Source organism: Amphibacillus marinus, assembly GCF_900110345.1.
Taxonomy (GTDB): Bacteria; Bacillota; Bacilli; order Bacillales; family Amphibacillaceae; genus Amphibacillus_D; species Amphibacillus_D marinus.
In genome coordinates, this window is record NZ_FODJ01000005.1 from 173,015 (window position 1) to 227,437 (window position 54,423).

Sequence of the window (54,423 nt, forward strand, 5' to 3'; positions counted from 1 at the left end):
AGATAGATTTAGGGAGGATGGAGAGAATGTATTGTAAAACATGTGGGGAAAAGAATGGTGAGAATGATGGGTATTGTAAGAAATGTGGTGCGCCTTTAAATAAAGAAATAAAGAAAGAAGGAGCAACTTCAACATCCCAAGCTAACAAGAAACCAATGACTAAAGCGACTAAAATCAAGTTAGGTGTAGGGTTTGGTTTAATTATCTGTTTAATCGTCACCTATCAGTTGTTAAATCGCTACTATTCATTTGAAGCACAGGTCAATCGTCATATTGAGACGATTCAGGAGGCCGATGCTACTAAGCTATCAAGCCAGCTTGTTACATATGATTCAAATTTTGAAATTTCAGAGACAAGTATTCAACCTCTGATTAGTTACCTTAATGAAACACCTACATATATGCGCGAGGTTTCCGATCGCTTACGGAATGAGGCAACTGCTTTTGACTTTAGCTATGAGCTCTATATCGAACAATCAGGCAAGCACCTAGGTATGTTTGATCGCTACCAGCTCGTGATTGAGCCTGTCTATATTGAGGTTGAAACAACGATAGATGGAGCTGAGATATCAGTAAATGGTGGCGATCCAGAAAGCTACCAATCATCGCAGGTGTTAGTTATCGGACCGGTTTCACCAGGTTTACATGCTTTCACTGCAAGCTTTAATGCCGAGACTGCTCAGCTCCAATACGAGGAGAACGCTGTGGTACTTGGTGGTTATGGAAGTGATTATGTCTATTTACCACTTCACGCTGTCACGATTGAAATTGCAACTGACATAGCTGACACAGCTGTTTATATTAATGATAATGAAATTGCCCAGCTAGAGGGAGAGACCGGAACATTCGGTCCAATTGCTTGGGAGGAAGATAGCTATCTAACGTTGAAGAAAGCGTATGATTCGGGCGCATTAGAATCACAAGAGGTTTATTTAGCTGAATACGATAATTATTACTATATTAGTATGAATCAGGTAGAGCAATATGAAGTTGATAGCTTTTTACAAGCCCTTTATTATGATATTGAGGCATTAAATGCGTCTCTAAATGATCAAAATCGCCAACGAATTGCGAACTATTTAGTAGAAGGTGAAGAAAATAGTCTATTCACTACATTTACAAACGCTGCTGAAACGTATGTTAATGATGATGACGTATCAGATACAAGGTATCGATCAGATCTTACCGATTTTGAAGTAATTGATTTACATACCTATGCAGTTACTTATACGTTAGAAGTCGAAGTTTTCCATTCATGGGATTCTGATAAGGACGATCTTTATCATTATTTAACCTTTGAAGGAATTGTTGTTTACGATGACGCGCGTCAAGAATTACAATTACATTCCGTTGAGGTTGTTACAGATTAGCGTGTGACTGATAAGCCTATGTTTATTTTTGTTAATCAATCTTTCTGGTGCTTAAATAAGCTGTATGAGCCTGGTGTATTTAACCAATTGGAAATTATGTTATAATACCACTAGTTAAATTTTAAAGAGAATTAGGTGGTTTATTATGACTATTTTCACAAGAACAGCCATTAATGAAGCCTTCTCCACAACAATTTATAAACGCGGCTTAACCTATTATCGCCAAGATCGGGTTGTCGACCTTCAACATAAAGTATTAGAAAAGCAATGGTCTGCATATGTGCTAGGCTCAAAAGAGTACCATGTCGAAATTGACGGCAAGAAGCCGCTGGAAAATCATTTCTGTGATTGCCCAGCCTTTGCTCAGTATGATGAGTGCAAGCATATCGTCGCTGTGTTACTCGAAATTTGTGATGAATTGGATGAAATGAAGCGGGAAGAGGACGAATGGTTTAATGAGGGACGGTCTGTTGATTTTTTTGAAAATCCCGTTGATCGAACCGAACAACTGATTGATCTGTTTGCTGAAGTACCAGCAACGCTGCCGCAACAAACAATCGCACAGCCTAATAGGCAATGGCTTACGGTAGAATATACACTTCAAACAAATATTCAAGCTGACTATCTTAACTTGTTGGCGATTGAGCTAAAAGTTGGGGTTGAGCGAACTTATGTCGTGAAGAATATTTATGATTTTCTTACTGCTTGTCTTGAACAGCGCTCATTTTACTTTACGAGCAAATTCACTTATGAGCCAATGCTTCATCAGTTTAAGGCTGAGGATGAGCAAATTATTACTCAGTTGATTAACGCGCTTCAGCAAGAGCGTTTTTACGCGCAAGCTGGTCACTCGCTCTCTGGCTATCACCGTGGTGTGGTACTGTCATCAACTGTCGCTGATACCATCTTGCCGCAATTGGCAAAGCTTCGTTGTTCGGTCACTGACCGCAGCTATTCAGCCAATGTTCAGTTGAAATGGCTAGAGGAGGCATCACCTTACCAATTTGACTTAACAAAAGGCCAGTTGCACTACGAAATTGATTTGCAAGCATTGATTGCGTATCCTTATTTTGAAAACTACGGCTATGTAGTTGCTAACACAACAATTTATAAGTTAACTCATGCTCAACAGCCACATGCTAGAGAGCTTGTACGCTTTGCTAGCCAGCTATATTCTCCTATCCTCGAGGTTAAGCAAGAACAAATGAATCGCTTTCTTTCTCATGTCATGCCGAGGCTTGAGAAGGTTGGGGGAGTAACGGTAGCCCCCAGTATTGCGCGTAACATTGTTAGTCAGAAGCGGGAATCAAATGTTTATCTCGACTATCTTGATCAGCAGCTTGTTGCCCGAATTGAGCATTGCTACGGGGAACAGGTTTTTAATGCGATGGATAAGCAGGTTCAATTATCCGATCATAGATTTTTAATTCGTGATGTGGACAATGAAGCGATGATTATGAGCGTGTTTGAACAAGCAGCTTTTCATTATAATGGTGCGAGTCTGTATCTGGAGGATGAAGAAGAGATGTTCTCCTTTTTCTATCAAAGCCTGCCATTAATTGAGGGAGTGGCAACTGTTTTTATGACTGATGCGGCTAAAGGATTGATTATTGAAGAGCGTCACTATCCGACCATTGCTACAGATTATAATGCGTCGAACCAGTTACTGGATGTTAGTTTTGACTTTTCAATGATTGCCGATGAAGAAATTACCGATCTGCTCAGGTCCCTGACAGAAAAGCGTCGCTATCATCGCCTTAACAGTGGCGCATTTGTTCCGCTTGAGCAAGTTGCCTACTCAGCTATTGGTGAGCTGATTGAGACCTTTGACTTTAGTGAGGAAGCGATTAAGCAGGGTAAGCTCTCATTACCTGCTTATCGGAGTGTTCAACTTGATGAAATTGCTAATAGCTCTGAAAAAGTGAAATATAATCAAGGATTTCGCAAGCTGCTTCAGGAATTAAGAAATCCGACCGCACAGTCCTATGCGCTTCCTCACGGTTTACAAGCTGACCTACGTGACTATCAATATGACGGCTTTCAATGGTTTAGCAGCTTGAGTAGCTATTGTTTCGGTGGTATTCTGGCTGATGATATGGGGCTGGGCAAGACTGTTCAAGCCATTACCTATATTTTATCTGAATGGGAGCAGGGTAATCATGTATTGGCGCACCCCGCGTTAATTGTTGCGCCAGCCTCACTTGTCTACAATTGGTTGCGTGAGCTGGAACGATTTGCCCCCAGTCTTAATGTTGGTTTACTATATGGTGGGAAAGCTGAACGTGAGCATGCGGTAACGATGCTTACTCAGAAGGACGTCTGGATTACCTCGTACCCACTTGTCCGGCAAGACAGTGCGTTGTATCAGGATCAGACGTTTTCAATCCTGATTTTAGATGAGGCACAGGCACTTAAAAACGATACAACGAAGATCACCAAAGCTGTTACGCGGTTGCAGGCGGCACGACGCTTTGCTTTGAGTGGGACACCAATTGAGAATGCTTTGACTGAGCTCTGGTCCTTATTTCAAGTCATTATGCCTGGTTTGTTTCCAGCTAAGCGGACATTTAAAGGGCTATCGCATGAGCAGATCGCAAAAATGAGTCGACCGTTCATTTTACGGCGCCTTAAGCAAGACGTATTAAAGGAACTACCAGATCGAGTCGATACTGTTCAGCATTCTGAATTAACGAAGGAACAGAAGCAAGTTTACCTTGCCTATCTTGCCCGGATTCAAGAAGAGGCAGCTTCAGCATTATCAACAGACGGCTTTCAAAAAAGTCGGATGAAGATCTTAGCGGGATTAACAAGGCTACGACAAATATGCTGTCATCCATCGTTATTTATTGAAAACTATGCAGGAACATCAGGGAAGCTTGACCATCTTATGGAAATGATCGAAAATGCGCTAGAAAATAACCAACGGCTGTTAATTTTTTCGCAGTTTTCAAGTATGTTAAAGATTATTCAAACGGCTCTTGCACAAAAAGGATTAACCGCCTTTTATCTCGATGGTCAAACACCGAGTCAGGAGCGGGTGAATATGGCTGACCGTTTTAATCAAGGTGAGCATGATCTGTTCTTAATTTCATTAAAAGCCGGCGGAACAGGCTTAAACCTAACGGGGGCAGACATGGTTATTCTCTATGACCTGTGGTGGAATCCCGCTGTTGAAGAGCAAGCTGCTGGGCGAGCACATCGAATGGGTCAGAAAAAGGTTGTTCAGGTTCATCGCTTAATTGCGGAAGGCACAATTGAAGAGAAGATTCATCAATTACAAGAACGAAAGCGTGAGCTGATCCAAACCATTATTCAACCAGGTGAAACAAATGTCTCGAGTTTAAGTGAGCAGGACATTCGTGAGTTACTAAGTTTGAGTTGACAGTGCTGGGGCAACACTTAATAGCTCGGAATTGTAGTGTCTGGATACCTTCAAGAGAGAAATAGGATATAAGCTAACCCTTTGTGACAGCATAAAGCGGCAATTGCTAACCGTGACCAAAGTTAACTAACAATTGCCGCTTTACTTCGTTTATTTTACCCCTACTGAATAGGCACTTTTTAATAAGCAAAAGGGGCGTATCGCTACTGATGATGCATGCATCTGTCGTTATTCTCTTCTTCTAATGTCATTCATTCTTTTTTTCACTTCGTGGCTTTGAATGAAAAAGGCATCCTTTAGTGAGATAACAAATCTTTTTCCCTTTATTTTTTTTGTTTCTAAGATGTGTCGGCTGGGTATTTTCAGATAGTATTGGCTTGTTAAACTGTACAGAAGGGCAACTTCCTCTTTAAAGTCCTCATCATCGTATACATGAACAATTAGTAAATTACACAGTTGCTTGAGCATGGAGATCCTCCTTTAATACGGCTTACCTTTATTCTATCATTTCAGCTCGGACTATTGTTAATAGAATGGCAGATAACCTTTTTTAAGAGAATGTGCTCATTAATCATTTACCAGTTGCCTTCAAGGCGATCTTGAATGATTGATTCAAAAAATGCTTCATATGCGTCCACATTTAACGCGCGATACTCAGTCTCAAATTCGTTCCAAGCGGCTTCGAAATTAGCTTGATCACCGAGAATAATGCGCGGATAATGGCGCTTTAGCACCTCGTCAGCATTTGTGGAAAACATGTCGACATCGGAGCCAGGGACAACGCTAGCGCTCCAAGCTGGAAACCATGGCCGTTCCTCCGGTAGACTGAATAAGTCTGAAAATGTTTCTAAGCCATAAGCGTCAAGGAGCTCTTGGTCCTCATCTGTATATGATTCTCTCGCTACTTCTTGTTGACGAGCTGGATCAACTGCGTTGCCATCAGCGAAAGTGCCATTTAGGCGTGGCCAATTCCATGCAAATGTATTCATACCGAAATCATCTAGGAATGATTGGGAACGTAATTGTTCAATCTGTTCAGCTGTGCGATAGTAGCGGCCCTCATCATTGACTTGATAATGCTCACCCTCAATCCCCCACATAATTAATTTCTGATTATCTTCTTGAATGAGATAGTCCCAATATTGAATAATGCGTTCAGGGTTAGCCGCATTAATCGTTATCCCCGCGCCACGATTCTGGACAAAGGCAGGGGGATCAAGGTACTGATCCTGCATCTCTTCATCAAAAACGATTGGAAATGCCATGAATTCTGCTTCTGGCTTACCCGTATCGCGAAGGGTATTCATGGCATCCCTTATCCCCCAACTGTAATCAAAAAAGCCAAGGACACGGCCTGATGAGAGCTTAGCAGCATAATCATCACGATTCATAACAAACATCTCTTGATCTAAATACCCCGCTTCATTAAGTTCGTTTAGAGCCTGTAAATAGCGTTTAGCATATTCAGAATCTGCATAGACACGCGCTTCGTGGGTATTCATGTCGACCATTACCCCACCATCATTTGGGAATCCGGCTAGGTGATTAGGCGCGTTTGATATTCGGAAAAAGCTGGTGTCATAGCCCATTCCGGTGAATGGAATCGTCGTCATCCCATCAATTTCGGGGTTTTCATCAGCATAAGCGGTAATGAGATTAAAATACTCCTCTAGTGTTTTAATCTCTGGATAATCATTTGCTTCTAGCACGCTACGTCTAATCCAAAACGCGCCTTCTTCTATATTAGCAGGTGGTTGGTAATCATTTATTGTCGCTCCAAAGGGAATGTAATAAATATTACCATCGGGATAAGTGAAGCGATCAATGTAGTCAGCATACATGTCAAGAATATTTTGACCATACTCTTCAAGTAAATCATTGAGCGGGATAAATGCGCCAGCGTCAACAAGCATATCCTCCGTTCCAGCGCCAACAATGACATCAGGGTAAATCCCACCTGCTATCATAACACCGATTCGTTCATTTAGATCACCAACAATGTGTTCAACTTGAAAGTTCACCCCAGTTTCCTCTTCAAATTGCTTGCCAATCTCGGTTTCATTCGTATTCATGTCCTTACCACGACCGCCAATAAAGTATTCATAGGTGACAGACTCAGTCCCACTTTCGTTTGTGACCGTATCAGTCTCCCTATTGCTACAAGCAATTAGAATCACGAGAAACAGAAGTAAAAGTGCCAGTTGAAGAGATTTTCTTATCTTTATCATCGTCGCTACCTCCTTTTTTTGGCCTTCATCACGTTGATGAAAACACTTACATTTTAAAGGAATGAAGTAAGATTTAAACCAAAAAACTATATAATAACCTTAAATAACTAAAGATGTAATAGTTTTCTAATTAAATAGTCCTAATTTAAATGAGCATTACCAAACGTCGACACCACTCCTTCTAACTTCACGTAGAGAATAGCGTTGTTTTTTTAAAGGTCGAATAAGAAGCTTTGAGTATTAACCTGAGCATTTTTTTAAAAAAATAATGTTGGTCGCAGCTAACCGTATTACCATAATCAATCTTTGTACCTTGCTTGTTGATCATCACGATTAGCTAAGCAAGCTCAATTATTTATTTTATCATTGCTGTAATAATGTTAAATGTAATATGCTTACCATTCCTCTACGGACATTTCTCTTCACTGGTGAATACTCTCGGCAATGGAGTCTGGGGCTAGACGGAGTGGTGCGAGTGGGGAGAAGCTTCCAAACACAGCTACTTCAATGTACAATTACATGATAAGCAGCTTCGTTATGCTTGCTGTGGGTATTATTTTATTAGTTGTTAATAAAAAACGGCGCATGGTTAAAAACTAAAACAGAATAGCTAGTGAGCTAGCCGCCAAATATAGTCTAAAGACACATATTTGGCGGCTTTAATTTACCTTTATCTGGTGACAAACATCCAGTATTATCGTAGTATAGAAATAGGAAAAAGAATTTAATAACAATAGTGAGGGTGTTATAATGATTTGTCAAAACTGTGGCGAACAAACTGTTCAGCATTCGACCACATGTGCAGTCTGTAGCCAGCCATTGGCTAACAAAGAAGATGAGCTAATCGAATGCTCACAAGATCAACAGTTATTTTCAAAGCGGCAAAAAATTAAGCTAGCCATTACATTAGGGACTATTTTATGTTTAGCTGCCCTTTACTTTGGATTAGCTCATTACTATCGCATCGATGCCCAAGTTGATCGATACATGCAGTTACTGGAAAGAGGAGATGCTGAGGAACTGGCAGATGTACTCGATACAGTTAATCCAGATTTTACAATTAATAAGGCGAACATTTCTCCGCTTCTTCAGCTTGCTGAGGAAGCTCATTACATTAATGAGCTAGCTGCCCGGTTGAAGCATGGCAAGGATGGCTTTGATCAGCAATATGAGCTTTATTTATTACAATCAGGGCGTTTCTTTGGCTTGTTTAATCGTTATCAGCTAATGGTTACGCCAATTTATCTTGAGGTGAACTCTGATGCCAATGGTGCCTTTCTATTTGTAAATGGGGAATCGTATAATCAGTATCAAACAGAGCACCAGATAAGTATCGGCCCAGTCGCACCTGGTGTGCATCTTTTTGAGGTGCAAATGGATCAGTCTGGTGCTTTTTATAATCAAGAGCAGCTTACTTTGCTTGGTCAAGGCGGCCAGCTTGTCCATGTCTTTGTACCAATAGATGGAATCATGATTAGGGTTCGTTCAAATGTTGAATCCGCTGAGGTGTACCTTAACGATGACCATATTGGTCAATTAACAGATTACGAAGGTGAGTTTGGCCCTTTTGATTATCAGGAAGGGAGTGAACTATCGTTACGAAAAGTGTTTCCTTCAGGTAGTCATGTATCTGATGTTGTTCCCGTTAGTGAGGGAAGCATGGACTATATGTTTGATCTGGCCCAAGTCTTTGATAGCGACATTGAGCATTTTGTGCAAGCCTTCTATTTTAATCTCGAAGCATTTAGCCGAGAACCTAGTGAAGCAAATGCTGCCCAGATTGAAGCGGCATTATTTAATGGGAAAGATAATTCGCTCTATCAGGAACTTTACGAGCAAGCCGCCAGCAGTGATCCCAACCTTAAAGGCTTGTATTTGCGTTCAAACGTTGAGATGATCGAATGGGTTGATGTGAATACCTATCAAGTTGATTACCAGTTAACACGTGAAGAAATATTTGACCATAATTCTGGTAAATCCGATATAGTTGATGTCATGACTGTAAGCGGATTAATTAATTACAATCCTGATACGGAGCAAATTAAATTACAAGCAATCAAGGAAATAGGGGATTAGTAGTACTTAATCGTTAGCTAACCTTATTGACCAACTCTAAGTTATGCAAATAATCACTAACTATTACTATAAAAAAACATCCGGTAAATGTGCTATAATGCTTTGAAAGCGCGCCCATTTAAAAAACGTGAAATTTAAAATGAAAAGGGGATTCTCCGTAATGTCAACACAGTCAGCAATGAATCACTATTTAAACCCAGTTATAAAAGGCTTTTATCCAGATCCAAGTGTGTGTAAGGTTGGTGATGATTTTTTTCTTGTATGTAGTTCTTTTCAATACTTCCCAGGTGTCCCTATTTTCCATAGCCAGGATCTTGTTAATTGGACGCAAATTGGGCACTGTATAACACGAGAAAGTCAAATTGATCTAAACAAAATCGAGAGTTCAGGGGGGATTTTTGCCCCGACAATTCGCTATAATGATGGAAAATTTTATATGGTAACAACAAATGCCACAACGCAACAGAATTTTTATCTATGGACCGATGATATTTACGGTGACTGGTCTGAGCCTATTATTGTTGATCAAGGGGGAATTGACCCTGATTTATTTTTTGAAAATGGTCAATCATTTTTTATCAGTAATGGTCAAGATGATCATGGCGTTGGCGGTGTTGTGCAATGCGAGATTAATATTACGAACGGTCAGAAATTGTCTGAAAGCAAAATCATTTGGCAAGGAACAGGTGGCCGGTATCTAGAAGCGCCACATTTATACAAGATAAATGATTGGTACTACTTGATGGCAGCTGAGGGTGGCACTGAATATGGTCATATGGTTACCTATGCTAGAAGTCAATCTCCGCATGGCCCATTTGAAAGTTATGCCTTAAACCCTGTGTTAACCAATCGTAATCTAGGTGGTTATGAGGTACAAGGTGTTGGTCATGGTGATTTAATTGAGGATAACAATGGTAATTGGTGGATGCTTCATCTTGGCTTCCGTCAAATTCATCGCTGGTTTACTTACCATCACCTTGGTCGAGAAGTATTTTTAACGCCGGTTACATTTGACCAAGACGGTTGGTTTACTGCTGGTCATAATGGCACAACCTTAGCTAGCTTTGAAACAAATAGAATTCCGCAAGATGTTAAACAAACAGAGAAGAAGATTTTTACTTTTGAAAACACAGCATGGGCTATTGATTGGTGTTATTTACGTCATCCTGATTTAGAAAATTATTATTTGGAAGCGGACCAATTACATCTTAATGGCTCTAATGTTACGCTTGATCATGCTGAATCCCCAACATTTATTGCATTAAGACAAAAGGACTTTGCGATGGAAACCTCCTTTGATCTTAAATTAAAGAGTGGATCGGCAGGCATCACGCTATATATGGATGAAAATCATCACTATGATTTATATCTGCAAAAAAATGGGGAACATCTTGAAGGGAAGTTAAAACTAAATATTGGGGATATTAAATCTGTTGTGAATACAATTAATTTAAGTCAAACCGATCAAGCAAGGTTAATGATTAAGTCGGATAGTATCAATTATAGCTTCTTCATAGAGACGGGTGCCGGACAGATAGAGCTTGGTCAAGCTCAAACAAAATATCTATCATCTGAAGTGGCTGGTGGATTTACCGGTGTTCTTATAGGGTTATATGCGGTTGGATCTGATCATAGTGTAGATCAAAAATACGCTGCCGAATTTACTAACTTTACTTGTGCATATCATTAATTCGCAATAGACTGTAAATTTTTTTAGGCTCGTCATTATGAAAGGAATGAATGCATCATGCGCCATGTACTAGCTTTTGATATTGGAGGAACGTTTATTAAAAGAGCAATTGTCTCCGAGGGTGGGGAAATAAAGCACTTGGAAAAAGTCACGACACCTACTGCGTTAGCTGAGTTATATTCTGTCATTCAGGCAACGACTAGTCAAATTGATAGTGAAATAATCGGGATCGCACTTAGCGCCCCTGGAGCTGTTCAGGATAATGGTGTAATTGCAGGAGTTAGTGCTTTGCCCTATATTCATGGGCCTAATATAAAGAAGGACATTGCTAACTTAACGGGATTACCCGTTGCGCTTGAGAATGATGCTAATTGTGCTGCTTTGGCTGAAGGCTGGGTAGGGCAAGCAACTGATGTGCAAGATTTTGTCACGTTTGTCATTGGGACGGGCATTGGCGGGGCAATTGTTAAAGCCGGACAAATCCACAAAGGGGCTCACGGTCAAGGTGGGGAATGGGGCCAGATGATTGTGAATGAGGATGGCAAGTTACAAGCATATAGTCGCGTCGCTTCGACGGCTGCCTTAGTTAGACAAGTTAGAAAAGCCCATGACTTAGGTGCTTTAACAGGCGAAGCAGTGTTCCAATTGGCTGAGGAAGGCGACAGTGCAGCGCTGGAGGCAATTGAACGCTTCTATGCTAACCTAGCCATGGGAATATGTAATATCCAATCCGCTTATGATCCGGAGCTTGTGCTCATTGGTGGTGGGATAAGCACGAGAAGCGGTTTAGTTGAACAAATTAATCAGGCCATTAGGAAACTCGTTGACCAAATAGATGAGCTAACTGTTTATCCAGAAATTCGCTTATGTCAGTTTCAGGCAGATGCCAATTTGATTGGTGCAGCGAATCATTTCTTTAAAGTTTGTAGCTAATTAATGAAGTGTTCTAAGCCATCGGTTTAAACAACCGTGCGTTTTTATTAAAAGCGCACGGTTGTTTTCTGTTTAGAAAAAGCTTTCCAATTAATTTAGCTAGTTATTAATAATCAATGTAACGGTTAGCTTAGCACACTCAACCGTCGCACCGTGTTACGAATGACCGAGGTAAAGGTTGTTGTATCCTTAGGTAAAAGTCAGTCAACACGCTAATCTTAAAAAGTTTTTTAAAATGTTCATGTTTGGAATCCGTAAAAGCAGTTATGAAATTCATTTAATTCAGTAATTGGCGTTTTTTAATGTAAAGCAATATTCCAGCTCCAATTAATAAGATAGTGACTCCTGCTATAGCATAATTAAACATCGATGTCGCTGTATTAGGTAGTGAAATACCAGCATGCTGATTTCCAGTTCCGCCTGGCGTACTTTGTTCCGGTGCAGGAGTTGGTGTGACGCTATCTTCTTGCTCATCTTGATCCAGATCGTCATCCTCAGTCAAGAAGATATTAGGATTAAAAACGGTGAAGATACTGAAATGGTCGGTACTAGCTGTAATGTAATTACCATCCACTTCACCACCAACCTTGTCCCAGCTGTCATTGTCGCTGTTCCAATAGTATACTGCTAAATGCTCATCCGGTGTTGCTTCACCTGTATAAGTAAATTGGAGCTCAATCGGTTCGGCAAATGATCGAATAATTTCGCCATCAACTGTAATCGTCAGTTGATAGATTGCACTTTCTGCTGCTTGTTCGTTTGGTAAAGCTTGATCGACCAATAATTCAAAGTCAATCTGAGCAGCACCAGCTAAGTTTGCGGCTGGTATTCGAATGGTTAGGTTGGGCAGTTCAATGATAATTGTCGCGGCCTTTTCGTTTAAAGCTGCTACTTGGTCAGCCGTTAATGATACCCTTGTGACAGCTAAATCAGTTAAATCTAGTACAAAGCTGCTATTGCTAGCGGTTTCATTTACAAAGTCATCGCTAACATAAACAGTAGCACCATCTACGGTAATCTGCTCGACCGTCTCAGGTTCTTCCTCTTCTTCTTCCTCCTCTTCAGGCTGCTCAGGTTCATGAGAATCATTTTCGACTGCATAACCCGTTATGTTACTGCCATCGCGGATAAGTTCGTACTCTAGCACTTCACCACTCCAGAAGTGAAGGCGAAGGGTGACTGGAACGCCTGACTCGATTTCATTAAACAAGTAGCTGTCCCCAGTTGACCCATCGTAAGGGAAGGTAATCCGGTTCTGACCATAGTCTGGTGAGAAGACGCGACCAAATTCTTTAAAGGTCGTCCAATCATTAGGACCGGCTGCTGTTCCATCATCGTATACAGCTTCAAGCGTGGCAAGTTGATCGCCATTAAAATTAATTGGAATGAAAAAGTCGTGATAATGTCCCGTATTGTCTTGCGTGACTGGTGTATCAAAGACAATTAGGTTTACTTTCCAGTTAGGCCCTTGATTAAAATGTAGTTCCACAGTTGCACTTACACCAGCTTGGTCAAGGTCAACGACTTGTTCTAAAAAGCTGGCACTAAAGAGGACCGCGTCAGAACTAACGGTATAGTCTGTTCCATCAACGAGAGTGGTGCCGTTGTAACTAATCTCCTCTAGAGCAAGTCCATGAAGATTGAGGGCAAGCTCACGGTCTGCTATCGTTTCACTTTGTCTAAAATAGATAAAATCCCGTTCAGCTGTTGCCGAGCGTCCGTCAAATCCGGCCCGCATAATATTATAAAAGTCTTGATCATACCAAGTGTAGTTGAGACGGTTAAAATGCTGTCCGTTATCCCAAAGCATATGAACAAGGTCATTTTCTTGCATGTAGTGAATCGCGTACTCGAAGAATTTTAGCTTTTCACCCTGCTGAACAGTATCAACATGCGTATCGAAGCCAAGCAAACCAAATTCGCCCACAACAACAGGGATGCCGTTTTCGGTAAAGGCACTGTGCACACGGCCAAGCTGCTCATGCATGTGGTCAATTGATTCTTGATCAAATTCAGTTACGCCCGCGATATTGACACTAAATGGCCAGTAGCTGTAATAGTGTACAGTCGCAATTAAATAAGGGTCATCAATCTTGTCAATCCATGCAACTAACGGCTCAACATCTTCTTGATCAGAGCTGGTATCCATTGTTGGAATAATTAATGGTCGAATCGCGTTAGTACCACCAGAATCTCTTACGATGTCATAGAAGCGATCGTTTAATAGATCAAGTAGCTCTTGCGCATGCTCCTCATCAGTATTAAAACGAGGCTCATTAATACTCTCGAACATGACATCAATCGAATGGTCTGCAAAGTGTGCGGTTAGCTGCTCCCAGATTGCTTCAAAGCGAGCAAGTGCCTCAGCCTGATCGGTAACCATTTGGTTTTCTAACCAGACCCAAGAGTCATGATGAATATTAATCATCACCTTCATATCCGCTTCAAGCGCCCAATCGACTGCTTGTGTATAACGGGCTAAAAAGTCGGCATCAATTGTATAGTCTGGTGCTCCATCCATCCGCTGGTCAAAGGTGATTGGCAGGCGAATGCTGTTGTAACCAGCAGCGGCAATGGATTGGATTAATTCTCTGGTAACACGTGGATTACCCCAACCGGTTTCATCTGCTCCAAGCGCATCGAAGGTATTACCCAGATTCCAGCCTGGTTGCATCGCATCTGCATAATCCTCAATATCATAAACCTCCTCTGCGACAGTAGTAAAGCTAGGTAAAAGAACAAAAAATGCTAGAATGGTTACTAAAGTAAATTTGATCTTCATAAATGCGTCTCCTTTTTACTTGGTTTAATTAACTAATGAACCTCCTTTCACAATATTTGCAACAAAATTGCAAACGCTTACAAAAAGGTTATCATATGTAGAAAGTAGATTATACCGAACTAATTAGTGGTAAAATCACTCCAAGACTAGAGGGGGGCAAAAGGCATATTTTTATCACTTGGATTAGCTAAGAAAATTGAGTTGAAAGTATGGTATACATTCGTTTTTTAACCAATTATTTTAAAGATAGATCTCAGATCCTGTGAGAAATAGCTTATAAAATTGTGAAACTTCTACAGGTAATCTTTTTAAAAAAATAATTATTAATCAGTGGATAGTCACACATTTATCCTATTTATCGAGGTGAAAAGCAAAATGGAGATGGGGTATTGAGTTAGTCCTTGCTTGAAAGAACTAAAATTATTCTAGAAGACATAGAAAAAAAAGCCGGGTCAATCTGTTGCCGATACAACCGTAGATGGAGTTTTAAAATAATTGCATTGGTATATGGTGTGAAGCAATAACAAATTAGCATTTGTCGCTAATCTTCTTCAATTTCATTTTTAACAAAAAACCAAAACCGTGCGAGTCGTTCGGTATTTGCTTTAGGAGATTTGCAAAGCTCGCGTAATAACCCTGTTTCCTTTAGCGCTTCTATTGCAGCAAGCTCATCCTGATACAATGCTATTCCTTCTGAAACCTGAGAGTTCCTTACTTGCTTGCTTGAATTATGGCCAAGTAGGTAATCAATTGAAACATCAAAAATATTAGCGAGTTTAACAATGGTTTCTAAGGCGGGTTCGTTCCTTCCTTGTTCATAGTATCCGTAGGCACTTGTAGTAATATTTAGTTTCTTTGCAATGAAGTCTTGCTTATAGCCATGCTGTTCTCTCAATAATTTTAGCCGTTCTTGAAATAATTTCATTAATATTCCTCCTATCTTGGCTGAATTATACAGGGTAGAAATTAGATATTCACAACATCCAATTAAATGTTGTTTTATTGTTTACAAACAATCTTTTGTTGTTTATAATAACCAATGTAAGCGTTTAATAGACATTTACGGATGTGCTGGTATTGAAGGGTTTTTAAACTCTTTTCACTAGAGTCATAGCCTTTACTTTGTTTGTTTATTAAACGAACTAATTAGAAAAGGAGTTTATTTTATGAAGCTAAAGCTATTGGGATTTATTGTGGTTATTTCACTTGTTTTAACGGCGTGTGGACAGGCTGCCGAAGGGGAAGATACCGAAGCTGGTAATACTGACATTACGATTGGACTGTCGGTTGCTGATCTGACACTTGAGCGTTGGCAACATGATCGCGATATTTTTGTTGAACGGGCTGAGGAGCTAGGAGCTGAAGTTATTGTGCAATCAGCCGATGGTCAAGATGAGCGGCAGCTGTCGCAAATTCAAAATATGCTTTCACAAGGGGTGGATGTGCTTGTTATTATTGCTAATAACTCTGATGCATTAAGCCCAGTCATTGAGCAAGCACAAGAAGAAGGGGTTCCTGTTGTTGCGTATGATCGCTTAATTAACAATGCGCACGTTGATGCTTATGTCTCATTTGATAATGTTCGGGTCGGGGAGATGCAGGCCGAATATTTAATAGAGGCAGTCCCAACTGGTCGTTATTTCTTGTTAGGCGGTGCGCCAACCGATAATAATGCGCACATGTTTAGGGAAGGACAGATGAATATCTTAACGCCATTAATTGATCGCGGTGACATTGAAGTTGTTGGTGACCAGTGGGCCGATGGTTGGTCAGCCGAAAATGCGTTGAGTATAATTGAAAACGCTTTAACGGCTACCGGTAATACAATTGATGTGATCGTGGCGACAAATGATAGCACTGCGGGTGGAGCAATTCAGGCATTATCTGCCCAGAATTTAGCTGGAGAGGTTGCTATTTCTGGGCAGGATGCAGATCTAGCCGCTGTGCAACGCATAGCTGAGGGAACGCAATCAATGACCATTTATAAACCAATTAGCGATATTGCGACTCGAAATGCCGAGGTCGCAGTTAAAGTGGCTACTGGAGAGACACTTGAGGCTGATGAGACTGTCGACAATGGTACGGTGGATGTTCCGTTTATTAAATTAGATCCAATTAGCGTTACCATTGATAATTTGGTTGAAACGCTAATTGTTGATGGCTTCCACAGTTTCGCTGACGTGTTCCGTAATGTGCCAGAAGCTGATCGACCAGATCAGCCGTAACACATTTTGTTCAAAAAAACGTTGATGCGGGCTGTGCCCGTGATCAACGAGGGGGGATAAGTACGATGACTGATTTTGTCTTGGAAATGAAGGATATTACAAAAACCTTTCCCGGTGTCAAGGCCCTTGATCAGGTCAGTTTCTCCGTCAAGACAGGAGAAATTCATGCTCTTTGTGGCGAAAATGGGGCTGGCAAGTCAACCTTGATGAAGGTGTTAAGCGGTGTCTATCCAGATGACAGCTTTGCTGGAGCTATTTTTATTAACGGTGAGCAAATGGCTTTTAAGTCAATTAAAGCATCCCAAGAGGCGGGAATTGCTATTATTTATCAAGAACTTGCCCTTGTGCCGGAGATGACTGTTGCTGAGAATCTGTTTCTAAGTAGTGACCAGATGAAGCAACCATTCATTAATTGGCAGATGCTTTATGCCGATGCACAGTATTGGCTGAAACAAGTGGGCTTGGCGATTGATCCAGAGCGGCGGTTAGCTGATTTAACGGTTGGCAAGCAACAGCTTGTCGAAATTGCTAAGGCACTAACGCGAAATGCGCGTATTGTCATTTTGGATGAGCCTACTGCTGCTTTAACGGAAAGCGATGTGGCAGTTTTAATGAAGCTATTAAAGGCGTTAAAGCATAAAGGTGTAACGTGTATCTACATTTCGCACAAGCTTAATGAGGTTATGGAAATTGCTGATACAGTGACTGTGTTAAGAGATGGTCAAACGGTAAGCACCGATCCGATCACCGTGCTAACTGAGGAGCGAATTGTGACCAAGATGGTCGGAAGAGAGCTTTCAGAGTTATTTCCTTATCAAAAACGTAAGCTGGGAAAGGAAATTCTGTCTGTTAACCAGTTTCAATTTAAACGAAAGTTTGATCAAGAGGTGCTGGTCGAACAAGCTAGCTTTTCCCTTCGATCAGGTGAAATTCTAGGTGTTTCAGGCCTGATGGGGGCTGGTCGAACAGAATTATTCACCAGTTTGTTTGGTGGCTATGAAGGGCACTATTCCGGTCAGATCATGATCGATGGCAGGGAAGTGATAATTAGAAAACCTGCCGATGCAATTAAGTCCGGTATAGCATATGTTTCTGAAGATCGAAAAAAATACGGACTTATTTTAGAAATGGATATCGCTAAAAATGCTACGTTAGCAGCGTTAAAAAAAGTCATGTCAAATCAGTTGATTAATAAAGCTTTAGAAGTGAAAAAGTCTGAAGAACTTACTCGGAAGATGAAAGTAAAGGCACACTCTCTTGAAGCGCAGGTGGGGACATTAAGTGGAGGGAATCAACAAAAGGTCGTGCTAAGTAAATGGTTGTTTACTACCCCTAAAGTCCTCATTCTAGATGAACCAACAAGAGGAATAGATGTAGGAGCGAAATATGAAATTTACAAGATTATTAATCAATTAGCGGAGAATGGTGTAGCGATTGTTATTATCTCATCTGAATTACCGGAAGTTCTCGGGCTATCTGATCGTATTCTCGTGATGAGTGAAAGAGGGATAACAGCGTCATTATCGCGAGCAGAAGCAAATCAAGAAGTGATTATGAAATACGCGACCTTGAGGAGGGCTAAAAAATGAGCAAATTAATTAAACGTGAGCTTAAAGACAAATTAAGCTTAACGATTAATGTTCAATCCTATACATTAATTATTGCCTTAATTGCAATAGCGCTGATCTTTACTATTTTCACAAATGGTGAATTTCTCTCACCGAGAAATATTTCTAATCTTTTTAATCAGATGGCTGTTATTTCTATTTTAGCAATTGGTATGACCTTAATTATTGTAACAGGACATATCGACCTTTCTGTTGGTTCACTAGCTGGTTTAACAGGTGGTGTAGCAGCCATTCTGCAGGTTTGGTACGGCTGGCATACCGTTCTGGTTGTGATTGTAGCGGTTTTACTTGGTGCCCTACTCGGTTTGTGGCAAGGCTGGTGGGTTGCCTATCGGGCTGTGCCTGCGTTTATCGTTACTTTAGGTGGCCAGCTCGTTTTTCGTGGTATGTTAATTGGCATTAGTCAAGGTCGGACAATTGCACCGCTTGATTATAGCTTCCGGTCTATTTCAAATAGTTACCTGCCATTTGGAATTGGCTATAGTATCGTCATTATGGGCACGCTTTTAATCATACTAGCAGCATGGCGAAATCGGGTGAAGCGAGCGGAGCTTGATTTGGAGCTTAACCATGCAATTATCGATTATGGAAAAGCCAGTTTTACTGCCTTATCTATGTTTACCATCACATTTTTATTAAATCTTTACTACGGTGTGCCATTACCGTTGCTGATCGTTACCTTTTTCGGGACCGTTTTTATTTTTATATCAAACAAGACAGCCTTTGGACGTTATATCTATGCAATTGGTGGTAATAAGGAAGCTGCTGCCTTATCGGGTATTAATATTAAAAAGCATTCGTTGCTCGTCTTTGTGTTAATGGGGGCATTAGCTGGTCTTGCTGGTATCATGCTAACCAGTCGGTTAAATGCAGCGACTGTAAGTGCTGGTGATATGTATGAGCTAGATGCTATTGCTGCTTGCGTGATCGGCGGTGCCAGCTTAACTGGCGGGAAGGGTAAAATTGTTGGTGCAATTATTGGGGCGTTAATTATGGCAAGTATTGATAACGGCATGAGCATGATGAACATCCAAACATTTTGGCAGTATATTGTTAAAGGTCTTATCTTAATTATAGCGGTATGGATCGATATTGCTAATCGAAAGGAAGTCGTGTAGGAATTTAGCAATAGGTCTTTAATAAAAAAGATTTGACAGCAGAAAATAGATATTGTATACTTTCTACGAAAACGCTTAATAAATAATACAGGGTGTTACTGAAGAAGGCATAACCTGGGTTTTGGTTCGTTGTTATTTAGTTTAAAACAATGGGCTTGACCCGGGTTTTTTATACATTTTTTTAGTCAAAGGGGGTGAATGGATGAAGCTTAAGAAAGCCTTGAATAACAATGTTGTGCTAGCGACAACTGACCAGCATGAAGAGGTAGTCGCGTTTGGTCCCGGCATTTCGTTCGGCTTGAAGCCCGGTGCGGTTATTGATCAAAACAAGATTAACAAGATCTTTACGCTTGCTACTAAAGATTTCTCGTTAAAGCTAGCTGACTTACTTAGTGAAATACCGATTGAATATGTCGAAATTGCTGAGGATATCATTGATTATGCTCGTAACACACTAAGTGCTTCAATAAGTGATTATGCAATTCTTACCTTAACGGATCACTTGTATTTTGCGGTTACTCGGTATCAAAGGGGCGAGGAAATTCGTAACGTCCTGCTCTGGGAAGCGAAAAAATTTTACCGGGAAGAGTTTAAGGTTGGTTTGAAAGCGCTAGAATTAATTAAGGACAAGCTAAATGTTAGGTTTAATGAGGATGAGGCTGGCTTTATTGCCATGCATATTATTAATACCCAAACTGAAGGAAATGAGATTGATAAAACGGTTAAAATAACCAACATTGTTCAGGATATTTTAGGAATTATTAAATACCATTTTAACCTTGTTTACGATGAAGATTCCTGGAATTACGGTCGTTTGGTTACGCACTTGAAATTCTTTGCGCAGCGAATTGTTGCAAATGATCATTTGGCAAATAATGAAGATGATCTCTATCCAAGGGTTCAAAGCAAGTATCCTGCTGCGTTTGCCTGTGCGCAAAAGATTAAGACCTATGTTGAAAATGGGTACCAGAAGGAGATCTCCGAATCTGAAATTGTCTACTTGGTGCTTCATATTGCACGATTAACCATTCGCAATGACAGCTAACTTAATAACGAACAGGGTGTTACTGAAGAAGGCATAACCTGATTGCACAACAATTTTTGTGGCCACAATTAGTGGGTCTATTGTTGACAATTGGGTTATGCCTTTTTCTGTGCTAAAGGGTATAAAAATAACCAAATTATTTAATGGGTTCAATTAAAGGCATGTCTTTTGACTAGCCGAGTTGTTCTAAAAAAATGGGGAGTGAAAATAATGAGTAAAGAAGCTTTAGCAAAAGATATTGTTGCAGCAGTTGGAGGAGAAGACAATGTTGCCAGCCTTTATCACTGTATGACAAGGCTACGTTTTAAACTAAACAGTGGTAGTAAATTCGATAAGGCAAAAATAGAAGCATTAGATGGTGTTGTTTCTGCAGTCGTTAGTAATGGTCAGTATCAGGTAGTGATTGGCAATGCAGTAAGTACTGTTTATGATGCTATAATGGAGAATCACGATATTAAAGGAGAATCAGCGTACGTAGAGCAGGATGATTCTGGTAAGTCAAACAACGTTATCGCGAAATTGTTTAATGTGATGTCGGGCATCATTACGCCGGTGGTACCAACGTTAGCTGGATCGGGTATGTTAAAAGCACTATTGGTTATTTTAACCACTTATTTTGGATTATCAGCTGAAAGTAGCACTTATCTCATTTTAAATGCAGCATCAAACGCGGTGTTCTATTTCTTTCCTTTAGCCTTAGCGGTGTCAGCTGCTAAAGTTTACCGCGTCAATACCTTTGTCGCGCTTGCGATTATGGGAGCATTGATGGAGCCGAATTTCACTGGCTTAATTAATGAGATTGGTGATGTAGTAAGCTTTGCAGGCATACCTGTTGTCTTAATGCGCTACAATGGCCAAATCATTCCAGCTATTTTAGCAATCTGGATGTTCTCTTATATTGAAAAGTTCTTGAAAAAATATATTCCATCTGTTATTCAAATGTTTGCCGTACCAATGATTTCGTTACTTGTGATGGTACCATTAACTGCAATTCTAATTGGACCATTCGGTGTGTATGTAGGGAATGGCATTGCCAGCTTTATTGACTTTATGAGTAACACAAGTGGCTTATTGACGGGAGCTCTTATCGGTGGGGGCTGGACGTTCTTGGTAATGTTCGGTGTCCATTGGGGAATTGTACCGGCTATGCTACAGAACTTAAGTAACACTGGCTTTGACACGATTCGACCACCAGTAGCAAATGCAACCTTTGCTCAGGCAGGTGTTGCAATGGGTGTTTTCCTAAAAGCCAAGGATAAAAAGCTTAAGTCATTAGCGTTATCGTCAATGTTACCTGCGCTTTTAGCAGGCATTACCGAGCCGATAGTTTACGGGCTATCTGTTAAATACAAGCGCCCAATGATTGCTGCCTTAATCGGTGGAACGGTGGGTGGTGCCTTTGCCGGTGCTATGAACACAACCGTTATGGCGTATGTATTCCCGGCATTAACTACCTTACCAGCGTTTATGACGGATACGTTTGCTTACTATATTATTAGTATTACCATTGCCTTTGTGTTAACGACGATCTTAACTTATGTTTTTGGTTTTGACGAAGGTGATAGCGCAGAAAAAGACACAACGGCACAAGCGCCTGTTAAAGGTGAGCGGGTAACCATTCACTCACCATTAAAGGGACAGACATTACCGTTGGCAAAAGTAAATGATCATGCCTTTTCAACAGAAGCCATGGGTAAAGGGATTGCAATTGTTCCAGAGGATGGCAAGGTTTATGCACCATTTAACGGCACTATCGCGACACTTTTTCCGACTAATCATGCCATTGGTATTATTTCAGATGAAGGTGTTGAATTGTTAATTCACATTGGCATTGATACTGTAAAGTTAAATGGCGAGCACTTTACAGCACACATTGAGCAAGGACAAAAGGTGAAGCAAGGTCAGTTGATCTTAGAGGTCGACATTGCAGCTGTTAAACAAGCAGGCTACGAGACAACAACGCCAGTTATTATTACAAATACCAAAGACTTTACTGATATCATTGAAACGGACCAAGCAAACGTAGCGAAGTCTGATGTTATTTTAACCTCTGTTACATTGTAATAGTGAAATTGTGGTGCATGTTAATTGAATTAGCATGCGCCATGCATCAAGTTATTTAAAAAAAGATAAAGGGGAAATACAAATGGAACATTTAAATAAAAAAGGTTTTCCAAAGGATTTCCTTTGGGGAGCAGCTTCAGCAGCATATCAAGTCGAAGGCGCATGGGATGCTGAGGGTAAAGGACGATCAGTTTGGGATAACTTTGTTAGAATAGAAGGGACGACATTTAAAGGATCTAATGGTGACGTAGCTGTTGACCATTATCATCGTTATCAGGAAGATGTGCGGTTAATGGCTGAGCAAGGCCTGAAGACTTATCGTTTTTCAATTGCCTGGAGTCGTATCTATCCAACGGGCAATGGAGCAGTTAACGAAGCAGGCTTGGCCTTTTACGATCGGTTAATTGATGAGTTGCTAAAGTATGATATTGAGCCAATGATTACCCTGTATCATTGGGATATTCCACAGGCTTTAATGGATGCTTATGGCGGCTGGGAATCCAGACAAATAATTGATGACTTTAATCGTTATGCCATAACCTTGTATAAACGTTATGGTGACCGTGTGAAATATTGGATTTCGTTAAACGAACAAAACTATTTTGTTAGTTACGGCTATGAAACAGCATTACACCCACCGGGTATTAAGGATAAAAAACGGATGTATCACGCTAATCATATTGCTAACTTAGCAAACGCTAAAGTGATTCAATCATTTAGAGAGTATGTGCCTAATGGCAAGATTGGCCCGAGCTTTGCTTATAAACCATATTATCCAAAAAATTCTGATCCAGAGAGTATCTTAGCCTTTGAGAATAGTGAGGATTTAATGAATTATTTCTGGATGGATGTCTACGCATGGGGCAAGTATCCAATTACAGCTTGGCGCTATCTTGAAGAGCATGGTTTGGCACCAACAATTGAAACGGGTGATTTTGAATTGCTCGCTGCTGCTAAGCCAGATTTTATCGGGGTAAATTATTATCGAACAACTACGGTGGAACATAACCCATTTGAAAATGGTGTTGGAAGCGGCTTTAAGAATACAACTGGTAAAAAAGGAACGACAAAAGAATCAGGTGTGCCCGGCTTGTTTAAGACAACTTCAAATGCGTTTGTTGAGTCAACAAACTGGGATTGGGATATTGATCCTCAAGGGTTACGAATTGGTTTGCGTCGAATTGCCACGCGCTATCATTTACCGGTGCTTATTACCGAAAATGGTCTAGGTGAGTTTGATAAGCTTGAGGAAGGTGATGTCGTTAATGACGACTATCGTATTGCTTATTTGAAATCACACATTGAGGCTATTCAAGACACGATTTCTGATGGTGTTGAGGTAATCGGCTACTGTGCGTGGTCATTTACAGATTTATTAAGCTGGTTAAATGGCTACCAGAAGCGTTATGGCTTTGTCTATGTTAACCGTGATGAAGATGATGCAAAGGACTTACGAAGAATTAAGAAGAAAAGCTACTATTGGTATCAGCAAGTTATCGAGACGAATGGTGAAGAATTATAGCTAAAGTACTTCGTTTGAAAACTAATTGACGTTGGTGGAGCGTTTTTCATTTCATAATTTTTGAAATGAAAAATGCAATCACTAACGTCTTTTCTTTGATATAAATTGCCTAATTAGGTTGCTAATTTGGATAGGATGATTAACAAGGGCTGATTCTGTTAATGTGGTCGGAAGGATGGCGTTTTAGGTTAACATAAGTGCGAGATGCGTTAAGGTGGGAGGAGGAATAGTGTTCTAGGTTAAACGTAATTTTCTTATAGCAGTCTAACTGTAATCAACCGATTAAACCGGTGGCAATTCTCCGCTGAATTTGCTAACGTATAGTAAGGGAGGGAAAGCAGTTGGAGAAAACATTACTTCATTCACTTAATCTGTTACATAATAAGAAATTAATTCTGAAATTAAATGTGTGGTCGGTTATCCTGTTCATCTTGCTCATGATGGGCATAGCATTACCAACATTCTTTACCGATAGACCAATATCTCTTACATTTCATGCTTTTGGTCCAATTTTATTTGGTGTGTTAATTATTGTTGTGCTCTTTATCCATGAGTGTATTCATGCCTTATTTTTTAAGGTTTACAAACGAGAAGCTAAGGTAAAGCTGGGCTTTAAAAATGGGATGGCATATGCAACAAGCCCAGGGGCAATCTATCCGCGTAACCAATTTTTAGTTATTATTTTGATGCCGTTTGTTATCATATCTTTAGGTTTAGCTGGTGCCTACTTGCTAGGTGTTAATGGAGTTGCGGTTTATCTAATGTTTGCCATTCACACCTCAGGCTGTATTGGAGACTTTTACTATTGCTATTTGCTAAGCAAGTATGACTCAGACATTTATGTGGAAGATACAGCAGAAGGGATTAATCTTTATAAGAAAAAAGACTAACCAGATAGGTTAGTTGGAGCCAAATAAGAAAAAAGTGGAATATTTCGTAGGATACCAAAAAGGATAGTTATGACCAGTAAACTTGTCAGCAATAACTTGCTTGCCTGTCGATGTCCCTTCTGTTCAAGAAGATAGTTAATAAGCAGGAGTGGCAATACCAGAAAGATGACCATATTGTAACGAAATGCTTGATGAAGATCGCCATTTAATATGGCTAAAGAAGCGCGTGTTATGCCACAACCAGGGCAATATAGTCCAGTTACTGAATAGAATGGACAGGGAATATGAATTCCAAAATAAGGTGAAAGTACTTTTAAATAAAGGATACCGCCCCCGACTAATGAGAGAGGTAGCAGAGCTTTTCTTGTTAGTCGTTTTTTAAATGGAACCATTGATACACATCCTTATGCATACAGTGAAAGATCTGGATAACCAAATCTTCCACTATATAATTAAGCAAATCTGTTCATTTCTGATTGGATAATAGCGTCGGAAACAATACTTAGTCCAAAAATCGCTAATATTAAGTATAAAAATCCATTATCGGCTGCATAGTCATTATGTCTGCGCTGAACCTCAGATACTTTGCGGCCAACAACATAATACCAGTAAATCTGATAAATACCACAAGTGATAATGGTGAATAAGAGTGCTTTACCCCCAGTGAAATCATGGTCATCAGTGAGATAGCCTAATTCTTCCGTAATAGCGAATAACCAAAATAAGCTATAAATGCCACAGGTTACAATGTTAAGAATAATAATACCAACTACACTACGATATTTAACCATCAAATCCCCCTCTCTGTTTGCTTTCTTTTTCAAGTTTTTTAAAAGGTACAATATGATTATACCACCAAGTTATGGGTTATGTAAGGTGTCGAATAAGAGCCCTTTTTTATCTAGGTGTAAATGGGAAAAAATACTAAACAGCATCTATACACAGCCATATCTATCAGCTAAAAAAAATTTTAGAATTGGAGAAAATAGTTGTATTCATTGCAAAGATAAGGTGCTATAATCAAATCAAATTGACGGGTGAAAATTGCTCTAGTTACTGTTATAACAGTTTGGGTAGCTTTTTTTACTAAGAAGGGGTGAGGGAAGGAAACGGTTGAACAATTATAAGTCGTGCGAAGTTATTTATCTTGGTTTCATGATCGTTGAATGCATTAACTTAGGTGAACAGACAAGCACGAGCTATCGTTTTAAAGCGTGCAGGCCTGTTAAGGTGTGTGCTATTTTTTTGCTTAAAATCGGCCGATAGGGTTCTTGTTTAAGGGAAGCATTCACTTACGATCGTGTATTTAAGTTCCATTATTTTTAAATCGAGGTGAACGTTATGAAAATAGGTATACATTCGGTAAGCTCTCAATCAGGAAGGGCTTATCTGGTCGATTTCATTGCGGGTGGCCATGAAGTCTATGGCTATTCTAGGCGATCGGATAACGGCGAGCGCTTTGTCACGACAGTTCTTCAACAACAGGGGATCTTCTTAGAACGCTCCGACAGTGGAAATCGCGAATCAGCTCAGCTGATATCATTAAATGAGGATAATGTTGGGCATGATTTAAACAAGCTCGTAGCTGAATCGGATTTTATTATTGTGGCACACCCGTCACATTTTGTTCAAGAGACGATTAAGCAGTTAAAGGATGCGGGAATATTAAATAAGCGGATACCGATTATTCTATCCCCATCACGGACCTTTGCAGTGCCTTACTTATGGGATATTCTTGGTGAGGGCTACCCATTCGTTTGTTTCTCTACCAATCCATACTCTTGTAAAGCACCAACGGATGGTAGTGTTTTTATTAAACGAAGAAAGAGAAGCTGGCTTGTATCGTTAGAGGGGGAGTTTAAACCTTATCAAATTGACTTGTTAATGCAATTGTTTCCCCAAGCATTGGTTAATCAGATTCCGGCAACGACTTCGATTGGCAATATTGGGGCTATCTTTCATCCAACTGCCTATCTATTAAACTACGCGGCTATTGTTAAGGCGGAGCAGGATGGTGACTGTTACTCCTTCTATACGAAAGGGATCGCGAATAACGGACCAGTTGCTCGCCATTTGGAGCAAATTGATCAAATTCGGTTAAAGATAGCTGATATGCTCGGTTTAACAGTATTCGGGTTGGCGGACAGCCCAAATGAAGATCGTTTTCAACTAATTATGGATCATTTAAGAGTAAAAGAGGAACAAGTCGACGATATTGATCGGCTTCGGCAGATTCGTCATGATTACTTAAGGGAAATAAATGATTCGATCCTTTCTGCTCAGCATTGGCTAGCCTATACCTATGATGTCGAGAGGGTTACTGATGAAGGGTTGGCAGGAGCAATTAGTCGAACGAAAACGTATCATAACCGCTCCTACCCTCAGGTTAGGTATGTTGAGGAGGATGTGCCAACTGGTCTCGTACCAATCATGGCAATCGGTGAACGGCTTGGCCTGGATGTAACGCCGATCAAGCAAATAATAGATCTACATGATCAATTTTTTAACCGTACGGATTCAACCGATTGGCGCGACTTGAGTGAATTCTCAACTGATTTTATTCTACGCTATTTAAAAGGGGAGTATTTTAAAATTATCGGTGATGTTGAAGATAAGGAAGTGGTATAAATGAACAATTTATTTATCGGGTTGACTCTAGGGAATGATCCCCACACGGTAGGTATTCACAAAGCTGCTAAGCTAGCAAAGCTTGCAGGTATTGCGTATATGATTCTACCACCAGCATTATCAGATGATGAGAAAATAAAGACTTTAATTGATCAGAATCCCCGTTTTATTGGCTTAAGCTATCGGTTGAGTGTTGAACCAGCACTGAGTGAACTGAAGAAATTTCTCGAAAGAATGGAAGAGGCTGGACTTTTTAAGGATCCGGAGCGGAGGGTTGGGTTTTCAGGTCTGTTCTTAACCCTTGATGCCATTTCTAATGGTGGTTTACTTGAGCAGTACCCGATCGAATTAATTGGTTCTGATAAACAAATAGAGGTTAAGACAAATCAGACCCTGAATTTCTTTCAAGTCGCTCAAGGGCATGAACGAGATCAGATCGTTGAGTTAGTTAGACAAGAAGCTAACCCGAAAAAGGTGCCCCTTCTGGATGAGCTTGCTAGCGAGGTAGTTGACCAAAACAGCTATTTGTCAGAACAACCATTAAAAAAACCGTCTGAGGATGCACTTAAACACTTACCGAACCGAATGAAAGAATCAGCCATTCCCCTGATTCGAACGCACTTTGGTATTCCAAGCGATTCAATCGACCCAACCGTACAGGGGATTATCAAACTAGCTGAACAGGGCGCTGTGGATGAGGTTTCTTTAGGGTCTTCTGATCTCTCCCAGCGTTATTTCGGTAATGAACAAGCCTTTCAAATCTACAAAAATGATGGGGGTGTTCCTTACAAGAATAAAGCAGAGTTAGCTGCATTATTTGAGGCATCACGGCGGGGGAACTTTCCGTCCGTAAAACCTTATGCCCATGTCTATCAATTAAAGCCATTTGTTGATACCTGTTTAGAAACAGGTATGTTAGTAGGGGCGCATCAGGCTGTTCCTTTGTTTTGGTTTAGCCAATTAGATGGTCGGGGCCCGCTGTCAGTACCAGATGCAATTCAAGAACATATTGAAACGGTTGAATATCTTGCTTCAAAGAATATTCCAGTTGAAATGAATGACCCAAATCAATGGTCTTCGCGCTTTATCCATGACGCTTTATTCGTAGTCGATTACGCATTAATTGCTGCTGTTATGTATGCTTCAGGCGTTAAGGATATGATTTTTCAGCATCAATTTAATAAACCCGCTGAAACTGGCGATTATGCTGATTTAGCCAAGATGGCGGCGGCAAAAGTAATAATTGAGCAAATTAGACCTGAAGGCAATCAAGCAAATGTTTATCTGGAGGCACGAGCTGGAATTGAACATTTTAGTACTGATCTTGAGGTAGCTAAATTTCAACTTGCCCGAACTACGCTTCTTCAAATGATTTTTGATCCGAACATGTTTCATTTGGTTAGCTATTGTGAAGCGAGCCATGCAGCTACGGCAGATGACGTGATTGAAAGTGCCAAGATTGTTCGGCGATCTGCTAAGCTATTTAAAGATCATGAGGCCAAACTTAAAAAAGTGTTGACCGACCCAATTGTCGTTGAACGCAAACAATTTTTACTAAATGAGGCTATGGTTGTGCTAAAAGCAATTGCATCATTATCGAAAGCTTATCGCGAGGACATGGATATGGCGGAGTGGTATCAATGCTTAGCAGATCCACAAGCCTTAAGTGAGGCGATGGCACGCCGTTATATGACAGCGCCAGGCATTACCTTACCGGATTATGAAAACACAGAGTTACTAACGAAGATTGGTCGATATGGTTTTATTGATTGCTACGCAAGCTATGATGATGCTCGACCGCTAACTGAACAAGAGCGCTTAGAGCGGCTCCATCAGTATGTCTAGCCGATAATTAAACTTATCCCGCAAAAGTTAGAAAGGAAAGCTAACTTTTGCGGGATTTACTAACCTTGCTTTAGCTGTTCTGCAAAGAGTTGAACGTTTTCTTTCGATAAAATAGGTGTCTTTATTTGCGTAATGGCTGCTACTAATTGATCAAAGTGGCAGACCTGTTGGTTCTTAATGAGGCTCTGATCAACGGAGAGTGTGGCTTGATTCGAAACAGCTACAATCTGATGAAATTGTTTGGTCGGTAGCTTTAGGTGCTTTGCCAGCTCTTGAATGTATGGTTTATATTCATGTAAGGGGTTCTTAATCGTTTTCAACTGTTTGTTAAACTTAAGTACCCAATTTTCCTCTTCTTCTGTTCCCATTACTTCACCTGTCCAGTTAATTTGTTTAACCACAATAATTCCGTAGATTGATACAATTAGGTAATCAATCTGCGTATTTTGCTTGTTAATATGTTCGAGTACGTGATAGTGTGTCGTGTTTAACGCGGTTAGCTTTTGTGTGAGGTAACGTGAGCTAATTCTTTTTCTTATCCACATATATACAGCACTTGAGCCGACAATAAGCCCCAATATAACATAGATGCGTAGTCCATCCACTTTTGTTCCCCCCTAGAGTAATATGTATGCTTCTTATTGTATCATGAAGCATGTTCGGACTGGTTGCTTTTTTGTGATTTTTTAGGTGATATTTGTCTGACTAGAAATTCTTTTGTCACCTTCGCTGTTATAAATCACCAAGGAATGAACGAAATATAAGTATATGCTATGTAAAAAGCACAAGTAAGTAGCTATTAAATTCATGAATGATCGCCTAACAAATAGCAGTCATACTGGTTTTTCTTTTGCAACACCAATATTTTTTAAAAAATGGGGGAATGCCCCTTCCGCAATTGCCACATCCTCATATAATACTGGTGAAATGACTTAAAGGAGGTCTTCAAATTGGGTAACCCAGGTTGTGGCACTCCTGCACCAGGCTATGGTGGAGGATTTGCTTTACTCATTGTGTTGTTTATTTTGTTAATCATTATCGGTGCATCATTCTATGGTGGTGTAGGTGGCGGCGGCTACTGCTGCTAGTCGCTAAACTAAAGAAACTCGCTCAGTTAGAGCGAGTTTCTTATTTTTTTAGCTAAGCTTTTGATCGGATATTTCTTTAATTTGATAATGAAGCGCATCATTATTAAGAATACGTTGAACATTGTCTAAGGTAACCTGTCCTGTTCGAAAGATTGCAGCCCGTGTCGCACCGCCAATATGAGGTGTGGCGATGACATTAGCCAGGGTTGGTAGGTCATTTGTAGGTGGTTCCTGATTAAATACGTCTAAGCCAGCCCCTGCCAGTGTTCCGTTTAATAGGGCCTCCCTGAGATCATCCTCAACAATTAACCCGCCTCTTGCCACATTAATTAAAAATGCGCCAGCTTTCATTTTCTGTAAGACTTCTTTATTAATCATCCCGGCATTGTTAACTGTCAGTGAGGTAGCTAGAATAATAAAGTCAGAATGAGCAAGGAGCTCTGCTAAAGTAACGAAAGCTATTCCTTCAGCTCGATTGGCATGCTTACTATAAACAAGCACCTTCATCTCATAGCCTTTGGCACGTTGAATAATCTGCCTGCTAATGGCCCCGTATCCAATAATGCCAAGGTTAGCTTGGTAAAGTTCAGTTCCTAACGATAATTGCCATTTTTTTTGCTTAACCTGCTCATTTTTAAGATGTACTTGACGTGCTAATGTATGCATAAAAGCAAAAGCAAGTTCAGCCACTGAGGTAGCATTCTGACCAGGGGCATTTGCTATGGCAATTCCTTTCTGTTGAGCATAGGGAACATCAATATTATCAATGCCAGCACCGAATTTTAAGATGAAACGAAGCTGTTTGGCTGCATCAATAACTTCACGGTCAATTTGGACAACAGCAACAATAATGATGTCAACATCTGCTACTCGTCTAAGGAGAAGCTGGCGATTAATGCCCTTATCTGTATCCTTCATTTCCTTCACTTCAACACCCATGTTGCTTAAACTGCTACTAAATGCTGGGTAGTCGTGATAAAACGCATCGCGTAATAGCACCAAAGCCTTCATAATTATGCCCACACTCCTTTGTAAATCTTGCCTAGTATTATTTTAGCCAGCGCCATGATGGCGGTGTTCGTATTTTAATATCATAGAATGGTCATTTCTTTTTTTCATCGTTTTCGTAAAGTTGTTTAACAAATTGTTTTTAATAAATATGCAACTTTTTTGTAATAAAAGCTCTCATTGGTCTTGTATTTTTTTAAAAAAGTGATAATATTTTAAATAATTATAAAATTCGAACTATTGGTTCGATTATAGAACCGGAAGGAGGGGTGTTGTTGAGTTCTAAAACGGTCATGAAAGCTTTGAACATTTTAGAGATGTTCTCAATTCATAAACCCTGCTGGGGCTTAAGGGAGTTAGCTAATGAACTAGAGATGAGCCATACAATTGTTCATCGCTTATTAACAACCTTTACTGAGAAGGGCTATTTGTTTAAAAACCCTGACACGCAAAAATATGAATTAGGCATTAAATTTTTAGAGCTTAGTAATGTAGTAGAGGAAAACCTGAAGATCTCTGAAATTATTCATCCTATTATGAAGAAAGTAGCGCTAGAGTCTGGTGAAAGCATTGTGTTAACATTACTCGATCAAGACGAGGGTGTTTTTATGAAGATTGTCGAAAGTGATCGCCAGGTGCGCTTCGCTGAATCAATTGGAAAGCGGTCACCTTTGTATAAAGGGGCTTCGCACAAGGTTATTTTAGCTAATTTACCTGAAGACCATCAAGGCGGTATTATTCAACAGGGAATAGACTCAAAGGCAGAGGAAATTGAGTCAGTATCCGTTTTTTTACAACGATTAGCAATAATTAAACAACAGGGTTGGGCTTATACGAGTGGCGAAACGATTCATGAGGTCGGCGCAATCTCAGCTCCCTTGTTTGATTATCAAAATCAGGTGCTCGGTTCTTTATCTGTAGCCGGTCCAGCATATCGACTTGAGGAGTCCAATATTGAAATGACGGCAACGATATTAATGAAATATTGCCTTGAATTGTCCGCGGTTCTTAGCAAGGTCGTTTTTCCGACAAGAAGAAACTATTTATTTGAAAAACTCTGAAAATTAAAATAGAAAAGAGGGGGATAACAATGACCAATATACTTGAAGTAAACGAGCTTGTTACAGGCTATCGTGGAAAAAATGGTTATTTAAAAGCTGTTGACGGCGTCTCCTTTGCAATTAAGGAAGGAGAAACAATCTGTATTGTCGGTGAATCAGGCAGTGGAAAAAGTGTAACATCAATGAGTGTCATGCGCCTAGTTGAATATGAAAATGGCAAAATATTAGCGGGCGAGATTAACTTTAAAGGTGAAGACCTAGCTAAGAAGACGACCGAGGAAATGAGGAAGCTTAGGGGTTCAGAAATTTCAATGATTTTTCAGGAGCCATTAACTGCATTAAATCCTGTTTTTACAATTGGTAAGCAAATTAGTGAAGCAATTTTATTTCATCAAAAGATACCAAAGAAACTAGCGATGGCTCGAGCAGAGGAGCTGTTAACTTTGGTCGGTTTATCTGAACCAAAAACGAGGCTTAAGCAGTTCCCTCATGAACTCTCTGGTGGAATGAGACAACGGGTAATGATTGCCATCGCACTTGCCACTGAGCCAGATCTATTAATTGCTGATGAGCCGACAACTGCACTCGATGTAACAATTGAGGCCCAAATCTTAGAATTATTACGGAAAATTCGGCAAGAAAAGAACATGGCTATTATGCTAATTACGCATGATATTGGTGTTGCCGTTGAAATGTCTCAACGTATTATCATTATGTATGCTGGCAAGATTATGGAAATAGCAGAAACAAACGATATTATGAAGCGCCCCTATCATCCTTATACAAAAGCTTTACTAGAGTCCGTTCCAACAATGGATGGCGAGCGTGGTAGCTTGTTAAAGTCAATTAAGGGAAGTATTCCTAGCTTAAATGAATTACCAGCTGGCTGCCGTTTTGCACCGCGCTGTCCGCTTGCGACAGAGCAGTGTCATCAAGAGCAGCCTCCACTTGAAACTATGCAAAATCGACAAGTTGCCTGCTGGCATGTAGATAAAATGAAGAGCTTATATGAGCATGAAAAGGGAGGGGAGCCAGTTGGAGCAAACGAATCACACTAATAACCAGCAGCCACTTGTTCAAATAAAACATTTAGCTAAACATTTTCAAATTAAGGGAGGTGGGTTACTAAAAAGGGAAACAAAGACGTTAAAGGCTGTTGATAATGTTTCACTAACTATTTATAAAGGCGAAACATTAGGTTTGGTTGGTGAGTCAGGTTGTGGAAAGTCTACGTTAGGACGTAATGTCTTGAGGCTACAGGAGCCAACCAATGGTGAAGTGCTGTTTCACGGCGAGGATATTTTAACATATAGCAAGAAGCAGCTACGTGAAATAAGAAATGATATGCAAATTATTTATCAGGATCCCTTTGGTTCACTTAATCCACGTTTTACGATTGGCGAGAGCATTGGCGAGATGTTCAAAATCCATGGCTTGTATAAAGGAAAGGAACGAGAAGAAAAGGTCAAGGAGCTACTCGAGCTTGTTGGACTTGACACAAGTCGTTACGATAGTTATCCACACGAATTCTCTGGAGGTCAACGTCAACGTGTTGGAATAGCGCGTGCCCTTGCCTTAAATCCTGAATTTATTGTTGCTGATGAGCCTGTGTCAGCACTCGATGTCTCTGTTCAATCACAAATTATTAATCTATTAATGAAGTTAAAAGCTGAATTTGGTTTAACATTATTATTTATTGCCCATGGACTAAATGTTGTCAGGCACATTTCTGATCGGGTAGGGGTTATGTATTTAGGGCAAATTGTTGAGCTATCGGATACTGATCAAATCTTTGATCGTCCTGCTCATCCCTATACAGCTGCATTATTGTCAACTGTTCCAGATCCAAACCCCGATGCAAGAAAAAATCGCATTGTTTTAGAAGGTGAGGTACCTTCACCAGCATCCCCACCTTCCGGCTGTCGCTTCCGCACACGTTGTCCGCTCGCGACAGAACAATGCAAGCAAGTAGAACCTAAGCTGCAAGAGATCCGAAGCGGCCACTTCGTCTCCTGCCACTACCCTCTACAAGAAGGGCAGAGCTTACATGAAGCAATAGCAACCATGCAAGACAAGGAAAAAGTGCGTGCATAGCACTCACTTCCATTTTAGCATAATATCACGTGGAAATTGTAAAAAATTTCAGGCAAGATCATAACAATTAGCTGGTTTTCGTTAACGTAAAGGTTAAGAAGCATTCCTTCGTTACCGCAAGCGCAGACAGATCAACATGATGAACAATTTTATCTAAAAAGGGAGTTTTAACATGTCTAAACAAATTATTAATCGGAACAAAAAAAATTATGATGGCTACAAAGCCTTTCAATATTTAGAAGCAGGTAAAGATTATCAGGAATTTAAATTAGCAAAGCAAATTGATCGTGTCCCTGCCTTTGTATATCCAGTTAGTGAGGCTGAGGAAGAAAAGGTACAGGATCTCTTAAGTAAAGAGCAGATCATCTCCATGCATGAGCATACCTTTATTGCACCAGAAAACTTATCTGAATTTTATGAATTTAGACGAACTGGTCGTGATTTTACGGCATATGAAGCCCTAAGTAACTCAGGACTTGATGTCATTTTTGAAAACTTTATGGATGGGACAGCTATGGTAACGTCACTTGCTGGCTGGAAATGGTCCGATGTCATTCATGACCTTGGTTTACGCTACAGTGATATTGCCCATCAGGACATGATTATTAAAGCCGAGCGTCTGTCAGATATTTATCGGGCTAAAAAAGAAGGGAAAATTGCCTTTGTTGGTGCACTAGAATCATGTACCATGATTGAAAATGAGCTTGATCGTCTCGATATCCTTTATGGATTTGGTATTCGCACGATGGGAATTGTCTATTCAGAGGCAAATCAGCTTGGTGCAGGATTACGCGAGCCGAGTGATGGTGGTTTAACGGTCTTTGGTAAGCAAGCAGTAGAGCGGATGAATAAGCTTGGGATTACCATTGATGTTTCACATTCAGGTGACAAAACAGCGTTAGATACGATTGAAACGAGTAGTAAACCAGTAACGATTAATCATGCAGGTGCTCGCGGGTTATGGAACACAAACCGAATGAAGCCAGATGATGTTATTAAAGCCTGTGCAGCTAAAGGTGGCGTAATTGCCATTGAAGCAGCACCACACTCAACGGTTACCGCGAATCATCCAGAGCACAATATTGAATCGTTCATGGAGCATTTTGAGTATACCGCAAATCTTGTCGGCATTGACCATGTCGCATTTGGTCCCGATACCCTGTTTGGTGATCATGTTGGGCTACATGATACACTTTCTGGACAATTATCAATTAAGAGCGCACAGAAATCTGATGTAAAACGAGTCGAGTATGTGCAGGGTCTAGAGAATCCAGCGGAATGCTTCCCGAACATTTTACGTTGGTTAGTAAAGAAAGGCTATAGTGATGCTGATATTAAAAAAGTAATTGGAACAAATATTATTCGTGTGCTAGAAGATACTTGGGCAAAATAAAAAATGAAAGAGGGAATTTTAAAATGACAAAACGATGGCTATTTCTAATTAGTTTAATTTCTTTTCTTTTTATTATAACGGCGTGTGCTTACGGTGATGAAGGTGGGCAAGCCGATAATACGAATGATAATGGTACTGAAGAAGTAGATGAGACAGGAGATGGACCTAGTCAGGGTGGACGGGTCTCGATCCCGATTGTTGCTGATCCCACCTTTAACCCTTGGCATCCAAATGCGTATGCTGAGTCAAATGTAATTAACCGGGTGTTATTTAATGGCTTAACCAAGTTTGGGAAAGACGGGTTACCAGCACCAGCCTTAGCAGCAAGCTGGGAAACCACTGAAGATGGTCTTGTCTGGACGTTTAATTTGCGTGATGATGTCAACTGGCATGATGGTGAGCAATTTACCGCTGAAGACGTTGCTTATACTTTTAATGAAATTACCTTAAACAGTGAACTTGGTGCTAATAGTTCCTCTTATTTCAATAATGTTGAGAATGTTGAGATTGTTGACGAATTTACGGTGAATTTTAATCTATCTTCACCAGTTGCAGCTTTACCAGCATACCTGAGCTTTAATACTGAAATCATTCCAGAGCATATCTTTGCTGGTGAGGACCCTTGGGATTTAACTAGCTTTAATAAAGAGAATCCGATTGGCACAGGACCATTTAAACTAAAATCTTATACGTCAGGGCAAAGTGTTGTCCTTGAACGAAATGAAGATTACTTTGATGGGGTTGCTTATTTAGATGAAATTGAATATAAAGTGTTAGCTGATGCCAACACACACGTTGCGCAATTATTAAGTGGTGAGCTTGATATTTTCGCGTTAGATGATACGTCAGCGATTGAACGAATAGAGAGTGCTGATGATATTACAATTGTTGGTCGAGAAACACCACGTTTCTTCTGGTTAATCTTAAATCAAAATATTGAGCAGTTCCAAGATGTTCGCTTGCGCCAAGCGATCATGCATGCCATTGATCGCCAAAACATTATTGATACCATTTTACAAGGCTATGGTTCAATTGCAGATGCGGGTATTGCACCAATCTTAAGTGAGTATTATACCGATGATGTAACACGCTATGATTTCGACCAAGATCGTGCGAGAGAATTACTTGCAGAGATTGGTTATGAGGAGAATGCTAACGGCTTTGTTGAAATGGATGGTGAACCATTAACGATTAGCTTTGATGTTGGTATCCAAGGTGATTTAGAAACCATTGCGCAAATGGTCCAACAGTATCTTATTCAAGTTGGAATTGATGTTCAATTGAATACAATGGATTGGAATAGTATGATTGATCAAGTCGTTATTGAACGTGATTATGAAATGTCACTAAACTGGTGGCGTTATCCAGCAGATCCAGATTTAACAGCATATATGCACTCGGATAATGCCGATACGGGCAATAACATCCCTAATTATCGCAATGAAGATTTGGATGCACTATTAGAAGCTGGTGGACAAGCGAGCACAGTAGAAGAGCGACAAGAGATTTATCTAGAAGCACAAGCGTTAATGGCTGAGGAGCTTCCATACCTATTCTTATGGTATCCACAGGAGGTACAGGTAAGACAACAGTCATTGCAAGGTATTCCTGAATTAGCCTTTGGTGATGCACTCTACTATACAAATGAATGGTATATCGAGCAATAACACTTAAGAAGTAACCCATTTTTTAAAAAAACAAACTGGTGGTGTTCCTAGCTTGGTCTAGGTAACACCATCATTGTTAAATCTTATCGAATAAACGTTGTTAACTAATGTAAGGTAAGGAGAGGATAACAATGCTCCGTTATATATTAAATCGATTTGGGCAAAGTCTTGTCCTCATGTTAATGGTAACCATGATCACTTTTTTTCTCATTAACTTGGCGCCTGGTGGTCCATCCAGTGTTGTACGGATGGAAGCATCGCAGGAGGAGCGACAGGCAATTATTGATCGGCTTGGTCTGGATCAACCGGTTATTGTACGTTACGGTGAGTGGTTAGTGAATGCTGTCCAAGGTGACTTGGGAACATCCTTTAATACGAGTGAACCTGTTATTCAGCGCATTATGAGTAGATTACCATACACAATTGAATTAACGGTATTTACTATTCTTGTTTCTGTGTCAATTGGGATAATCTTTGGGGTTATTTCTGCCATTAAACGTGGCAAGGCTCAAGATCATGTCATTAACTTTACGAGTGTTATTGGTCTGTCAATTCCCTCCTTTTGGCTCGGGTTAATGTTTATTCTATTATTTTCAGTAGAATTAAGGTGGCTTCCCTCATCTGGTGTTGGTCCTAGGGGAGCGGATTTTGAGTTAATGACCTATTTGCGCCATTTAATTATGCCTGTCGTGATTTTATCAATGACGGTGTTGCCTAATATTGTTCGTTTTACCAGATCGTCAATGCTAGAGGTAATCTCGCAAAATTATATTCGGACAGTTAGAGCAAAAGGTGCTAAAGAAGCTGTCGTTTTATATATCCATGCGTTAAGAAATGCCCTGATACCCGTTATTACCATTATTGGTGTGCTTATTCCAAGGCTACTAAGTGGGGCAGTCATAACGGAAGCGATTTTTGGCTGGACAGGGATTGGATCATTAATTATTGAAGCAGCAAATAGTCGTGATTATCCACTAGTAATGGGGATTACCGTCATCATAACCTTTGTCGTAATTGTGAGTAATCTTCTCGTTGACCTTATTTATTCACAAATTGATCCACGTGTTAAAAATGTTGCATAGGAGGTGATCAGACATGGAGAAAATAGTTAGTCAACAGCTAGACGAACAAGTCGTAAAACCAGCCCGTCCACCGAAGTATACGTTCTGGACAGGGCTAAGGCAAAACAAGGTGGCCTTTGGTGCGTTTATCTTTCTTGTGCTCATTCACTTAATTGTATTTATTGGACCTCTGTTCTGGTCATACTCTGCTTCAGAAATGACGACATCAGGACCATTGGCAAGCTGGTCGTGGCAACATCCATTTGGCACTGATGATATTGGTCGAGATGTGTTTGCCCGGATGATGTACGGCGGCAGGATTACCTTACTTGTTGGGCTATGTGCCATGCTGTTTTCATTGCTAATTGGAACAGTAATTGGGGCATGTGCTGGATTCTTTGGCAAGATTACTGAAGCAATTTTAATGCGCTTTACGGAAGCAATGATGGCGATTCCGAATTTCTTCTTTGTTCTCGTTGCATTAACGGTTTTAGGGACTACCCCTGTAATGGTTGTGGTTGTCATCGCGTTATCAGGCTGGATGGAGGTGGCGCGGGTAGTTTATGGAGAAACCTTGCGTTGGAAGGAATATGAGTTTGTTGAAGCTGCGCATTCGGCCGGAGCAAAGCCATTAAGGGTATTGGTGAAATACATTATCCCTCAAGTGTTGCCATCTATTATTGTCTCGGGGACCTTAATGATTGCATGGGCAATTCTAACCGAGAGTGCAATTAGTTATTTAGGGTTAGGTATTCAGCCACCAACACCAACTTGGGGCAATCTACTGCAAAATGCCCAGCAATATTTATGGACTGCACCTGTGTTAGGGGTTCTTCCTGGAGCGGCAATTACCATTATTGTCCTTGCCTATAATTTTCTTGGTGATGGCTTAAGGGACGCGTTAGATCCGAAATTTATTAAAAAATAATCGGGAGGTTTCAATGTGGAAATAACGATTAATGATAATACGTTATATTACGAAATACATGGAAATAGTGAAGGTAAAACGATCTTTTTTATTCATGGCGCACCTGGCTTAGGGGATTGTAGAAGTGATATTAAGGCATTCGAAGCATTGGGTGACACGTACCGCTTAGTTTTTATTGATATGCGTGGTTCTGGAAGATCGGAGGGCAAACCACCGTTTACCCACGAACAATGGACGGCAGACATTGAAGCACTACGTCAAGAGCTAGTTGGTGAGCGGATTAAAATTCTCGGTGGATCTTATGGTGGATTTCTGACGCTAGAGTATGCCTTGAGATATCCAGATAGCATCACACATGTGTTATTGAGAGACACGGCACCAAGTAATAATTTCGATCATTTATCAATTGATCGGGCGCTAGAAAGTGATTTGCCAGGCGTATCAGAGGAAAAGCTAAGGAAGCTATTTGAGGGGCGCGTTGATTCAAATGAGGAATTAAAAGAAATGTTTGCAGCGATTCAACCTTTATATACTGTTAAGTATGATGAGGCGGCCGTTAAACAAAGAATTGAATCAATTTACTATCGTTACCAAACCCATAATTTCGCTTTTAGTCATAACAAACCTAATTTTAATCTCGTTAATGATTTAGAAAAAATTAAAGTACCGACACTAGTAACGGTGGGACGGCATGATTGGATTACTCCTGTAATTTGCTCCGAAATAATTGCCGACAAAGTACCCCAATCTAAACTGGTCATCTTTGAGAACAGTGGCCACTCTCCACAAATAGAAGAGAATGAGGCCTATATTAGCTTGGTTCGTCAATTTCTTGTAGAAACCAATTAATGCGGTTTTTACAGATGAAACATTCAGCTTTTTAATTAGCTGCTCTTAGCATAGTGAAGTTGTTAAGGATAGATTAAAATATTAATAACTCAACTTTCGCACACTGTAAACAGTCATTAAGCCTTGCGCGTGTTTGGGGGAGTGGGCATGCACTACCTATGTTGACTTTCATATCAGTTCGACGCGCTATGTCGTTCCGAAAAGCAATGGGATCGCTTTCCGCGGGGCTGGCTTCGGGCCTACAGGATGTAGGTCAGTTAGACGTTGTCCCAGGACGGGACGGGTTTAGTCTAACAACCCACTTTTGGCGCATAATGCGCGCCAAAAGTGGATCTTCAGCTCATCCTCTTCCCGCAGGAGTCTCACCCATTGCTTATCCCCACTTGATTGGATATTCATCATGAATGAATCCGTTTAAAATCAGGAATAGAAGGGGAAATAGTGCTTATTATCGGTTATCCAGTTAAGGTGCTGACATTTGCTGCTTCAAAAGCCGCCCTCTACTATCTTTTCGACCGACAAGGTGTAGCTCTAATACTGAGATAAAGCGAACATATCCCCACTAGGGGTTAATAACGATAGCTTTATTTAAGAAAGGACTGATTTATCAAACGAGCTACTGGTTCTGTCAATCCGTAAACTTAATCCTTCGCCCACCCTTCAGCCAGCTTAGCTGAACCTGAATATGTTGATGCGAAAGTTGAGTTAATAAGAAAGTATATGGTTTAAGCATGTTATCAAAACCAGTGAACACTGGACCGCACCCCAAAGTTAGCGTAAAGAGCCTAACTTTGGGTTTATGTAAATTTTTGGATAATTGCAGTAGTCTTCTCTGTTTCACAAAGCTAGTTAAATTGTCTAACAAACTGTTTGAACGAATGTGTTTGCTGTGGTAAATTTTTAAATAACCTATTCATTCTTTTTCATTTCATTTCCTCCATTTTGTGGTATAATTAGCGTAACAACATACGTTTATAAAGAGTGGACGAGAGAACTGGCTCTGTGACTCCACGGCAACCTGCCAAGGTAAGGTGCCCCGACCAGCAAAGTAATGACTTGCTTTGGATGATGAAGAATACGCTCAGAGACACCTCTTTCATCATTTGTGAAAGAGGTGTTTTTCGGGACTGTCACTCTTTAGCGGTGTTGTTCAAAGATTAAAAAGGAGTGATATTAATTGAAGATTGATCGAAACGGTATGAGGCACTTACCATTTGAAACACTGATTACCGCTGTATCGCGTATTTTTCAAGATTTAGAGGACCATTATAGCTTTGATCTCCGAAAGCATGCAACAGAACCTGATACATATCAGCTTGTGATCGTTGATGATTGCTACCGCCATTTTAGACTTGCATTAACAGTCGGACAAATTATTGCGCTTATAGAAGAAAATGATGAAGCAGTAGAACAATATATCCGTGATTATTTAAATAAACAAGGTTTTTTCTTACCAAATGACCCGCTTTATTTTAAAATAACGGCTAGTGGAGAATAGTTAAGGCAGTTGCGTGAAAGAGACTTCGCGCAGCTGCTTTACTTTTTTATGAAAAAATAACTGGTCTATATGCAACCTACTTTAAATCACTAGCGTCAAAATAAGTAATTGGAGGTGATACAATAATGTCAGAATCAGGGTTAACCCTATCAGAGCAATTTATTAGTACGGAGTTGGATTGGCTAGAGGAAGTGATTAATCAGCATGGGCAAATGGTGCAGAGAATTACTTATACATATGTTAAGGATCATGCAACGGCAGAGGATTTAACACAAGAGATTTTTTTAAAAGTGTATCGGAAAATTGACAGTTTTCATTTTGATTCTTCATTTAAAACATGGATTTATCGAATTGCAATTAATCATTGTAAGGATTATTTAAAAAGCTGGCATTATCGTCATGTGCTCGTAAATGAGTATAAAGTAATGCATACACAAGGATCAGTGGCAAATAGTGTCTCACTTCAAGCTGGTGAAACTGCTCAAAATGAGCAACTGGTGAATGCGGTGTTAGCGTTACCTATTCGGTATCGTGAGGTGATCTTTCTTTTTTATTATGAAGACTTATCAATTAAAATGATTGCAAAGATAACCAAGTCTAAGGAAGGCACGATCAAGGCAAGGCTTAATCGTGCCAGAAAAATACTTCGAAAACAATTAGAACAGGAGGGCTACCATGAACGATCCATTGAACAATCTTAAGCAAGCGATGAATGAGACGGTTTTTAAAGAGGCACGTTTTTCTAATAAGAAACAGAAACAAACATTAGCAATAGCTGAACATGAAGCAAAGGCAGAGCTTGATTTTGCAATCTTAAAGCGGCTAGCTAGCCAAGCACTAACAGGTTATCAGCTGTATGAGCTCATTATTAATAGTGTGCAGTATCAAGAAGGTCAGCTCTATGTCACGTTACATCAGTTGGAGTTAAAGCAGTGGATTAAAGGAAGCTGGGACCAAGAGAATGCTGTGAAAACGTATTGTCTTGATCGTCTTGGGCAAAAGGAGTTAAAGCGGTTAGAAAAGTCAGGTAAGCGTGTTCCGGCCATTTCCTACTTTAAAAGAGGACATCAGCTATGAGACAGCAGGTTGAGCGCTACTTAGCACAAGTTACGCAGTCGATTCGTTCAACGAAAGCGAGAGCGGCTGTAGAACAAGAATTAACCTATCATTTTGAACAAAGAATTGATGCTTTAATGTCTCAAGGCTATCAAGAGCAAGAAGCAGAAGCTAAAGTCATTGAAGGGATGGGTAATCCACTTACAGTTGGGCAAGAAATGGCTAAAATTCATAAACCTACTATTGATTGGTTATTATTAAGTAACTACGTTATGATATTAGGTCTAGGCGTTATCATTTTTTATGTTATTACCTTTCCGAGTCACATTAATCATATGCCGCTATTTTCAAGGCAACTCATTTTTGGCACGATTGGATTAGCGATTACACTTTTAATCATGTTCATAAACTATCGTTACTTGTTAAAGTGGTGGTATATAACATTGGTGATGGGCGGGCTATTAACAATTACGATGGAATTGTTTGGTAGTGAAATTAGTGGTCGGCCATTTATTTTTTTATTTAATTGGAACATAAACAATTGGTTTACCATGCTATTTTACCTGCTCGGCTTTGCAGGGTTACTTAATAGTAGAATGAAGCAGGGGAAGTTGTATAGCTATACCACACTTATGTATTGGCTCCCGATTTATTTCTTTATCGATCAGGTTACTTTCCTAATTGCCGTTTTCTACTTTATCACGTTAACAATAATGGTGTTGTTTGCTAATTTACGCTGGAAAGAAAAACTGACCATAATGACTGTGCAGTTAGCAACTGGATTAGCTTTTGCCGTTTATACTTGGACGCAATTTTCAGCTTATGTTCAGTTTAGATTAAGTGGATTCTTTTTTCCAAATGAACAGGGCGATCCCTACCTTTATCTTCAAATTAGACAGTTATTTAAGGAATCGACGATGCTTGGCAATCGTTCAGAATGGGGAGGCTATGAACTTGTTCACACTGAGTTAATCTTTCCCTATCTTGTCAATCGACTAGGCTGGTTGTTTGGTGCTGTCCTGCTTTCGCTACTGATTCTATTGCTTGGTCGACTAGTTAAGATAGGATGGCAGACAAAAGACCCGTTCGGCCAGACCCTTGTTGTATTAGGGACGACTGTTATTGGTCTTTCAATTGTTTGGAATACTGGCATGATGTTTGGCTTGTTACCAATTGCAGGTGTGCCATTGCCATTCATTAGCTATGGCGGCCAGTTTACTGTAATTTTCTCAATTTACATTGGCTTAATTTTAAGCGTTAACCGAAAAAAACAATTGAACTAACTCATCTGTTGTACGGGCATTCTAGCTTTATAAAAATTATCCACTGCTATTTACCTAGTCTAGCAAATAAGCATGACTAGCTATCTTAAAAAAAGTAGTCTAACGACTAGATGACGGCGTTGATTCCAATTCTATGGTTTCAACGCTATTTGCTTTGCGATAGGATTAGTAAGTGATTGACCATGTCAATGATGATGTGCGTGTTAAATCTCCTCACAATCTTAAAGCTTTTACATTAAGACTTAAGCCCCTATTAAAAAAACTCCCTACTTTTGCCGTATTTAATTGATTGGTAGAAAGTCCGTATAATGGTTGGTGTGTGCTAAGTTGTTATTTTTTAATAATGTAGTAGGACCAGTTTGCCATTGCTGCACCGTAGACGTCGGTTTGATTTCCCTCTTGATCGCGTATCACCATCTCTCCACTTAACACCCGATGGTAAAGCGATTGGTCAAATTTTAATAAGGCATGCTTAAGCGTCGCGCCTTTAAATAAACTAACCTCAGTTTCATTTATCGTAACACGCATAAGTTGCACTCCTTTTTTTAATTACTATTATAACTTTTCTGTTTAAAAAATACATAATCTTTAAGGTTATTTAATATACACTTCATCTTTTGTTGTTAGGCTTTAAATGTGTTGCATAATTAGGCGCTTATGTGACTGACTTTCTAAAAAAAAATTAGGAGCTGATTCGATGCTAACCAGACAAGTAACCAACAAGTTTACCAGTCTTTTTTTAACGTTTTTACTGTTGTTCACCCTTTTGCTCGGGAGTTATCCATTACCCGTTCAAGCTGAGGATAGCGAGAAGATTGAGTTAACCGTCCTTCATACTAATGATATTCATGCTAAGATTAATGATTTTGGAAAAATTGCAGCTTATATAGAAGCAGAGCGTGAAGCAGCTACTCATTCCCTTTATTTAGATGCCGGAGATATCTTTAGCGGGAATCCGGTTGTTGATTTACAATATGGTTACCCGATTATATCCTTGTTAAACCAGCTTGATCTTCAAGCAATGGCAATTGGTAATCATGAATTTGACTATGGGCAGGAAGAGACAGTTAAGCGAATGAATCAATCTATTTTCCCATGGTTGAGTGCGAATACGGTCGTGACTGATCAGACAGAGGTTGAGTTTCCCCAACCAGAGCCTTATTATCTATTTGAGCTTGACGGTTTAACTGTTGGTGTCTTTTCTTTAACAGAAACACCACCTTCTACGGCTCTTTCGAACATTGTTGGGCTTGAATTTAATGATCCTATCGAGACAGCCAAAGAATATGCTTATTTGGCCGACGAAACAGATATCTTAATTGCGCTAACACATATTGGCTATAACGTTGATCGGCAGCTTGCAGAAGCAGTAGATTTCTTTGATCTTATTATTGGCGGGCATAGTCACACGACTTTAAATCAACCAGCTATTGTTAATGGTACACCAATTGCTCAGACAGGTGCAAATGGTACCAATATTGGTAATATCACATTAAGCTATGACCCTGTCAGTACAGAAGTAGAGTTAGTTAGTGGCTCCTTACAAAGTGTAGCAAATTTAACAGCAGTAAATGAAGAAGTCGAAGCATCTGTTAATCAATTTAATGCAGAAATGGAAGATCTCCTATCAGAAGAAATTGGTTATACTGAATCTGGTCTCAATCGAAGCGGCAATGTTGATAGTTCACTAGGGAATTTCTGGACAGATGCCATCCGTCACTATACCGGTGCTGATATTGCTTTAACTAATAATGGCGGTATTCGAGCAAACATTCCGGTTGGTCCAATTACTGTCAATGATATTTATACAATTGAACCATTTGCTAATGAAATTATGAAATTCGAAATGACTGGCGCCGCTATTAAAGAAGTTATTAGCTATTCTTATAGCCGACGCAACACAGTAGATTTACAAACAGCTGGCTTACATTATACTATTTTGACAAACAATACCGGCCGTTTTGTTGACGCTGAATTGTATGTTGACGGTGAACCCATTGAAGATGAGCAAACTTATCAAGTAGCAGTTGGTGATTATATTGGTACTGGTGGAAGTGGCTATGACTTTCAAGGTACTGTTATTGAAGCTTTATCGGGTTTAATGACGGAAGCAATGATTACTTATGCAAACCATTTAACTGAAAACGGACAAGCAATTAATTATAATGCTAATGAGAGAATTGCAATTGAAGTAACAGATGCACCAATCGAAGGTGATCCAATTGGAGCAACTGAGAATGGTCTGTCTGCTGAGAATAATAAGATAGGAGATTCAGGGTTAGGGAACCTATATACAGATGCAATCCGTTCCGCAACAGATGCTGACTTTGCACTGTTAAATGGATCATCTGTTACTGGTACGATCCCTGCTGGAGTTATTACCGATAGCCAGATTGAATTTTTAGATCAATTCGGTAATCAAGTTGAGGTGGTTGAAACCAACTTAGCTCGTTTGAAGGAAGTGATCCTGGAACAGTCAAACTATCATGGTGGTGTCGATCTCCAATCATCAGGACTTCATTATCAATTGATTAAGCAAAACAACCGTTTTATTGATGTTGAATTAACTTGGCCAGATGGATCGCCACTTGATGAAGAAGCCACTTTTGCTGTTGCATACAATGATTACATGCATGGCAGTAGCTTTTATAATTTAGGAACGGAAACAATGACTAATGACAACCAGACGGTTTGGGAGACGGTAGTAGCTTATGTGTCTAATCAAGCCGATCCAATTGACTATCAAGAGGGAAGTAGAATTACGATAAATGATCTTGGCTCAGAGCAGCCTGGTGATGATGACTACATTTCTGTGGCAGAGGCAATCGCAAATAATCAAGGTGAGGCTACTGTTCAAGGCTATATTGTTGGGACAATGACCGGCCAATTTGATGGCGACTTTGTTGCAACAAACCTGATGCTGGCAGATTCTCCTAATGAACGTAATATGGATCGTATTTTACCGATCCAGTTACCAAATAGCGCAATCCGAACCGCATTAAATTTAGTCGATCATCCTGAAAATTTAGGTAAACCAATCCAAATCACAGGTGATTTAGAACTTTACTTTAGTGTGCCTGGTTTAAGAAATCCATCGACCTTTCAATTTGTAGAGGAAGAAGCTACTCCAGAGCCAGAGCTCTTGACTATTTCCGAAGCTAGAGAACAAGCGGATGGTGAGCAGGTTAAGCTTAACGGCATCGTTACCAGTGATAGTGGCTCTTGGGGCGGCAAAGGCTTTTACTTACAGGATGAAACAGCGGGTATTTATGTGTTTCAATCTGATTTAGACATTGCTGCTGGATCAATTGTCCAGCTTGTTGGTGAGAAGAGTACTTATAATGGAGAACTACAAATTTCTAACCTTACACAGCTAACTATTATTGGAGACGATCGAATACCTGATCCGCAATTGGTAACACCAGCTGAAATCGGACCTGCGAACGAGGCCGAGTTGGTCACGGTTGAGGGTGTTACACTATCAAATTTAACTGAGATCAATGATTTTGGGACATTTGAGTTTCTAGCTGAAGCAGATGGTGAAACAGTTCTTGTTCGAGTAGATAATCGAACTGGGTTAGTTTTTAGTGATTTTGACTTTGAAGCTGGAGATATTATTGATGTTACCGGTATTTCAAGTCAGTTTAACGGTGCGATTCAGCTCAAGCCTCGTGGAGCGTCAGATATTGTGATTCACGAAGAGGATGAACAGTTAGAGCCAGAGGACCCAGAAGATGAGGGAGATCCAGAAACTGAACCGGAGAATCCGGATGAAGAGGGAGATCCAGAAACTGAACCAGAGAATCCTGATGAAGACGACGATCCAGAAACTGAGCTAGAATTTGCTCAAGTTACTGCCGACTGGTTTATTGAAGCAGGAGAAATTAAGGTTGAAGCGGGTTTCATTGAACAACTTGCCGATAGCGGTGTGTTAACGGTTGACATAACAGAACTTGATCAGGATGTATATACATTAGTATTAGCTACCGATCAGCTTCAGCAACTATTAGTGAAACAAGCATATCTTGAAATTATTACAACTGATTTAACAATAACTACGCCACTAATTAATTTTAGCTCAAGCGAATTGCTAGCTTTTACAATTAAGAATCTCACTGAGATAGACAATCCAATTAGCCAAGTTTATGATTTAACCATTACTAATCAGGATGGTCTTGTTTCTCAATTTTCTGAAGAAGCAATTGGTTTGTCCTTTGCGGTGAATCAGAATGCCGTTTCTAATACCGAAAAACTAGGCATTTATTATTTAACTAATGAGGATACATGGGAACGTATTGGCGGTAGTTACACAAATGGTAGGGTAACGGGATCAACAGATCATTTTACTACCTTTACAGTCTTAGCTGACGATGATTCAGCTTTTCCAATTGATGATGATCAGGGTCTACCTACCGATCAAAACGATGATCAATCTCGATCAGAAAGCGGTGAGGCTTTACCTAATACAGCAACAGCAATATTTAATTGGATTTTAATCGGTGTAGTGATCGTTGGTATTGGCACCGCCGTATTGCTGAAAAAGAGAAAGATGGAAACAATCTAAAATCTAAAAGACAATTTACGGATAACGGGCGCCTAGCTTAAGCGTCCGTTATCTTTATGTTCAGCATATCAGGTTGTGCGATTTCGTCTCTAATTCTTTGCGTAATAGGAGGATTGGTCACCGCAAACAAAAATAGAGTGACAGCTAAGCTCATTCGTGGTAATTTTGATGTGTTTTACCAATGCGCAATTAGACTGTTGGGATAAGCAGTGTTAATATTTGGTTTTTATCCTAGTCCTTTTTGCTAAATTGTCCATTGATCTGAAATTAGGGCAACTAAGCGCCAATCCCCAAGCTGGTCTTCTTCAAACACCATATGCAAGCTAAACCAGTCAATACCTGCTTCTTCCTCGCTTCCCTCGTGATGGTATTCAACAACGGTTGCTTCAGGGAAGACTTCCTTAATATTGTTAATTGAATTACCGTGCTGACTTTCTTCATCAATAAAAATATCGTCTGGAACAGCGAGAGGCTCAACAGTGATAAATTGTTCAAAATATTCCATTGGGATTAAGTCAATTGGATTTCCACTACCATCGTAGCTTCCCCATGTATAGCTTTCTTGGTCCTGGTCAAACTGACTAAGCTCCTGTTGCACAAATTGCACACTTTGATCAGCAATATGAACATAAGGAGAGAAAAGGAGTCCTTGTTCATCAGTGAGTTGAGCAAGTCGGTCGAAGTCTCGCTCGATTAATAAACGTATGACCTGATCTGCTCGCTCCTCAAGTGAAATAGGTTCAATCTCACTCATTTCCTCTGCTGAAATGAGCCACTGTGATAAGTGCCATTCGATCCGATAGCTAAGTTCAACCTGACCAATTAATTCATTTGCTACGTTCTGTGATAACATGTAGGCAGTCTCAGAGATCTGCTCAATCGCGAAATCTTGCTCGGGGTCAATAAAAGTCATCCCTTGTGAAGGGATAATGTAGATACCACCGTCATCCTCAACAATAAAACTTTCCAGCATTTGTTGGGCGTGCTCAGCGGTCATGACATCCTCAAATAAAACTTGAATATCGTCAATGGATTGATAGGTAGTTAATTCATAACCATCCTCTTCAACATCATCAATCACGGTTTGATAGCTTTGTTGGTAGGCACGAATGATTTCGGATGCTTGACGCTCATCGAACGGCTCAATAAGTACATCTGGATTAACGACAACTGCTTGCTTTTCCGTCGTTAATGACAACTGATGATCACTTGCTGTTTCCATCGCTGGATTACTAAATAGTAAAACAGTGACAACTGAAGCTGTACCAGCAATAATTAGGATAATAATAGTTGTAAATAAGATCTTTCTATTCATAATCAATCCCCCTTATTCAACCTATTATTTAGCCATTCCTTTTTATCTAAACTATTAAACATTAAGCTATTAGCCAATTCTCTCTTCAAAATGTTCATTGTAGAGCTCATAATAAAAACCGTGCTGACTAAGAAGCTCTTCATGTGTTCCATCTTCAATAATAGCGCCCTCATTTAATACAAAAATATGATCAGCTTGTTGAATTGTATTTAATCGATGCGCGATAACAACACTAGTTCGCCCATCCATTAAACGATGAAGGGCACTTTGAATCTTGATTTCCGTTACCGTATCAATACTACTGGTTGCCTCGTCTAGGATCAGGATATCCGGGTTAGCTAGTATTGCCCGGGCAATAGATAATAGCTGTTTTTGTCCCTGGCTAATCCCATTACCATCCGCACTTAATTCAGTATCATAGCCTTGTGGCAAGGCACTGATAAATCGATCAGCATTGGCCTGTTTAGCTGCTTCGACAATATCTTGGTCAGTGGCCTCTAATCTACCATAACGAATATTAGCTTTTATGGACCCACTGAATAAGAACGGGTCCTGCAGAACAAAGCCCATTTTTGTTCGTAAAGAAGCCCGACTTACGTTCGTAATATCATGACTGTCAATCATGATTGTTCCTTGATCTGGGTCATAAAACCGACTGAGTAAATTGATAATTGTTGTTTTTCCCGCTCCAGTTGGTCCAACTAGGGCTATTGTCTGGCCCGCCTTTGCATAGAAGGAGATATTGCTAATGGTTTGGCTATCCTGATAAGAAAAGGAAACCTGATTAAAGGTAATATCACCTTTAATGCTCCCTAATGGTTGGCCTGCTTGCTCTTGTTCAATCGGTTGATCCAGAATTTCAAAAACACGCTCAGCGCCTGCTACTGCAGACAGTAGTGTATTAAATTGATTTGCTAAATCGTTTAAGGGACGGGTGAATTGTCTTGAATACTGAGTAAAGGTAACAATGATGCCAATTGAAACGAGTTGATAGATGGCAAGGATGCCACCTGAAAAGGCGATAATCGCAAACCCTAAGTTATTTAACATATTCATTAACTTAGGAATAAAGCCTGAATAGGCCTGTGCAAGGTAACCAGCCTCTCGCAGTGCATGATTTTTTTGGGCAAAAGTCCTCAGCACTGTTTCTTCCTGTGAAAAAATTTTGACAACACTTTGTCCAGAAATGGTTTCTTCAATAAATCCGTTTAATTCACCTAAATGCTTTTGTTGCTCTTTAAATAATAGCCGTGTTCGTTTCGTAATCCAGTTCATACCAAAGTACAGAATAGGTAAGATCATTAAAGTAATGACTGTTAGAAGTGGGCTTAAGTAAAGCATTAATATAATTGTACCAATTAGTGTTAAGCCACTTGAGAAGACTTGAATAACTGAGCTGTTCAGGGTTTGGCTGACATTCTCTAAGTCATTCGTTAATCGACTCATCATATCGCCATCTTGACGTTCATCAAAAAAACGGATAGAAAGCTGGTGTAGCTTGCTGAAAAGTTGGTTGCGCATCGAAAAGATGGTTTGTTGGGCAATCTTGATCATAATAAAGTTTTGTAACCATAAAGCAACAGAGGTTAATAAATAGATAACTGCTAATAAAAGAAGTAAGCGGAATAGGCCAGCTTGGTCAGCTTCAATTAAATAATGGTCAACTGCATAACCGAGGTAATAGGGACCTAATAGAGTAAGTAATGAGCTAACTAAAACCGCAAGCAGAACCAAGTAAATTGATGCTTTTCTGACTGACAAATAGCGCCATAAACGCTTAATTGTTGGCCATGGTTTTTTAATCTGTGTGCGTGTTGTTTGCTGTAGCTGTTGTGGTCTATGCTTAGCCATTGCGTTTCACCTCAGTACCATATTGTGATTGATAAATCTTTTGATAAAGTGAGTCCTCAGTTAATAAACTTTCGTGATCGCCTTGGGCAACTAGCTGTCCATTCTCCAGTAGAATAATTTGATCAGTCACCATTAAGGTAGACATTTTTTGAGTAATAATAAAGGTAGTGCAGGAGAGCTGCTTAATTGCCCGCAATATTCTTGCTTCTGTTTTCATATCTAATGCACTGGTGCTATCGTCCAACAACAAGATTTCAGGCTTCCGGATCAAGGCTCGAGCAATTGAGAGGCGTTGCTTTTGCCCGCCAGATAAATTAACCCCTCTTTGCCCGAGTATTGTCTCATATTGATTTGGTAGACGCATAATGGTCTCATGGATTTGTGCACCCTTAGCTGCTTCAATCACTTCTTCCAATGTTGCTTGCTTCTTACCCCAGAGGATATTTTCCCTTACAGTACCAGAGAATAATCTTGATTCTTGTGGTACATAGCCAATCTTATTACGCAATTGCTCCAGTGCTAGTGTGTGAATGGGTTGGTTGTAATAAAGAATTTGCCCGCCAGTGGGATCATACAGTCGCGGGATCAGTTGAAATAGGGTCGATTTCCCTGATCCTGTTGCCCCAATGAGCGCAATGGTTTCACCAGAGTATGCGTTAAAGCTTATTTCATTAAGCGCCTTTACTTGTTGCTCTTTGTAGTGGAACGACACCTCTTTAAATGTAATATGGGCAACAGTTTGGGTAGCTTGCCGGAGCTGTTTCTGACCATCAGCGAGATCAATTTCTTCATCTAACACAGCACCAATTCGATTAACAGAAGCCTGTGCCCTAGCATAGCCTAATAGAATAAACGAAAGCATGGAAATTGCCTGCATCATTCTTGTCGCATAATTAATAATTGCAACAACCTCACCAACATTAATCATTTGATTAGTAATTTGCTGATTACCGAACCAGAGAATAACTAAGATGCTACTGTTCATGACAAAAATAATAATGGGTCCACCTAGCTCCATAATTCGAAGCGAATGAATAGTCATATCTTTTAACGACTTATTGGCGGTATTAAATCGTTTTTTCTCATAGTCATGACGTAAAAAGGCCTTTATTAACCTAATACCTGTTAGGTTTTCTCTTAACACGTTGTTAACACGATCTAATCGTTCCTGCACAACTTTGAATAAGGTTGTCCCAACACGCATAATCCAGATCATAAAAAAAACTAACAAAGGTATGGTGAAAATGAGGATAAGAGACAAGCGCCAATTGACTATAAAGGCCATGAGTGCACTACCAACTAGAAGTAATGGAGCACGAGATGCAATTCTTAGCCCCATAAAAATCGACATTTGAATTTGCATCACATCATTAGTAAGTCGAGTAATCAGTGATGAAGTGGGGAATTTATTTAGGTTATTAAATGAAAAGGCCAGAACTTTTGCAAAGAGTGCTTGTCTTATATCGTAGCCAACACTTTGACTAGCTCGAGCGGCATAGAAGGAATTAATAATACCACCAATGAAGGCGATAATAGAGACAGCAACCATAATCCCGCCCCAAAAAAATATTTGCTCACTATTATTTTCTAAAATCCCTTGGTCAATAATACGGGCCATAAAGATGGGTGAAGTGAGTTCAACCGCTAACTCTAGTAACATTAATGAGAAGGCTATTACTACCGCAAGCTTATAGGCAGATAGATAAGAAAGAATACGACGCATGCATAATGCCCCTTTCATTAGGCTTTAACTATGAATAATTATTTCGAGTATCTAACTATTATACCGCCAAATCGCAGTGCATGTCATGTCTTTTAGAAGAGGAAGCATGAAAAAGTGTTAAGATTTTTGGTTAAAGAATAGCTGGCAACGATAAATACTTGCGTAGATCCGTTCCAGCTTTCTTCGTGACGCACTTATTTTTAGTTTTTTTTCGTTTGTGAAATAAATAAGTGCCCCGTTATCACACTGAACTGCCCCCTGTCAAGTAGACAGTGGAAATAATAAAAAAGATTTATGCGGCCATCGCTCTATATTCCATAGGGCTAAGGCCGTTTAATCTTTTTTGGTATCTTTCATGATTATAAAAATGGATGTACGCATCTATCGCGGTAGTAAGTTCCTCAAATGTCTTATATTTATGTAAATAATACTTCTCACATTTCAGTGTCCCAAAAAAGGACTCCATGGGTCCATTATCAATACAACGACCCACTCGTGACATGCTTTGTGTCATCTTTGCCGCATCTAGCTTACGTTTGAAGCCTTTAGAGGTATATT

General features: G+C 40.0%; 42 protein-coding genes and 1 riboswitch. Of the genes, 29 read left to right on the top strand and 13 right to left on the bottom strand.

The annotated features are described in order from the left end of the window. Positions 1 to 26 precede the first annotated feature (26 nt). Positions 27 to 1,370: a zinc ribbon domain-containing protein gene (locus BM000_RS08950; protein WP_091497051.1), complete on the top strand. Its 1,344-nt coding sequence runs from the start codon at positions 27 to 29 to the stop codon at positions 1,368 to 1,370. A 145-nt stretch (positions 1,371 to 1,515) separates the two neighbouring features. After that, on the top strand, positions 1,516 to 4,752 hold the full coding sequence (locus BM000_RS08955; RefSeq protein ID WP_091497053.1) for a DEAD/DEAH box helicase: 3,237 nt from the start codon (positions 1,516 to 1,518) through the stop codon (positions 4,750 to 4,752). Between the two features lie 228 nt (positions 4,753 to 4,980). Here BM000_RS08955 and BM000_RS08960 read toward each other — a convergent pair whose 3' ends face one another. Both BM000_RS08960 and BM000_RS08965 read right to left on the bottom strand, forming a co-directional pair. Continuing rightward, entirely contained in the window at positions 4,981 to 5,220 is a 240-nt protein-coding gene (locus tag BM000_RS08960; RefSeq protein ID WP_091497055.1) for a hypothetical protein, read from the bottom strand. A 107-nt stretch (positions 5,221 to 5,327) separates the two neighbouring features. Next, positions 5,328 to 6,980 (bottom strand): extracellular solute-binding protein, encoded by a 1,653-nt coding sequence (locus BM000_RS08965; protein WP_091497057.1) that lies wholly within the window; start codon positions 6,978 to 6,980, stop codon positions 5,328 to 5,330. Between the two features lie 444 nt (positions 6,981 to 7,424). Here BM000_RS08965 and BM000_RS17185 point away from each other — a divergent pair, with 444 nt between their 5' ends. From BM000_RS17185 to BM000_RS08985, 4 genes are all read left to right on the top strand, one after another. Then, positions 7,425 to 7,580, top strand: a complete 156-nt coding sequence (locus BM000_RS17185) for an LPXTG cell wall anchor domain-containing protein (RefSeq protein ID WP_091497060.1) — start codon at positions 7,425 to 7,427, stop codon at positions 7,578 to 7,580. A gap of 150 nt (positions 7,581 to 7,730) precedes the next feature. Then, positions 7,731 to 9,056, top strand: coding sequence for a TcaA 3rd/4th domain-containing protein (locus tag BM000_RS08975; protein ID WP_091497062.1), 1,326 nt, complete (start codon positions 7,731 to 7,733; stop codon positions 9,054 to 9,056). Between the two features lie 160 nt (positions 9,057 to 9,216). Next, entirely contained in the window at positions 9,217 to 10,746 is a 1,530-nt protein-coding gene (locus tag BM000_RS08980) for a glycoside hydrolase family 43 protein (RefSeq protein ID WP_245751618.1), read from the top strand. 57 nt (positions 10,747 to 10,803) lie between these two features. Continuing rightward, positions 10,804 to 11,679 carry an ROK family protein gene (locus BM000_RS08985; RefSeq protein WP_091497064.1) on the top strand — a complete coding sequence of 292 codons (876 nt, stop codon included), beginning with the start codon at positions 10,804 to 10,806 and terminating at the stop codon, positions 11,677 to 11,679. Between the two features lie 277 nt (positions 11,680 to 11,956). On the opposite strand, the gene BM000_RS08990 is transcribed toward BM000_RS08985, so the two are convergent. After that, on the bottom strand, positions 11,957 to 14,461 hold the full coding sequence (locus tag BM000_RS08990) for a cellulase family glycosylhydrolase (protein ID WP_091497167.1): 2,505 nt from the start codon (positions 14,459 to 14,461) through the stop codon (positions 11,957 to 11,959). Between the two features lie 541 nt (positions 14,462 to 15,002). Continuing rightward, positions 15,003 to 15,386 (bottom strand): helix-turn-helix domain-containing protein, encoded by a 384-nt coding sequence (locus tag BM000_RS08995; protein WP_091497067.1) that lies wholly within the window; start codon positions 15,384 to 15,386, stop codon positions 15,003 to 15,005. A gap of 241 nt (positions 15,387 to 15,627) precedes the next feature. Between BM000_RS08995 and xylF the strand changes: the two genes are divergently transcribed. From xylF to BM000_RS09030, 7 genes are all read left to right on the top strand, one after another. Further along, a complete protein-coding gene (xylF, locus tag BM000_RS09000) occupies positions 15,628 to 16,686 on the top strand; it encodes a D-xylose ABC transporter substrate-binding protein (protein ID WP_091497069.1) in 1,059 nt (352 codons plus the stop codon). A gap of 65 nt (positions 16,687 to 16,751) precedes the next feature. Then, positions 16,752 to 18,275 carry a xylose ABC transporter ATP-binding protein gene (locus tag BM000_RS09005; RefSeq protein ID WP_091497071.1) on the top strand — a complete coding sequence of 508 codons (1,524 nt, stop codon included), beginning with the start codon at positions 16,752 to 16,754 and terminating at the stop codon, positions 18,273 to 18,275. Further along, on the top strand, positions 18,272 to 19,432 hold the full coding sequence (locus BM000_RS09010) for a sugar ABC transporter permease (RefSeq protein ID WP_091497073.1): 1,161 nt from the start codon (positions 18,272 to 18,274) through the stop codon (positions 19,430 to 19,432). The genes BM000_RS09005 and BM000_RS09010 overlap by 4 nt, the downstream gene beginning before the upstream one ends. A 202-nt stretch (positions 19,433 to 19,634) precedes the next feature. Then, entirely contained in the window at positions 19,635 to 20,477 is an 843-nt protein-coding gene (licT, locus tag BM000_RS09015; protein ID WP_091497075.1) for a BglG family transcription antiterminator LicT, read from the top strand. Positions 20,478 to 20,687: 210 nt separating this feature from the next. Then, positions 20,688 to 22,541: a beta-glucoside-specific PTS transporter subunit IIABC gene (locus BM000_RS09020; RefSeq protein ID WP_091497077.1), complete on the top strand. Its 1,854-nt coding sequence runs from the start codon at positions 20,688 to 20,690 to the stop codon at positions 22,539 to 22,541. Between the two features lie 82 nt (positions 22,542 to 22,623). After that, positions 22,624 to 24,063 (top strand): glycoside hydrolase family 1 protein, encoded by a 1,440-nt coding sequence (locus tag BM000_RS09025; RefSeq protein WP_091497079.1) that lies wholly within the window; start codon positions 22,624 to 22,626, stop codon positions 24,061 to 24,063. A 341-nt stretch (positions 24,064 to 24,404) separates the two neighbouring features. Beyond that, positions 24,405 to 24,953, top strand: coding sequence for a DUF3267 domain-containing protein (locus BM000_RS09030; RefSeq protein ID WP_091497083.1), 549 nt, complete (start codon positions 24,405 to 24,407; stop codon positions 24,951 to 24,953). Here the strand turns inward: BM000_RS09030 and BM000_RS09035 are convergent. Both BM000_RS09035 and BM000_RS09040 read right to left on the bottom strand, forming a co-directional pair. Continuing rightward, entirely contained in the window at positions 24,950 to 25,345 is a 396-nt protein-coding gene (locus BM000_RS09035; RefSeq protein ID WP_091497085.1) for a DUF2752 domain-containing protein, read from the bottom strand. The two genes, BM000_RS09030 and BM000_RS09035, sit on opposite strands and share 4 nt — an antisense overlap. Before the next feature lie 60 nt (positions 25,346 to 25,405). Continuing rightward, the gene (locus BM000_RS09040; protein ID WP_091497088.1) at positions 25,406 to 25,744 is read right to left on the bottom strand and encodes a DUF4234 domain-containing protein; all 339 of its coding nucleotides are present in this window, start codon (positions 25,742 to 25,744) and stop codon (positions 25,406 to 25,408) included. 550 nt (positions 25,745 to 26,294) lie between these two features. Between BM000_RS09040 and BM000_RS09045 the strand changes: the two genes are divergently transcribed. Both BM000_RS09045 and BM000_RS09050 read left to right on the top strand, forming a co-directional pair. Beyond that, positions 26,295 to 27,581, top strand: coding sequence for an NAD/NADP octopine/nopaline dehydrogenase family protein (locus BM000_RS09045; RefSeq protein WP_091497090.1), 1,287 nt, complete (start codon positions 26,295 to 26,297; stop codon positions 27,579 to 27,581). Next, positions 27,582 to 29,426: a hypothetical protein gene (locus tag BM000_RS09050; RefSeq protein ID WP_091497092.1), complete on the top strand. Its 1,845-nt coding sequence runs from the start codon at positions 27,582 to 27,584 to the stop codon at positions 29,424 to 29,426. It begins immediately after the preceding gene. A 59-nt stretch (positions 29,427 to 29,485) separates the two neighbouring features. Here BM000_RS09050 and BM000_RS09055 read toward each other — a convergent pair whose 3' ends face one another. Next, positions 29,486 to 30,031: a nuclease-related domain-containing protein gene (locus BM000_RS09055; RefSeq protein WP_091497095.1), complete on the bottom strand. Its 546-nt coding sequence runs from the start codon at positions 30,029 to 30,031 to the stop codon at positions 29,486 to 29,488. 345 nt (positions 30,032 to 30,376) lie between these two features. Between BM000_RS09055 and BM000_RS09060 the strand changes: the two genes are divergently transcribed. Then, the gene (locus BM000_RS09060; protein WP_091497097.1) at positions 30,377 to 30,514 is read left to right on the top strand and encodes a YjcZ family sporulation protein; all 138 of its coding nucleotides are present in this window, start codon (positions 30,377 to 30,379) and stop codon (positions 30,512 to 30,514) included. A 48-nt stretch (positions 30,515 to 30,562) separates the two neighbouring features. On the opposite strand, the gene BM000_RS09065 is transcribed toward BM000_RS09060, so the two are convergent. Then, a complete protein-coding gene (locus tag BM000_RS09065) occupies positions 30,563 to 31,525 on the bottom strand; it encodes an NAD(P)-dependent oxidoreductase (protein WP_091497100.1) in 963 nt (320 codons plus the stop codon). Positions 31,526 to 31,797: 272 nt separating this feature from the next. Here BM000_RS09065 and BM000_RS09070 point away from each other — a divergent pair, with 272 nt between their 5' ends. The 12 genes from BM000_RS09070 (at position 31,798) to BM000_RS09125 (ending at position 44,412) form a co-directional block, all read left to right on the top strand. Beyond that, a complete protein-coding gene (locus tag BM000_RS09070; protein WP_091497103.1) occupies positions 31,798 to 32,583 on the top strand; it encodes an IclR family transcriptional regulator in 786 nt (261 codons plus the stop codon). A 29-nt stretch (positions 32,584 to 32,612) separates the two neighbouring features. Then, on the top strand, positions 32,613 to 33,641 hold the full coding sequence (locus BM000_RS09075) for an ABC transporter ATP-binding protein (protein ID WP_091497106.1): 1,029 nt from the start codon (positions 32,613 to 32,615) through the stop codon (positions 33,639 to 33,641). Continuing rightward, positions 33,598 to 34,677: an ABC transporter ATP-binding protein gene (locus BM000_RS09080; RefSeq protein ID WP_245751619.1), complete on the top strand. Its 1,080-nt coding sequence runs from the start codon at positions 33,598 to 33,600 to the stop codon at positions 34,675 to 34,677. Before BM000_RS09075 ends, BM000_RS09080 begins: the two co-directional genes overlap by 44 nt. A gap of 172 nt (positions 34,678 to 34,849) precedes the next feature. Beyond that, complete coding sequence (locus BM000_RS09085; RefSeq protein WP_091497109.1) at positions 34,850 to 36,070, top strand: dipeptidase; 1,221 nt, start codon at positions 34,850 to 34,852, stop codon at positions 36,068 to 36,070. A 23-nt stretch (positions 36,071 to 36,093) separates the two neighbouring features. Continuing rightward, positions 36,094 to 37,737, top strand: a complete 1,644-nt coding sequence (locus BM000_RS09090; RefSeq protein ID WP_091497110.1) for an ABC transporter substrate-binding protein — start codon at positions 36,094 to 36,096, stop codon at positions 37,735 to 37,737. 131 nt (positions 37,738 to 37,868) lie between these two features. Next, positions 37,869 to 38,819, top strand: coding sequence for an ABC transporter permease (locus tag BM000_RS09095; protein WP_091497111.1), 951 nt, complete (start codon positions 37,869 to 37,871; stop codon positions 38,817 to 38,819). Positions 38,820 to 38,832: 13 nt separating this feature from the next. Next, positions 38,833 to 39,726, top strand: coding sequence for an ABC transporter permease (locus BM000_RS09100; protein WP_091497115.1), 894 nt, complete (start codon positions 38,833 to 38,835; stop codon positions 39,724 to 39,726). Between the two features lie 15 nt (positions 39,727 to 39,741). Next, positions 39,742 to 40,575, top strand: a complete 834-nt coding sequence (locus tag BM000_RS09105) for an alpha/beta fold hydrolase (protein ID WP_091497117.1) — start codon at positions 39,742 to 39,744, stop codon at positions 40,573 to 40,575. A gap of 969 nt (positions 40,576 to 41,544) precedes the next feature. Beyond that, a riboswitch (SAM riboswitch) is annotated at positions 41,545 to 41,650 on the top strand. A gap of 102 nt (positions 41,651 to 41,752) precedes the next feature. Then, positions 41,753 to 42,073, top strand: coding sequence for a hypothetical protein (locus BM000_RS09110; protein ID WP_091497120.1), 321 nt, complete (start codon positions 41,753 to 41,755; stop codon positions 42,071 to 42,073). 125 nt (positions 42,074 to 42,198) lie between these two features. Then, positions 42,199 to 42,774: a sigma-70 family RNA polymerase sigma factor gene (locus BM000_RS09115; RefSeq protein ID WP_091497123.1), complete on the top strand. Its 576-nt coding sequence runs from the start codon at positions 42,199 to 42,201 to the stop codon at positions 42,772 to 42,774. Further along, on the top strand, positions 42,749 to 43,150 hold the full coding sequence (locus BM000_RS09120; RefSeq protein ID WP_091497124.1) for a helix-turn-helix transcriptional regulator: 402 nt from the start codon (positions 42,749 to 42,751) through the stop codon (positions 43,148 to 43,150). Before BM000_RS09115 ends, BM000_RS09120 begins: the two co-directional genes overlap by 26 nt. Beyond that, positions 43,147 to 44,412 carry an FtsW/RodA/SpoVE family cell cycle protein gene (locus tag BM000_RS09125; protein ID WP_091497127.1) on the top strand — a complete coding sequence of 422 codons (1,266 nt, stop codon included), beginning with the start codon at positions 43,147 to 43,149 and terminating at the stop codon, positions 44,410 to 44,412. Before BM000_RS09120 ends, BM000_RS09125 begins: the two co-directional genes overlap by 4 nt. 330 nt (positions 44,413 to 44,742) lie before the next feature. On the opposite strand, the gene BM000_RS09130 is transcribed toward BM000_RS09125, so the two are convergent. Beyond that, on the bottom strand, positions 44,743 to 44,940 hold the full coding sequence (locus BM000_RS09130) for a hypothetical protein (protein ID WP_091497129.1): 198 nt from the start codon (positions 44,938 to 44,940) through the stop codon (positions 44,743 to 44,745). A gap of 169 nt (positions 44,941 to 45,109) precedes the next feature. Between BM000_RS09130 and BM000_RS09135 the strand changes: the two genes are divergently transcribed. Then, positions 45,110 to 48,976, top strand: a complete 3,867-nt coding sequence (locus BM000_RS09135) for a 5'-nucleotidase C-terminal domain-containing protein (protein ID WP_091497132.1) — start codon at positions 45,110 to 45,112, stop codon at positions 48,974 to 48,976. A 244-nt stretch (positions 48,977 to 49,220) separates the two neighbouring features. Here BM000_RS09135 and BM000_RS09140 read toward each other — a convergent pair whose 3' ends face one another. The 4 genes from BM000_RS09140 to BM000_RS09155 all read right to left on the bottom strand — a co-directional run. Continuing rightward, positions 49,221 to 50,291: a hypothetical protein gene (locus BM000_RS09140; RefSeq protein WP_091497135.1), complete on the bottom strand. Its 1,071-nt coding sequence runs from the start codon at positions 50,289 to 50,291 to the stop codon at positions 49,221 to 49,223. A 69-nt stretch (positions 50,292 to 50,360) separates the two neighbouring features. Then, entirely contained in the window at positions 50,361 to 52,142 is a 1,782-nt protein-coding gene (locus BM000_RS09145) for an ABC transporter ATP-binding protein (protein ID WP_091497139.1), read from the bottom strand. Beyond that, positions 52,135 to 53,865 (bottom strand): ABC transporter ATP-binding protein, encoded by a 1,731-nt coding sequence (locus BM000_RS09150; protein WP_091497142.1) that lies wholly within the window; start codon positions 53,863 to 53,865, stop codon positions 52,135 to 52,137. The genes BM000_RS09145 and BM000_RS09150 overlap by 8 nt, the downstream gene beginning before the upstream one ends. Before the next feature lie 292 nt (positions 53,866 to 54,157). Next, a partial coding sequence (locus BM000_RS09155) for an IS3 family transposase (RefSeq protein WP_143063917.1) occupies positions 54,158 to 54,423 on the bottom strand: 266 nt, incomplete at its 5' end.

What these genes read in the sequence shown, in the direction of transcription:
- BM000_RS09120 (WP_091497124.1), top strand. Translation starts at nt 42,749, where the DNA reads ATGAACGATCCATTGAACAATCTTAAGCAAGCGATGAATGAGACGGTT.
- licT (WP_091497075.1), top strand. Translation starts at nt 19,635, where the DNA reads ATGAAGCTTAAGAAAGCCTTGAATAACAATGTTGTGCTAGCGACAACT.
- BM000_RS08985 (WP_091497064.1), top strand. Translation starts at nt 10,804, where the DNA reads ATGCGCCATGTACTAGCTTTTGATATTGGAGGAACGTTTATTAAAAGA.
- BM000_RS09100 (WP_091497115.1), top strand. Translation starts at nt 38,833, where the DNA reads ATGGAGAAAATAGTTAGTCAACAGCTAGACGAACAAGTCGTAAAACCA.
- BM000_RS09035 (WP_091497085.1), bottom strand. Translation starts at nt 25,345, where the DNA reads ATGGTTCCATTTAAAAAACGACTAACAAGAAAAGCTCTGCTACCTCTC.
- BM000_RS08955 (WP_091497053.1), top strand. Translation starts at nt 1,516, where the DNA reads ATGACTATTTTCACAAGAACAGCCATTAATGAAGCCTTCTCCACAACA.
- BM000_RS09025 (WP_091497079.1), top strand. Translation starts at nt 22,624, where the DNA reads ATGGAACATTTAAATAAAAAAGGTTTTCCAAAGGATTTCCTTTGGGGA.
- BM000_RS08965 (WP_091497057.1), bottom strand. Translation starts at nt 6,980, where the DNA reads ATGATAAAGATAAGAAAATCTCTTCAACTGGCACTTTTACTTCTGTTT.
- BM000_RS09085 (WP_091497109.1), top strand. Translation starts at nt 34,850, where the DNA reads ATGTCTAAACAAATTATTAATCGGAACAAAAAAAATTATGATGGCTAC.
- BM000_RS08950 (WP_091497051.1), top strand. Translation starts at nt 27, where the DNA reads ATGTATTGTAAAACATGTGGGGAAAAGAATGGTGAGAATGATGGGTAT.
- BM000_RS09150 (WP_091497142.1), bottom strand. Translation starts at nt 53,865, where the DNA reads ATGCGTCGTATTCTTTCTTATCTATCTGCCTATAAGCTTGCGGTAGTA.
- BM000_RS09115 (WP_091497123.1), top strand. Translation starts at nt 42,199, where the DNA reads ATGTCAGAATCAGGGTTAACCCTATCAGAGCAATTTATTAGTACGGAG.
- BM000_RS09095 (WP_091497111.1), top strand. Translation starts at nt 37,869, where the DNA reads ATGCTCCGTTATATATTAAATCGATTTGGGCAAAGTCTTGTCCTCATG.
- BM000_RS09140 (WP_091497135.1), bottom strand. Translation starts at nt 50,291, where the DNA reads ATGAATAGAAAGATCTTATTTACAACTATTATTATCCTAATTATTGCT.
- BM000_RS08980 (WP_245751618.1), top strand. Translation starts at nt 9,217, where the DNA reads ATGTCAACACAGTCAGCAATGAATCACTATTTAAACCCAGTTATAAAA.
- BM000_RS08995 (WP_091497067.1), bottom strand. Translation starts at nt 15,386, where the DNA reads ATGAAATTATTTCAAGAACGGCTAAAATTATTGAGAGAACAGCATGGC.
- BM000_RS09075 (WP_091497106.1), top strand. Translation starts at nt 32,613, where the DNA reads ATGACCAATATACTTGAAGTAAACGAGCTTGTTACAGGCTATCGTGGA.
- BM000_RS09020 (WP_091497077.1), top strand. Translation starts at nt 20,688, where the DNA reads ATGAGTAAAGAAGCTTTAGCAAAAGATATTGTTGCAGCAGTTGGAGGA.
- BM000_RS17185 (WP_091497060.1), top strand. Translation starts at nt 7,425, where the DNA reads ATGGAGTCTGGGGCTAGACGGAGTGGTGCGAGTGGGGAGAAGCTTCCA.
- BM000_RS09130 (WP_091497129.1), bottom strand. Translation starts at nt 44,940, where the DNA reads ATGCGTGTTACGATAAATGAAACTGAGGTTAGTTTATTTAAAGGCGCG.
- BM000_RS09005 (WP_091497071.1), top strand. Translation starts at nt 16,752, where the DNA reads ATGACTGATTTTGTCTTGGAAATGAAGGATATTACAAAAACCTTTCCC.
- BM000_RS09125 (WP_091497127.1), top strand. Translation starts at nt 43,147, where the DNA reads ATGAGACAGCAGGTTGAGCGCTACTTAGCACAAGTTACGCAGTCGATT.
- BM000_RS09135 (WP_091497132.1), top strand. Translation starts at nt 45,110, where the DNA reads ATGCTAACCAGACAAGTAACCAACAAGTTTACCAGTCTTTTTTTAACG.
- BM000_RS09045 (WP_091497090.1), top strand. Translation starts at nt 26,295, where the DNA reads ATGAAAATAGGTATACATTCGGTAAGCTCTCAATCAGGAAGGGCTTAT.
- BM000_RS09090 (WP_091497110.1), top strand. Translation starts at nt 36,094, where the DNA reads ATGACAAAACGATGGCTATTTCTAATTAGTTTAATTTCTTTTCTTTTT.
- BM000_RS09065 (WP_091497100.1), bottom strand. Translation starts at nt 31,525, where the DNA reads ATGAAGGCTTTGGTGCTATTACGCGATGCGTTTTATCACGACTACCCA.
- BM000_RS09040 (WP_091497088.1), bottom strand. Translation starts at nt 25,744, where the DNA reads ATGGTTAAATATCGTAGTGTAGTTGGTATTATTATTCTTAACATTGTA.
- BM000_RS09080 (WP_245751619.1), top strand. Translation starts at nt 33,598, where the DNA reads ATGAAAAGGGAGGGGAGCCAGTTGGAGCAAACGAATCACACTAATAAC.
- BM000_RS08990 (WP_091497167.1), bottom strand. Translation starts at nt 14,461, where the DNA reads ATGAAGATCAAATTTACTTTAGTAACCATTCTAGCATTTTTTGTTCTT.
- xylF (WP_091497069.1), top strand. Translation starts at nt 15,628, where the DNA reads ATGAAGCTAAAGCTATTGGGATTTATTGTGGTTATTTCACTTGTTTTA.
- BM000_RS08960 (WP_091497055.1), bottom strand. Translation starts at nt 5,220, where the DNA reads ATGCTCAAGCAACTGTGTAATTTACTAATTGTTCATGTATACGATGAT.
- BM000_RS09010 (WP_091497073.1), top strand. Translation starts at nt 18,272, where the DNA reads ATGAGCAAATTAATTAAACGTGAGCTTAAAGACAAATTAAGCTTAACG.
- BM000_RS08975 (WP_091497062.1), top strand. Translation starts at nt 7,731, where the DNA reads ATGATTTGTCAAAACTGTGGCGAACAAACTGTTCAGCATTCGACCACA.
- BM000_RS09145 (WP_091497139.1), bottom strand. Translation starts at nt 52,142, where the DNA reads ATGGCTAAGCATAGACCACAACAGCTACAGCAAACAACACGCACACAG.
- BM000_RS09050 (WP_091497092.1), top strand. Translation starts at nt 27,582, where the DNA reads ATGAACAATTTATTTATCGGGTTGACTCTAGGGAATGATCCCCACACG.